This is a genomic window from Martinezella tropici (assembly GCF_003287875.1).
GTDB classification, from domain to species: Bacteria; Pseudomonadota; Alphaproteobacteria; order Rhizobiales; family Rhizobiaceae; genus Rhizobium; species Rhizobium tropici_C.
This window is the reverse complement of sequence record NZ_QMKK01000035.1, coordinates 171,212-228,882: the sequence shown is the minus strand read 5'-3', so window position 1 is coordinate 228,882 and position 57,671 is coordinate 171,212. Positions and strand designations below refer to the sequence as shown.

General features: G+C 58.3%; 51 protein-coding genes and 4 pseudogenes (2 of these 55 running past the window's edge). 33 read left to right on the top strand and 22 right to left on the bottom strand.

Going from position 1 to position 57,671, the window contains the following annotated elements; all coding sequences use genetic code 11:
* Positions 1–74, top strand: partial view of an FkbM family methyltransferase gene (locus DQ393_RS14355; RefSeq protein WP_112342507.1) — the end only. Its footprint begins 805 nt before the window's first position; 74 of the gene's 879 nt are visible here — the last part of the coding sequence; the start codon falls outside the window, past its left edge; the stop codon is at positions 72–74.
* 2 nt (positions 75–76) lie between these two features.
* Here DQ393_RS14355 and DQ393_RS14350 read toward each other — a convergent pair whose 3' ends face one another.
* Positions 77–556: a class I SAM-dependent methyltransferase gene (locus DQ393_RS14350; RefSeq protein ID WP_112342433.1), complete on the bottom strand. Its 480-nt coding sequence runs from the start codon at positions 554–556 to the stop codon at positions 77–79.
* 145 nt (positions 557–701) lie between these two features.
* On the opposite strand from DQ393_RS14350, the gene DQ393_RS14345 reads away from it, so the two are divergent.
* The 11 genes from DQ393_RS14345 to DQ393_RS14295 all read left to right on the top strand — a co-directional run bounded on the left by DQ393_RS14345 (position 702) and on the right by DQ393_RS14295 (position 16,931).
* Positions 702–1,877, top strand: coding sequence for a DUF3095 domain-containing protein (locus DQ393_RS14345; protein WP_112342432.1), 1,176 nt, complete (start codon positions 702–704; stop codon positions 1,875–1,877).
* Between the two features lie 350 nt (positions 1,878–2,227).
* Entirely contained in the window at positions 2,228–3,565 is a 1,338-nt protein-coding gene (locus DQ393_RS14340) for an adenylate/guanylate cyclase domain-containing protein (protein WP_112342431.1), read from the top strand.
* A 160-nt stretch (positions 3,566–3,725) separates the two neighbouring features.
* Positions 3,726–5,636 (top strand): ABC transporter ATP-binding protein, encoded by a 1,911-nt coding sequence (locus tag DQ393_RS14335; RefSeq protein ID WP_112342430.1) that lies wholly within the window; start codon positions 3,726–3,728, stop codon positions 5,634–5,636.
* Positions 5,630–7,552, top strand: a complete 1,923-nt coding sequence (locus DQ393_RS14330) for an ABC transporter substrate-binding protein (RefSeq protein WP_112342429.1) — start codon at positions 5,630–5,632, stop codon at positions 7,550–7,552. The genes DQ393_RS14335 and DQ393_RS14330 overlap by 7 nt, the downstream gene beginning before the upstream one ends.
* Entirely contained in the window at positions 7,545–8,543 is a 999-nt protein-coding gene (locus DQ393_RS14325) for an ABC transporter permease (protein ID WP_112342428.1), read from the top strand. Before DQ393_RS14330 ends, DQ393_RS14325 begins: the two co-directional genes overlap by 8 nt.
* On the top strand, positions 8,540–9,715 hold the full coding sequence (locus tag DQ393_RS14320; protein ID WP_112342427.1) for an ABC transporter permease: 1,176 nt from the start codon (positions 8,540–8,542) through the stop codon (positions 9,713–9,715). The genes DQ393_RS14325 and DQ393_RS14320 overlap by 4 nt, the downstream gene beginning before the upstream one ends.
* Before the next feature lie 100 nt (positions 9,716–9,815).
* On the top strand, positions 9,816–11,030 hold the full coding sequence (locus tag DQ393_RS14315) for a glycosyltransferase family protein (RefSeq protein WP_112342426.1): 1,215 nt from the start codon (positions 9,816–9,818) through the stop codon (positions 11,028–11,030).
* A gap of 17 nt (positions 11,031–11,047) precedes the next feature.
* Positions 11,048–12,307, top strand: a complete 1,260-nt coding sequence (locus DQ393_RS14310) for a glycosyltransferase family 4 protein (protein ID WP_112342425.1) — start codon at positions 11,048–11,050, stop codon at positions 12,305–12,307.
* Positions 12,304–13,449 (top strand): glycosyltransferase family protein, encoded by a 1,146-nt coding sequence (locus DQ393_RS14305; protein ID WP_112342506.1) that lies wholly within the window; start codon positions 12,304–12,306, stop codon positions 13,447–13,449. Before DQ393_RS14310 ends, DQ393_RS14305 begins: the two co-directional genes overlap by 4 nt.
* A gap of 237 nt (positions 13,450–13,686) precedes the next feature.
* Positions 13,687–16,401 carry an ABC transporter transmembrane domain-containing protein gene (locus tag DQ393_RS14300; RefSeq protein ID WP_112342424.1) on the top strand — a complete coding sequence of 905 codons (2,715 nt, stop codon included), beginning with the start codon at positions 13,687–13,689 and terminating at the stop codon, positions 16,399–16,401.
* Between the two features lie 53 nt (positions 16,402–16,454).
* Positions 16,455–16,931 carry a cyclic nucleotide-binding domain-containing protein gene (locus DQ393_RS14295; RefSeq protein ID WP_112342423.1) on the top strand — a complete coding sequence of 159 codons (477 nt, stop codon included), beginning with the start codon at positions 16,455–16,457 and terminating at the stop codon, positions 16,929–16,931.
* A gap of 23 nt (positions 16,932–16,954) precedes the next feature.
* On the opposite strand, the gene DQ393_RS14290 is transcribed toward DQ393_RS14295, so the two are convergent.
* From DQ393_RS14290 to DQ393_RS14260, 7 genes are all read right to left on the bottom strand, one after another.
* Positions 16,955–17,287: a cytochrome C oxidase subunit IV family protein gene (locus DQ393_RS14290; RefSeq protein ID WP_112342422.1), complete on the bottom strand. Its 333-nt coding sequence runs from the start codon at positions 17,285–17,287 to the stop codon at positions 16,955–16,957.
* A 10-nt stretch (positions 17,288–17,297) separates the two neighbouring features.
* Positions 17,298–18,020, bottom strand: coding sequence for a heme-copper oxidase subunit III family protein (locus DQ393_RS14285; protein WP_112342505.1), 723 nt, complete (start codon positions 18,018–18,020; stop codon positions 17,298–17,300).
* Between the two features lie 12 nt (positions 18,021–18,032).
* A complete protein-coding gene (locus DQ393_RS14280) occupies positions 18,033–18,737 on the bottom strand; it encodes a cytochrome c oxidase subunit 3 (protein ID WP_112342421.1) in 705 nt (234 codons plus the stop codon).
* Entirely contained in the window at positions 18,734–20,512 is a 1,779-nt protein-coding gene (locus tag DQ393_RS14275; protein ID WP_112342420.1) for a cytochrome c oxidase subunit I, read from the bottom strand. The genes DQ393_RS14280 and DQ393_RS14275 overlap by 4 nt, the downstream gene beginning before the upstream one ends.
* Before the next feature lie 56 nt (positions 20,513–20,568).
* Positions 20,569–21,372 (bottom strand): cytochrome c oxidase subunit II, encoded by an 804-nt coding sequence (locus DQ393_RS14270; RefSeq protein WP_112342419.1) that lies wholly within the window; start codon positions 21,370–21,372, stop codon positions 20,569–20,571.
* A gap of 164 nt (positions 21,373–21,536) precedes the next feature.
* A complete protein-coding gene (locus tag DQ393_RS14265) occupies positions 21,537–21,923 on the bottom strand; it encodes a c-type cytochrome (RefSeq protein ID WP_112342418.1) in 387 nt (128 codons plus the stop codon).
* 477 nt (positions 21,924–22,400) lie between these two features.
* Positions 22,401–22,760, bottom strand: coding sequence for an SPW repeat protein (locus DQ393_RS14260; RefSeq protein ID WP_112342417.1), 360 nt, complete (start codon positions 22,758–22,760; stop codon positions 22,401–22,403).
* 363 nt (positions 22,761–23,123) lie between these two features.
* On the opposite strand from DQ393_RS14260, the gene DQ393_RS14255 reads away from it, so the two are divergent.
* The 3 genes from DQ393_RS14255 to DQ393_RS14245 all read left to right on the top strand — a co-directional run bounded on the left by DQ393_RS14255 (position 23,124) and on the right by DQ393_RS14245 (position 24,692).
* Positions 23,124–23,564: a curlin gene (locus tag DQ393_RS14255; protein ID WP_112342416.1), complete on the top strand. Its 441-nt coding sequence runs from the start codon at positions 23,124–23,126 to the stop codon at positions 23,562–23,564.
* Positions 23,565–23,630: 66 nt separating this feature from the next.
* Positions 23,631–24,035: a curli-like amyloid fiber formation chaperone CsgH gene (gene csgH / locus DQ393_RS14250; protein ID WP_112342415.1), complete on the top strand. Its 405-nt coding sequence runs from the start codon at positions 23,631–23,633 to the stop codon at positions 24,033–24,035.
* Between the two features lie 240 nt (positions 24,036–24,275).
* Entirely contained in the window at positions 24,276–24,692 is a 417-nt protein-coding gene (locus tag DQ393_RS14245) for a curlin (protein WP_112342414.1), read from the top strand.
* Positions 24,693–24,784: 92 nt separating this feature from the next.
* On the opposite strand, the gene DQ393_RS14240 is transcribed toward DQ393_RS14245, so the two are convergent.
* A complete protein-coding gene (locus DQ393_RS14240) occupies positions 24,785–26,791 on the bottom strand; it encodes an ABC transporter ATP-binding protein/permease (protein WP_112342413.1) in 2,007 nt (668 codons plus the stop codon).
* Positions 26,792–26,889: 98 nt separating this feature from the next.
* Between DQ393_RS14240 and DQ393_RS14235 the strand changes: the two genes are divergently transcribed.
* The 11 genes and pseudogenes from DQ393_RS14235 to DQ393_RS14180 all read left to right on the top strand — a co-directional run.
* Positions 26,890–27,150 carry a hypothetical protein gene (locus DQ393_RS14235; protein WP_112342412.1) on the top strand — a complete coding sequence of 87 codons (261 nt, stop codon included), beginning with the start codon at positions 26,890–26,892 and terminating at the stop codon, positions 27,148–27,150.
* Between the two features lie 1,124 nt (positions 27,151–28,274).
* Positions 28,275–29,231: an acyltransferase family protein gene (locus DQ393_RS14230; protein ID WP_112342411.1), complete on the top strand. Its 957-nt coding sequence runs from the start codon at positions 28,275–28,277 to the stop codon at positions 29,229–29,231.
* 107 nt (positions 29,232–29,338) lie between these two features.
* Entirely contained in the window at positions 29,339–29,512 is a 174-nt protein-coding gene (locus DQ393_RS33430; protein WP_162736958.1) for a hypothetical protein, read from the top strand.
* Positions 29,513–29,868: 356 nt separating this feature from the next.
* Complete coding sequence (locus tag DQ393_RS14220) at positions 29,869–30,252, top strand: helix-turn-helix domain-containing protein (protein WP_112342409.1); 384 nt, start codon at positions 29,869–29,871, stop codon at positions 30,250–30,252.
* Between the two features lie 69 nt (positions 30,253–30,321).
* The gene (locus DQ393_RS14215) at positions 30,322–32,070 is read left to right on the top strand and encodes a hypothetical protein (protein ID WP_245430356.1); all 1,749 of its coding nucleotides are present in this window, start codon (positions 30,322–30,324) and stop codon (positions 32,068–32,070) included.
* Between the two features lie 12 nt (positions 32,071–32,082).
* On the top strand, positions 32,083–32,301 hold the full coding sequence (locus tag DQ393_RS14210) for a hypothetical protein (RefSeq protein ID WP_112342407.1): 219 nt from the start codon (positions 32,083–32,085) through the stop codon (positions 32,299–32,301).
* Positions 32,302–32,314: 13 nt separating this feature from the next.
* A complete protein-coding gene (locus DQ393_RS14205; protein ID WP_112342406.1) occupies positions 32,315–33,487 on the top strand; it encodes a YcaO-like family protein in 1,173 nt (390 codons plus the stop codon).
* Complete coding sequence (locus tag DQ393_RS14200; protein WP_112342405.1) at positions 33,484–34,188, top strand: TfuA-like protein; 705 nt, start codon at positions 33,484–33,486, stop codon at positions 34,186–34,188. The genes DQ393_RS14205 and DQ393_RS14200 overlap by 4 nt, the downstream gene beginning before the upstream one ends.
* Positions 34,189–34,250: 62 nt before the next feature.
* On the top strand, positions 34,251–34,520 hold the full coding sequence (locus DQ393_RS14195) for a hypothetical protein (protein WP_210278962.1): 270 nt from the start codon (positions 34,251–34,253) through the stop codon (positions 34,518–34,520).
* 279 nt (positions 34,521–34,799) lie between these two features.
* Complete coding sequence (locus DQ393_RS14185; protein WP_145644634.1) at positions 34,800–35,261, top strand: hypothetical protein; 462 nt, start codon at positions 34,800–34,802, stop codon at positions 35,259–35,261.
* A gap of 86 nt (positions 35,262–35,347) precedes the next feature.
* A pseudogene (locus tag DQ393_RS14180) lies at positions 35,348–35,518 on the top strand (type II toxin-antitoxin system prevent-host-death family antitoxin); the annotation flags it as partial.
* Positions 35,519–35,586: 68 nt separating this feature from the next.
* On the opposite strand, the gene DQ393_RS14175 reads toward DQ393_RS14180, so the two are convergent.
* The 5 genes from DQ393_RS14175 to DQ393_RS14155 all read right to left on the bottom strand — a co-directional run bounded on the left by DQ393_RS14175 (position 35,587) and on the right by DQ393_RS14155 (position 38,837).
* Positions 35,587–35,892 (bottom strand): hypothetical protein, encoded by a 306-nt coding sequence (locus DQ393_RS14175; RefSeq protein WP_112342402.1) that lies wholly within the window; start codon positions 35,890–35,892, stop codon positions 35,587–35,589.
* Between the two features lie 558 nt (positions 35,893–36,450).
* On the bottom strand, positions 36,451–36,765 hold the full coding sequence (locus tag DQ393_RS14170) for a PRC-barrel domain containing protein (RefSeq protein WP_112342401.1): 315 nt from the start codon (positions 36,763–36,765) through the stop codon (positions 36,451–36,453).
* A complete protein-coding gene (locus DQ393_RS14165) occupies positions 36,762–37,127 on the bottom strand; it encodes a hypothetical protein (RefSeq protein ID WP_112342400.1) in 366 nt (121 codons plus the stop codon). Before DQ393_RS14165 ends, DQ393_RS14170 begins: the two co-directional genes overlap by 4 nt.
* Position 37,128: 1 nt before the next feature.
* Positions 37,129–38,346 carry an Nramp family divalent metal transporter gene (locus DQ393_RS14160; RefSeq protein WP_112342399.1) on the bottom strand — a complete coding sequence of 406 codons (1,218 nt, stop codon included), beginning with the start codon at positions 38,344–38,346 and terminating at the stop codon, positions 37,129–37,131.
* Positions 38,343–38,837 carry a hypothetical protein gene (locus DQ393_RS14155; protein ID WP_145644633.1) on the bottom strand — a complete coding sequence of 165 codons (495 nt, stop codon included), beginning with the start codon at positions 38,835–38,837 and terminating at the stop codon, positions 38,343–38,345. The genes DQ393_RS14160 and DQ393_RS14155 overlap by 4 nt, the downstream gene beginning before the upstream one ends.
* A gap of 103 nt (positions 38,838–38,940) precedes the next feature.
* On the opposite strand from DQ393_RS14155, the pseudogene DQ393_RS33835 reads away from it, so the two are divergent.
* Positions 38,941–39,173 (top strand): annotated as a pseudogene (locus DQ393_RS33835) (TetR/AcrR family transcriptional regulator); the annotation flags it as partial.
* Positions 39,174–39,245: 72 nt separating this feature from the next.
* Positions 39,246–39,374: pseudogene (locus DQ393_RS14145) on the top strand (molybdopterin-binding protein); the annotation flags it as partial.
* Positions 39,375–39,393: 19 nt separating this feature from the next.
* Here the strand turns inward: DQ393_RS14145 and DQ393_RS14140 are convergent.
* Complete coding sequence (locus DQ393_RS14140; RefSeq protein WP_112342397.1) at positions 39,394–40,011, bottom strand: TetR/AcrR family transcriptional regulator; 618 nt, start codon at positions 40,009–40,011, stop codon at positions 39,394–39,396.
* Between the two features lie 105 nt (positions 40,012–40,116).
* Here DQ393_RS14140 and DQ393_RS14135 point away from each other — a divergent pair, with 105 nt between their 5' ends.
* Genes DQ393_RS14135 through DQ393_RS14120 form a run of 4 tightly spaced genes read left to right on the top strand, consistent with a single transcriptional unit; the run spans position 40,117 to position 46,555 of the window.
* A complete protein-coding gene (locus tag DQ393_RS14135; protein WP_112342396.1) occupies positions 40,117–41,193 on the top strand; it encodes an efflux RND transporter periplasmic adaptor subunit in 1,077 nt (358 codons plus the stop codon).
* On the top strand, positions 41,190–42,260 hold the full coding sequence (locus DQ393_RS14130; protein ID WP_112342395.1) for an efflux RND transporter periplasmic adaptor subunit: 1,071 nt from the start codon (positions 41,190–41,192) through the stop codon (positions 42,258–42,260). The genes DQ393_RS14135 and DQ393_RS14130 overlap by 4 nt, the downstream gene beginning before the upstream one ends.
* Positions 42,261–42,271: 11 nt before the next feature.
* Positions 42,272–45,322, top strand: coding sequence for an efflux RND transporter permease subunit (locus tag DQ393_RS14125; RefSeq protein WP_112342394.1), 3,051 nt, complete (start codon positions 42,272–42,274; stop codon positions 45,320–45,322).
* 12 nt (positions 45,323–45,334) lie between these two features.
* On the top strand, positions 45,335–46,555 hold the full coding sequence (locus DQ393_RS14120; RefSeq protein ID WP_245430355.1) for an alpha/beta hydrolase: 1,221 nt from the start codon (positions 45,335–45,337) through the stop codon (positions 46,553–46,555).
* Between the two features lie 159 nt (positions 46,556–46,714).
* Here the strand turns inward: DQ393_RS14120 and DQ393_RS14115 are convergent, their stop codons facing one another.
* Both DQ393_RS14115 and DQ393_RS14110 read right to left on the bottom strand, forming a co-directional pair.
* Complete coding sequence (locus DQ393_RS14115) at positions 46,715–47,146, bottom strand: DoxX family protein (RefSeq protein ID WP_162736964.1); 432 nt, start codon at positions 47,144–47,146, stop codon at positions 46,715–46,717.
* A 212-nt stretch (positions 47,147–47,358) separates the two neighbouring features.
* Complete coding sequence (locus tag DQ393_RS14110) at positions 47,359–48,510, bottom strand: ROK family transcriptional regulator (RefSeq protein WP_112342392.1); 1,152 nt, start codon at positions 48,508–48,510, stop codon at positions 47,359–47,361.
* 255 nt (positions 48,511–48,765) lie between these two features.
* Here DQ393_RS14110 and DQ393_RS14100 point away from each other — a divergent pair.
* A pseudogene (locus DQ393_RS14100) lies at positions 48,766–49,795 on the top strand (AraC family transcriptional regulator).
* Between the two features lie 48 nt (positions 49,796–49,843).
* Here DQ393_RS14100 and DQ393_RS14095 read toward each other — a convergent pair.
* The 5 genes from DQ393_RS14095 to DQ393_RS14070 all read right to left on the bottom strand — a co-directional run.
* Positions 49,844–52,165 (bottom strand): putative bifunctional diguanylate cyclase/phosphodiesterase, encoded by a 2,322-nt coding sequence (locus DQ393_RS14095; protein ID WP_245430354.1) that lies wholly within the window; start codon positions 52,163–52,165, stop codon positions 49,844–49,846.
* 62 nt (positions 52,166–52,227) lie between these two features.
* Positions 52,228–52,689 carry a hypothetical protein gene (locus DQ393_RS14090; RefSeq protein WP_112342390.1) on the bottom strand — a complete coding sequence of 154 codons (462 nt, stop codon included), beginning with the start codon at positions 52,687–52,689 and terminating at the stop codon, positions 52,228–52,230.
* 468 nt (positions 52,690–53,157) lie between these two features.
* Complete coding sequence (locus DQ393_RS14085; RefSeq protein ID WP_112342501.1) at positions 53,158–53,718, bottom strand: GNAT family N-acetyltransferase; 561 nt, start codon at positions 53,716–53,718, stop codon at positions 53,158–53,160.
* Between the two features lie 21 nt (positions 53,719–53,739).
* Positions 53,740–56,097, bottom strand: coding sequence for an Orn/Lys/Arg decarboxylase N-terminal domain-containing protein (locus DQ393_RS14080; protein WP_112342389.1), 2,358 nt, complete (start codon positions 56,095–56,097; stop codon positions 53,740–53,742).
* A gap of 717 nt (positions 56,098–56,814) precedes the next feature.
* Positions 56,815–57,671 carry the 3' portion of an IclR family transcriptional regulator gene (locus DQ393_RS14070; RefSeq protein WP_112342387.1) on the bottom strand. 16 nt of this gene lie beyond the right edge of the window, so the window shows 857 of its 873 coding nt (coding positions 17–873); the start codon falls outside the window, past its right edge; the stop codon is at positions 56,815–56,817.

The window sequence follows — 57,671 nt, the reverse complement described above, 5'->3', positions numbered from 1 at the left end:
ACGGCGAGCAGACGATGAAAGTCGTCGAACTGCCCAGCGAAGGCGAGCAGTTCGATGTGCTGTTTCTACGCTGAAATTAGCGACGCCGATAGATGAAATAGCGCCCTTGCTTGACGGCAGCGGGCAGGGGAAGCGCCTGAAGATCCGGATGATCGAGGGGAAGGCCGCTGACGGCAATCCCGCCTGAAACGAGCACGCCGGCCATGATCCCGGGCAACCAGGTCAGCGTCACCGCATCCTTGTCCTCGTAGCCGGTGCCGATATCGGCATGGGCAAGCGAGGCCTTCGCGCCGACGAAGCCCCTGGCCGTGTCCTTGATTTCACCGAGGATGAGATTGTCGGCCGACGGCATGGACGGGCCGTAGGCATTGGCCGCCCGATCGAATGCGATGATGCGGCGATCGGGGAAAAGTTCGCGCAGATGGTCGAAGGTGCGGCCATTGCCGAGCCCCAGTTCCAGCACGGGTCCGTCAAGCGTTCTGACCTCCTCGGCAACGGCGTTGAGGATGTCGCGCTGCGCACTCAGGCGGCGAATGAAACTATCCAGGCGGCTCATCGTATTTCAAATATCCTTGGCGTCTTGTGCCTCTCTCCCGACCGGAGTAGCACGGCCCGCATCGCGGCGTCGACCGCCCGCTGGTTTTTCGGCGCTTTTGCTGTAGGGATAGATCGTCGCGGTGCTCACTGAAGGGGGAAATATCATGGTCGAACCACCGAAAGATGATTTCTTCCATAAACTCACGGGCTTCACCCGTTTCGAGGGCGTGACCGACAGCGCCAATTATCAGCCGCTGCCGGACGACTGGTTGATTGCGATCGCCGATATCGTCAGCTCGACGAAGGCAATCGCCGCCGGCCACTACAAATCAGTCAACATGGCGGGCGCCAGCGTGATTTCCGCCGTGCTCAACGCGTTGGAGAGAGGTGATTATCCCTTTGCCTTCGGCGGGGACGGCGCTTTGGTGGCGATCCCTCCGTCGGGAGAGGAGCGGGTACGCCGTGCGCTGGCGGCCGTCCGGGCCTGGGTGATGGAGGAATTGCAGCTCGACCTGCGCACGGCCCTGGTGCCGATGACGGTGATCCGCGGCGAGGGCCTGGACGTGCGGGTCGCCCGCTTCAGCCCGAGCAACCACGTTTCCTATGCCATGTTTTCCGGCGGCGGGACGAGCTGGGCGGAACGGCAGATGAAGGCAGGACGATTCATCGTCGAGGCGCCGCCGACAAAGGTAGAGCCGGATCTGACCGGCCTTTCCTGTCGTTGGAACCCGATCAAGGCACATAACGGCGAGATTGTCTCCATCATCGCCATTCCGGGCGATGCCGGCAACGACGCTAGGTTTCAACGGCTGGTCGCCGATATCATTGCCATCTCCGCCGAGCAGAACCGCGACGGTCATCCGGTGCCGGTCGAAGGCCCGACGCCGGCATTGAGCTTCGACGGCGCGGATATCGAAGCGCGCGCCGTGGCCGCTCCCACCGATCGCTGGTGGCGAAAGCTGGCCATCGATGCGCAGATCGTCCTCGTCTGGATTCTCGACAGGTTCGGCATCAGGGCCGCGACCTTCGATGCCAAGATCTATCGGCGGGACCTTGCAGCAAATTCCGATTTTCGCAAATTCGACGATGGACTGAAAATGACGATCGACGTCGATGCTGCGCATCTCAAGCGCATCGAGGCGCGTCTGCAGCAGGCGGAGGCCGCAGGTGTCTGCCGCTTTGGACTGCACCGGCAGGACAGCGCCCTGATGACATGCTTCGTGCCGACACCGCTTATGCGAGACCATATGCATTTCATCGACGGTGCGAGCGGCGGATATGCAATGGCGGCAATGGCCTTGCGGGAAAAGAGGCCGCCGGCGCTTGCCGCGGGCGAGTGATTTTCACGCGATGGAGCGGTGACGCGACTGGCAGCCTCGGGCCGCGGTCGCGATTTTATCGATCCGCTTCGTTTTTGCCATTGTTTCAGCGTCATATGCGCCTTATCTCAAAGAGAACAAAACGAGAGTCGCCGGTTGCGGCGATCGTCTTTTGCTGCATTTCATATGCGGGGGTGCGGGAGAAATGCAGCCGGATTTCTGGCGTCGACATGACCTGACGAAGGAAAGCATCGACGCTGTCGCATGGTGATTTTGTCCGACCTCAAGCCGATAGGCAGGGGGTTGCGGAGACGGCGGCATTCCATGGCCGGGACGAAACATCAGGCATTGCAATATGGACCGCGGGGATAATGACTATTCATTCGAGTGTTTCCGATATTCTTCTCGATAAAGTAGCGGAATGGCTGACGCAGGCGGCGCTGACCGGCGAAAACCTGGAGACCATCGTGCGGGGCTTCTGCGAGCGCATGGCGGCGACGGGGATGCCGCTCGTTCGCGTGCATCTGACCTTTTCTATGCTGCATCCGCTTTATGATGCTCTCGGATTTACCTGGCGGCGGGCGGGCGGCCTGACGATCGAAGGCTATCGCCATGTTAACGATCGGCCGGAACGCTTCATGCAGAGCCCCTATTACTATCTTCTCTCCAATAATCTCCTGCATTTGCGTCGTCGGATCGATGTGGATGGAGCCGTGGAGTTTCCGATTTTCGAGGACCTGCGCAAGGAGAAGGTGACCGACTATATGGCCTTCGTGCAGACCTTTGGAGCGGGTTCTGTCCAGGGCATGATGGGTTCCTGGTCAACCGACAGCATCGGCGGCTTCAGCGAGGAGATGATCGGAGCGCTGATGCGCATGCAGAACCATCTCGCCATGGCGGCCAAGATGGCGGTTCTAGGTAAGCTCGCCAACAACATGTTGACCACTTATCTCGGCGGCGACGCCGGCAAGCGCGTGCTGAACGGGCAGATCCGCCGCGGCGACGGCGAGACGATCCGCGCGGCGCTGGTCATGGGTGATATGCGGCAATCCACCGTCTATGCCGAAAAGGAAGGGCGGCAGGCCTATATCGATACGCTGAACGAGTTCTTCGACGCGATCGCGGCCCCCTTCAACCGCAATGGGGGCGAAATCATGAGCTTTCTCGGCGATGGATTCCTGGCGGTCTATCCCTGCGGCCGCCACAAGGATCCGTCCAAGGTGGCTTGCGAAGCGGCGCTATCGGCCGTTTTCGAGGCGCAGCGCCGCGTTGCTGCCCTCAACAAGGATCGCCAGGCGCGCAATTTGAGCGAGGTGCGTTACGGAATAGGCCTGCACGTCGGCAACGTCATGTTCGGCAATGTCGGATTGAAGGATCGGTTGACGTTCTCGGCCTTCGGCGCCGCCGTCAACGAGGTGGAGCGGCTGCAGTCCCTGACCAAGAAATATGGAACGGAGGTTGTCGCGAGCCAGGCCTTTTCCGGCTACACCGACTGCGAGTGGGGAACACTCGGGGAAGAAAAGCTGCGCGGCGTGCGCCAGCGCTTTACAGTGGTCTCTCCGATGGCAGCCTCCATTGCCAATGGTACGGTGGAGGTTTTCCACGACGCGGCGGCGGACGGGCTCTCCGAAGCCGAGCAGGTTATCCTCCTGCACAGGGATGCCAAGAAGTTCGAAGGCCGTGTTCAAGTCGAAAACCTGACCCAGTGACCTCTGCCGCAGCCTGGTTCAGCATAGGCCGATATATCACTGGAAAGACGACAGATTTTTTACAGTCTTTGCACCGCCTTGACCAGCTAGACACCCGTTATGCCCTACGTTAGTGTGCCGCCTAAGGCCACAAAGGTCATGTGAGCGGGAAGTAATATGTATGGCGTCAGGGACTGATCTACTGCGTATTGAGAACCTCGACGTCTCGTTTTCCCTTTACGGGGACAATCTGCGTGTCGTCAAAAACGCCGGTTTGAGGGTGCTTCCCGGCAAGGTCACGGCCCTTGTCGGCGAGTCCGGTTCCGGCAAATCCATTATCAGCCAGTCGATCATGGGCATCCTGCCGACGCCGGCAACCGCGACGGGGCGGATCCTTTTTACCGACCCACTCGACGGCGAGACCACCGATCTTCTCCAACTGCCGCGTGATGGCGCCGCTATGCGCAGGCTGCGTGGCGCGCGCATGGCCAAGATTTTCCAGGAGCCGATGACGTCGCTGTCGCCGTTGCATACGGTGGGCAACCAGATCAGCGAAGTGCTCCGTATTCACAGCCCCGACACCAGCAGGGCGGAGCAGCGCGAGAAGACTGAGGAAATGCTGAGCCTCGTCGGCTTTCAGGATCCCCAACATACTTTCGACATGTATCCTTTCCAGCTCTCCGGCGGCATGCGCCAGCGTGCGATGATCGCCATGGCGCTGATCTGCAATCCGGCGCTGCTGATTGCCGATGAACCGACCACCGCGCTTGACGTCACCATCCAGGCGCAAATTCTCGGTCTGCTGCGCAACCTCCAGCAAACCTTCAACATGGCGATGCTCCTGATCACCCATGATCTCGGTGTCGTGGCGAATATGGCCGACGAGGTCGTCGTTATCTATCACGGCGAAATCATGGAGGCCGGGCCGGTCGAAACGATCTTCCGCCAGCCGCAGCATCGCTATTTGAAGGCCCTGATGTCGGCGGTGCCGCATTTCGACATGAAGCCGGGCGAACGGCTGAAGTCCCTTCGGGATGTCCCCGTCAATCTCGGCACCTTTTCCGGCAAGAAGAAGCTGATCGGCAACGGCGCGCCCGCCACCGGCACGGCACCCGATGTCCTGCTCAGCGTAAGCAACCTGACCAAGACCTATACATCGAAGGCCGGCGGCCTGTTCGGCAGGCGGGACGGCACGAAGTTCCGTGCCGTCGATAATGTCAGCTTCGATATCCGCCGCGGCGAATGTCTCGGCTTGGTCGGCGAAAGCGGCTGCGGCAAGACGACAGTGAGCAAGATCCTCATGCGCGGCATCACGGCCGACAGCGGTTCCGTCAGCTTCGACGACGGCAGCGGCAAGATCGACGTGCTGTCCGTCAAGGGCGACGAGTTGATGGATCTGCGCACGAAGATACAGATGGTCTTCCAGGATCCGGTTTCGTCGCTTTCTCCGCGCATGACGATCCGCAATATTCTGAGCGAGCCCCTGGAAATCCATGGGCATGGCGATAGTGCCGAACGCAAGGAGAAGGTCGAGGCGCTGATGCAGGCGATCGGCCTCGACAAGCATTTTCTCAGCCGTTACCCGCACAGCTTTTCCGGCGGCCAGCGCCAGCGCATCGGCATTGCGCGCGCCCTGGCACTTGGGCCGAAGCTTCTCATCCTGGATGAGCCGGTCTCGGCACTCGATGTGTCCGTTCAGGCGCAAATCCTGAACCTCCTCAAGGACTTGCAAAAGGAACTCGGCCTGACCTACCTGTTCATCTCGCACAATCTCGCCGTGGTCGATTACATGGCGGACAGGATCGCCGTCATGGCGCGGGGGCGCATCGTCGAAATCGCGCCGCGCGAAATCATCCTTCGCGATCCCGTTCATCCCTATACGCGCTCGTTGCTTGCCGCCGTCCCGTTCCCCGATCTCGACCGGCCTCTGGATTTCTCCGCTCTGAACAGCGAGGGACCGGCCGCCAAACAGAAATGGGGGCCGCAATTCTCGGAAAGCGCGGACGGAGACCTTGCCTATGCTGATCTGGGCGGCGGCCATTTCGTTCGCGCCCGCCGGGGCGTCGAAGCCCAGGAGCTGCGCAAATGGTAACGCGGCGAAGCTTTCTCGGCCTGCTGGCTTCCACCATATTGCCGCCGCCTCTTGCTGCGGCGGAGGTCGACAACGAGCCGGACTATCTCGCCGATTGGCTGCGAGCCGGCCAGATGCCGCATCTTGCGAAGCGGCTGCCGAAATTTCCGCGCGTCGTCAATGTCGCCGCCATGGGGCGCACGCCCGGCCGCTACGGTGGCTCCGTCCGTACGATCATCGGCAGCCAGAACGATATCCGTCTCATGACGATCTACGGCTATGCGCGCCTCGTGGGTTACGATCGCACGCTGACGCTTCAGCCGGATATTCTGGAATCCTTTTCCGCCGTCAACGACACGGTCTTCACCTTCAAGCTGCGTGAAGGGCATAGATGGTCCGATGGGCATCCGTTCACCGCCAACGACTTCCGTTACTGGTGGGAGGATGTCATTCTCAACAAGGAGTTGACACCCGGCGGTGGCGCGCTCGAATTGCGCCCGCACGGAAGCCTGCCGAATTTCGAGATGCTCGACGAGCTCACGGTGCGCTACACCTGGGATGATCCCAATCCGAATTTCCTGCCGATCCTTGCCGCTCCGCAGCCGCTCGTCATTGCCGGGCCGGCCCACTATCTCAAGCAGTTCCACAAGAAATACCAGGACAAGATTCGTCTTTCATCGCTGATGCAGGAAAACAGAGCGAAGAAATGGCAGGATCTGCATATCAAGATGGGCCGCTCGTACCGCCCGGAAAACCCCAATCTGCCGGTGCTCGACCCGTGGAAGAATACGACGGCGCCGCCGGCGGAGCAGTTCGTGTTCGAGCGCAACCCCTATTTCCATCGCGTCGACGAGAACGGCCGGCAACTGCCCTATATCGATCGCATGATCCTGGACATCAGTTCGTCGTCGATCATTCCGGCCAAGACCGGGGCAGGAGAAAGCGATCTTCAGGCAACCGGCATAGACTTCAACGACTATACTTTCCTGAAAGAGGCCGAGAAGCGCAATCCGAGCAAGATTAAGGTCGATCTTTGGAAGGCAGCGCGTGGATCGCGTGTCGCCCTGTACCCCAATCTCAACAGCGCCGACGCCGTCTGGCGCGACCTCTTGCGCGATGTTCGGGTCCGCAGAGCGCTGTCGCTTGCGATCGATCGTCACGAGATCAACATGGCGGTCTTCTACGGTCTCGGAACAGCGAGCGCCAACACTGTGTTGCCTGACAGCCCGCTTTTCAAACCCGAATATGCCTCTGCCTGGATCGCGCATGATCCGGATCAGGCCAATGCTCTTCTGGACGCCGCCGGCCTTGACAAGCGGGATGAAGACGGGGTCCGCTTGCTGCCGGACGGCCGGCGAATGGAAATCACCGTTGAGACACCGGGCGAAAGCACGCTTGACACGGACGTGTTGGAATTGGTTACCGATCATTGGCGCAAGGTCGGCATTGCACTTTTCACCCGCGTATCGCAACGCGATATTTTCCGCAGCCGCGCCATGGGCGGCCGCATTCTGATGTCGCTGTGGTACGGCCTCGACAATGGGGTGGCGACGGCCGACATGAATCCGGGCGAATTGGCACCGACGACCAATGACCAGATGCAGTGGCCGCTTTGGGGCATGTACTATCTATCGCGCCAGACACAAGGCGTGGCGCCGGACGTGCCGGAGGCAACCGAGCTGATCAAGCTGCTGGGCGAATGGGAAGAGGCTGCCTCCTCCTTCGAGCGGGCCGAGGTCTGGCACAAGATGCTGAAGATCTATACGGACCAGGTTTTCTCCATCGGTCTGGTCAACGGCACTTTCCAGCCGATCGTGCATTCGGCGCGCATGCAGAATGTGCCGGAAAAGGCGCTCTACGGCTTCGATCCGACCTGTCTGCTCGGCGTCTACATGCCGGATACCTTCTGGATGAAGGAGGATCGTCCGAATGCTTAGATATATTCTCTGGCGCGTTGCGGTGATGCTTCCGACCCTGATCGTCATCTCGATGCTGGTCTTTACGATCATCCAGCTGCCGCCCGGCGACTTCTTCGATAGCCAGATCGCGGAATTGCGCGCCCAGGGTGATACCGCGAATCTTCAGGATATGGAGAATCTTCGCCACGAATATGGGCTCGACAAGCCCTTGCCGCTTCAATATCTGCACTGGGCCGGAGGTATGCTGCATGGCGATTTCGGCTATTCCTTCGAGTATCAGCTGCCGGTTTCGGAAGTGGTCGGCGATCGGCTCTGGCTGACCATCCTCGTGTCGATGACGACGATCCTTCTGACCTGGTTGATCGCCTTCCCGATCGGTATTTATTCCGCCACCCATCAATACAGCTGGGGCGACTACGGGCTGACCTTCCTCGGGCTGCTCGGTATCGCCATTCCGAACTTCATGCTGGCGCTGATCCTGATGTATTTCGCCAATGTCTGGTTCGGCGTATCGATCGGCCATTTGATGGATCAAAAATATCTCTCGCAGCCGATGAGCTGGGAAAAAGCGCGCTCGATCCTGTCGCACCTGTGGATTCCGGTCATCATCGTCGGCACGGCCGGAACGGCGGGCATGATCCGCCGCCTACGCGCCAATCTGCTCGACGAGATGCAGAAGCAATATGTCGTCACAGCGCGCGCCAAGGGGCTGCATCCGTTGAGGGTGCTGGTGAAATATCCATTGCGCATGGCGTTGAATTTCTTCGTCGCCGATATCGGGTCGATCCTGCCGGCGATCATTTCCGGTGCCGAGATCACCGCCATCGTGCTGTCTCTGGAGACGACCGGCCCGATGCTGATCCGGGCCTTGCAGAGCCAGGACATGTATCTCGCCGGCTCTTTCCTGATGTTCCTGGCCTTTCTCAACGTCATCGGCGTGCTGATCTCGGATATCGCCCTTGGCTTTCTCGATCCCCGCATCCGCTTGCAAGGCAGGAGCACAAAGTGAGCGTATCCCTGCCAAAGCCCGGTGCTCCTCTAGAGCACTATGTCTCGAACGCGAATTTCGATCCAGATCAGTTCGAAGCCACGTCCGCAGGCCAGCAACGCTATTACATGGCGTCGCAAAAGAAGCTGATGTGGTGGAAATTCAAGCGCCACAAGCTTGCGCTTGCATCCGGCATCTTCCTTCTGCTGGCCTATGGCATGATCGTGATTGCGGAATTCCTGGCGCCCTACGGGCTGCACACCCGCAATGTCGACTATATCCATTCGCCGCCGCAGATGATCCACCTGTTCGACAAGGGCAATTTCGTCGGGCCGTTCGTCTATGGCCGCAAGATGACGCTCGATATCGACTCGCTGCGCCGGATCTACACGGATAACCCCTCCGATGTGCAGCCGATCCGTTTCCTTTGTCGCGGGGACGCCTATCGCTTCTGGGGGCTGGTGGACTCGAACCTTCATCTGGTTTGCCCGGCCGTCGGCGGCCAGATGTATCTGCTCGGCACCGACAGGCTGGGACGTGACGTGCTGTCGCGCATCATCTATGGCGCGCGCATATCCCTGACGATCGGGTTGATCGGCATTTCAATCAGTTTTCTGCTCGGCATCGTCATCGGCGGGCTTGCCGGCTATCATGGCGGCCTTTTCGATCTTCTCGTGCAGCGCGTGATCGAGGTGCTGCAGTCGCTGCCGAGCCTGCCCTTGTGGATGGCGCTTGCGGCGATCATGCCGGTAAGCTGGAGCCCGATCATCGTCTACTTCGGCATCACCATCATCCTCGGCATCCTGGATTGGACAGGCCTTGCGCGCGCCGTACGCTCCAAGCTTTTATCCTTGCGCGAGGAGGACTACGTGCTTGCCGCGCAACTGATGGGAGCAAGCACGCCCCGCATCATCGGCCGTCACCTTGTCCCCGGCTTCATGTCGCACCTGATCGCTACCGCAACAATTTCGGTGCCGAGCATGATTCTCGGCGAAACTGCCCTAAGTTTCCTTGGATTGGGCCTTCGTCCGCCGATCACGAGTTGGGGCATCCTGTTGACCGAGGCCAAGAACGTCAGCGTGATCGCCTTCTATCCATGGCTTCTTTTTCCGATGATCCCGGTGATATTGGTTATTCTGGCGTTCAACTTTTTAGGAGACGGGTTGCGTGATGCCGCCGATCCCTACAAATAGCAGGGTGAATGGCGAAGACAGGATTGCAATTCGACGAGCGGTCGCGGATGTCGTTTGCCGACAAACCGCGTTATGACTTTTACCCCCAGAGGTTTTGCCAATGAAGCGGCGCTTAGAAGATGCTCGAATCCTCATGTACAGCCACGACACGTTCGGTCTCGGTCACCTGCGGCGATGCCGGACGATCGCGCATGCACTCGTGGAGGATTATCGCGGGCTGAACGTGCTGATTATCTCTGGCGCGACGATTGCCGGGGCATTCGATTATCGGTCCCGTGTGGATTTCGTCAAAGTGCCGAGCGTGATCAAGCTGCGTGACGGCGAATACACGTCTATGGCGAGCCATGTCGCGTTGCAGGAAACGCTGAAGATGCGGCAGTCGATCATCCGTCATACGGCGGAAACCTTTCAGCCGGATGTTTTCATCGTCGACAAGGAGCCGTTGGGCCTCAAGGGCGAGGTCGAGGAGACCCTGACCTATCTCAAGGCGCGTGGTACGACGCTTGTTCTCGGCATGCGCGATGTCATGGACGCACCGCACCTGTTGGAGGCGGAGTGGAAGAAAAACAACGTGCTGCAGAAGATCGATCAGTTCTACGACAGCGTCTGGGTCTACGGGCCGCCGGATTTCCATGATCCCCTTATCGGGCTCGATGTGCCAGCGGGCGTGCGGCGGAAGATGGAGTTCGTCGGCTTTCTGCAGCGTAGCGTTTCCACTCTGGGCACGAAATCCGAACATGTGCCCGACGAGGACTATATCCTGGTGACGACTGGCGGCGGCGGCGATGGTGCCGATCTCGTCAGCGATGTGGTTGCCGCGTTCGAACAGGACAGCTCCCTCACGCAGAAGACGCTGATCGTCCTCGGCCCCTATATGCCCGCCAAGGAGCGCGGCCAGCTCCTGGAGCGCGCCAGCAAGATCGATTGTCTGCAGGTGATCGAGTTCGACAACAAAATGGAAGAGCTGATTGCCGGCGCCAAGGCCGTTGTCGCCATGGGCGGTTACAACACCTATTGCGAGATCCTCTCCTTCGATAAGCCGGCGCTGATCATTCCGCGCACGCGTCCACGCGAGGAACAGCTGATCCGCGCCCAGCGCGCCAGCGAACTCGGCCTCGTCGATATGCTGCTGCCGGAGGAATCCGCCGATCCGAGGCAGCTTGCCGCCGCCCTGAAGCGCCTGCCGAACCGCGCGCCGCCTTCGGCAAGCAGCAGTAATATGCGCCTTGAAGGCCTGGTGCATATTTCGCGCACCATCGGCGAGTGGTTCGATGATCGCGAGCGCTATACGCCGCTGTCGATCGTTGCAGAATAGAGCATCGGAAGCCGTCGATGCGGAAGAAAATCCTGGTGGTCCTCAAGGGCTATCCTCGCCTGTCGGAAACCTTCATTGCGCAGGAGCTGCTTGGCCTGGAAAGGGCCGGCTTCGACCTGACGCTGATTTCGATGCGCAAGCCGACGGACAAGAAGCGTCATCCAGTCCATGACGAAATCAAGGCGCGCGTCGTCTATCTGCCGGAATATCTGCACAACGAACCGCTGAGGGTGCTGCGGGCCTTCTTTGCAGGCATCGGCAAGCCGGGCTTCAGGCCGCTCGTGAAGCAATTCTGGGCCGACTTGAAGCGGGACATTACCCCAAACCGCGTGCGGCGCTTCGGCCAGGCATTGGTTCTGGCGCATGAATGGCCAGACGGTGGCGAATGGCTGCATGCGCATTTCATCCATACGCCGGCTTCGGTGACCTCCTATGCCAGCATCATGACCGGCATTCCCTGGACCTGCTCGGCGCATGCCAAGGATATCTGGACGTCGCCGGACTGGGAGCTTTCTGAAAAGCTCGACCGAGCCCGCTGGGCGGTGACCTGCACGCGCACCGGCTTCGAGCACATGCGCGATCTGATCCAGGCGGATGACAAGGTCTATCTCAGCTATCATGGCCTGGATCTCGATCGCTTCGCTCCCTTCGCCGGCGAACATTCCGATCGGAACGGCACGGATGCTTCCGACCCCGCCTTCATTCTCAGCGTCGGGCGCGCAGTGGAGAAAAAGGGATACGATGTCTTGCTGAAGGCACTGGCGCTGCTGCCTGGCGATCTCAACTGGCGCTTTACCCATATCGGCGGCGGCGATGGGCTGGCAAAGCTGAAGGCATTGGCCGACACGCTCGGCATTGCCGATCGCATCACCTGGAAGGGCGCGCTGGCACAGGAGGATGTGCTTGCCCATTATCGTCAGGCCGATATCTTTGCGCTTGCCTGCCGCATTGCGGCCGACGGCGATCGCGACGGCCTGCCGAACGTGCTCGTGGAAGCATCGAGCCAGCGTCTCCCCTGCGTTTCCACCAATGTTTCCGGCGTTCCCGAATTGATCGACGATGGCGAAAGCGGTCTTGTCGTTCCATCCGAGAATCCGCAAGCCCTTGCCGCGGCGCTGGAAGCTGCCATTCGCAATCCCGCGCTACGCCGCGGGCTGGGAGAGGCAGCCGAAAGGCGGGTGCGCGAGCATTTCGACTATCATGCCAGCATCCGGCAATTGACGCGGCTGTTCGAGGAACAGTGGCAAAGGGAAGATCAATGGCGGAAATCCGCATGACGGCCCCGCATTCCCAGCCTTTGCGCGTTTTCTTCTACGTTCAGCATCTGCTCGGCATCGGCCATCTGGCGCGCGCCAGCCGCATTGCCAGCGCCCTGGCGAAGGATGGCTGTGAGGTGACTGTTGTCACCGGCGGCATACCGGTGAGCGGTTTCCCCGCGGCGGATGTCACCTCGGTCACATTGCCGGCCGTCGTCGCTAGCAGCGCCGGGTTTTCCGGGCTGGCCGATCAGGCCGGCAATCCCGTCGGCGAAGATTTTCTGTCGCGTCGTCGCGATCTGCTGCTGGATGCTTTCCGGCAGGCTGCCCCCGATGTTGTCGTCATCGAGGCCTTTCCGTTCGGCCGCAGACAGATGCGTTTCGAGCTTCTGCCGCTGCTCGATGCCGTTGCCAAGGCAGATCCGAAACCGAGGCTTTACACATCGGTGCGCGATATTCTGCAGCAACAGAAGAAACCGGGCCGGGACGAGGAGACCGTCGGCCTGCTTCGCGACCACTTCGATGGCGTGCTCGTTCATGGCGATCCGCATTTTGTCCGGCTGGAAGAAACCTTTCCCCTGACCGAGGCGATCGCCGACAAGATTGCCTATACCGGTCTTGTCGCACCCGCCTTGCCGCCGGAGCCTGTCGAAACCTTCGATATCGTCGTATCGGCCGGCGGCGGCGCTGTCGGGCTTGATCTGATCCGCGCATCGCTGGAGGCGGCAAGCCGCGTGGCGACCGATCGCCGCTGGCTTCTGATTGCCGGGCCGAACCTGCCCGAACAGGATTATGCCGATCTCGCCAGGCGCGCGCCGGGCAATGTCGCGCTCGTTCGCTTCCGCAAGGATTTTCCGTCTCTGCTGCGGGGGGCGGAGCTGTCGATCTCGCAAGCCGGCTATAATACCGTCGGCGATCTTCTCGTTGCCGGTTGCCGCGCCATTCTGGTCCCCTTCACGGCCGGCGGCGAAACGGAGCAATCCGTCCGGGCCGAGCGGCTGGAAAGGCTGGGCTTGGCATTGGCTCTGCCGGAGGCGGGATTGACGAGCGAATTGCTGGTCGCAGCCGTGAAAACCGCGCTGTCGCGCCCCAAGCCGAGCAACCCGGACATCGATCTTGGCGGCGCCGCCAGAACCTCGGCTATCCTGCGTCGAACCATATAGGGAAAAGCCGCGGCTGATATCGGAGGCATCCTGTCGTTTTATCCTCCTGGATTCCTGCAATCTTGTGATATAAATCGAAAAATCGATGAATCGGGAGGAGCGTGGACGAAGGACCGGGCGGTTCCCCTTTTCACAATGGGGCCACGTATCCGCAACGAAATCTTCCCGCATCTCTGCAACATCGGTGCCGGCATCAGGCCGGCGTTGGGCGTTGAATCTGAAAGCCTGCAGTAAGCAATGGAAAAAAGCCTAGCGCGTTACATTTGGTCGAACACCCGGCTGGAGCAGGTCTGGATACTGCTGGTGGTTGCGGCGTCGATGATTCCGTACTTTCTGTCCTTCGACCTGCCGAAGCAGATCGTCAACGGACCGATCCAGGGCAAGGGCTTCGAACATCCCGGCGATACGCAGACGTTCATGCACATTGCCTTCAACATGCCGCTGATCGGCCATGTCGAAGTCTTTCAGGGCGTCCAGCTGACCCGCATGTGGATGCTTGTTGCGTTGAGCATGGTGTTTCTGGCGCTTGTCGTGCTCAACGGCCTCTTCAAGCTCTATATCAATACCTATAAGGGGCGGCTCGGTGAGCGCATGCTGCGACGCATCCGCTTCGAACTGATCGATCGCGTGCTGCGGTTCCCTCCGAGCCATTTCAAGCGGGTGAAGCCGGCGGAAATCGCCACCATGATCAAGGACGAAGTGGAGCCGATGGGCGGCTTCACCGGCGATGCCTTCGTCCAGCCCGCTCTTCTCGGTGGCCAGGCGGTGACGGCGCTCGTCTTCATCATCATGCAGAATTTCTGGCTCGGCATGATCGCCGCGGCCATCGTCGCCGTACAGGCGATCGTCATTCCCCGCATGCGCAAGCGGCTTCTGGAGCTTGGCCGCCAGCGCCAGCTGACGGCGCGCGAGCTTTCCGGCCGCGTTGGCGAAATCGTCGATGGTATCGGCACCATCCACGCCAACGATACCACCAACCTTGAGCGCGCGGACATAGCTCACCGGCTCGGATTGATCTTCTCGATCCGCTATGATCTCTACCAGTGGAAGTTCCTGGTCAAATTCATCAATAACTTCCTCGCTCAGGTGACGCCGTTCCTGTTTTATCTGATCGGCGGTTTCCTGGCCTTGCAGGGCCGCCTGGACATTGGCCAGCTCGTTGCCGTCATCAATGCCTATAAGGATTTGCCGGGACCGCTGAAGGAACTGATCGACTGGGACCAGTCGCGTCAGGACGTTCAGGTCAAATACAATCAGGTGGTCGAACAGTTCAGCGTCGATCATCTGATCGATCCGAAAATCCAGGCGGTTTCGCACGTGCCCGCCGGCCGCATCACCCATTCTCTCGTCGCGACCAATCTGACCATCGTCGATGACAGCGGCGCGCGCGTGCTGGACCACGTTTCGGTTGAAATTCATCCCGGCGAAAGGGTAGCGATAGTTGGCGACAGCGGGGCGGGAGGCGAATATCTGGCGGAAGCATTCGGGCGCCTGATCTGGCCGGACAGCGGCCGCATCTCGATCGATGGCCGCGATATCCTGGAACTGCCGGAATCGGTAACCGGACGACGTATTGCCTACGCCTCGTCCGAGACCTTCTTCTTCCACGGCACGTTGCGCAGCAATCTGCTTTATGGCCTCAAGCATGCGCCACTCATCGCTCCCGTCTATACCGACGATGAGGCCACAAAGGCCAAATGGCGTGTGACCGAAGCGCGGCGCGCGGCCAATCCGGAATTCGATCTCAATAGCGACTGGGTCGATTATGCGGCTGCCGGTGCCACCGGGCCGGATGATATCTATTCGGTGATCCGTCCGGTTCTCGATGCCGTTGCCATGTCGCAGGATATTTTCGACATGGCGCTGCGCTCGAATGTCGATGCGGCAGCACATGAAGATCTGACATCGCGCATCGTCGAGCTGCGTCAGGCATTGCGGTTGCGGCTTGAGGAAGAGAAGCTGGAGGACCTCGTCGTTCCCTTCCAGTTCGATGTTTATAATCCGCAGGCGACGGTCGGCGAAAATCTGTTGTTCGGTACGCTGAAGCGGCCGCAGATGACCAATCGCAAGCTGGCGGCACATCCCTATTTCCAGCAGATATTCGCCGAGACGGGTCTGGTATCGGATTTGTACGATATGGGTCTGGAAATCGCCGAAAACGCTGTCGAGCTTTTCACCGACCTGCCGCCGGACCATCCGTTCTTCCAGCAGCTGACCTTCATGACGGCGGAGGATATTCCGACCTATGAGGCGCTGCTTCAGAAGCTGAACGGCAAGGGATATGAGGCGGCGACCGACGATGAACGCGCGGCCATCATCCGCCTGAGCTTCTCCTATATCGAACCGCGTCACCGCTTCGGTCTTCTGACACAGATGCTGATGGAAAAGATCGTCCATGCACGGGCGAAATTCTACGAGAACATACCAGCCGATCTTGCCAGGGTCATCGAGCGTTATGATCCGGAGCGCTTTACCGCGTCGGCGACCTTGATGGACAACGTGCTGTTCGGCCGCATCGCCCATCAGCAGGCCAATGCGCCCGAGCGTATCCACCAGATCATGTATGATGTCTTCGGTCGTCTCGGCATGCATGACAGCGTCCTGTCGATCGGCCTGGATTTCGATGTCGGCTCGGGCGGCAAGCGCCTGACGAATGTGCAGCGCCAGAAGCTCAATCTTGGCCGTGCTCTTTTAAAACGTGCGGACTACATCATCTGCAATCGTCCGCTGCCGGCGCTCGATCATCGCGTTCAGGAACAGATTGCAAGAGCCATCCTGGGCACATTCGACAGCGACGGATATGCGCCGGCCATCATCTGGGTGCTGTCCAACCCGAGTTTCGCCGAGTTGTTCGATCGTGTTTTGGTCTTCGACCATGGGAGTCTTGTCGAAAGTGGGTCAAGCACCGATCTTTTAGAGAAAAACGGTATGTTCAAAGAACTGTTATCGTAATATCCTATCTCGACAGTGGCGTCTGGGGCCGAACACTGGGGGTACCGAAGCTCATGCTTCTGAAAGACGAAGTTGAAATGCTGAAGCGAGTGCCGATTTTTTCGCGCATCGCGCCCGCGAAATTGAAACTCTTGGCGTTTACGTCCGATCGCGTCAGCTATAATGCTGGCCAAACCCTGTTTCATCAAGGTGATCAGGGAGATGCCGCCTATGTTGTTCTTTCCGGAACTGCTGATATTCTCGTCGATAGCCCGGCCGGCGAGATCAAGGTCGCCGAAGTCGACGTGAATTCCATCGTCGGCGAAATCGCAATCCTCTGTGACGTCTCCCGTACCGCCACGGTAAAGGCCACGTCCAGGCTTGAAGCACTGAAGATCAGCAAGGAGCATTTTCTGAAGCTGCTCAGCGATTTTCCGGAAATGGCTGTCGAGATCATGCGCGTGCTTGCCGACCGTCTCAACCATACGACCTCGGAACTGACCGCCGTCCGCAGCCGCCTCAACCAGCCGCAGTCGATGGCGACGCATTGAGATTGCAGATGGTGTAGAGCGCGCTACGGGCCGGCGCCGAAAAAGGCGAGCCGGGTAAGCGCCGTATAGTGCGATTCCGACACCATCAGAGCGACGAAGACAAGCACCAGGACCGGCGGGACCAGGATGGCGTAGATCAGCGCGAGACGCTCCCAGGCCATGTGCATGAAAATGGCGACGATCAGCCCGGCTTTCAGGATCATGAACAGCAGGATCAGGGACCATCTCAGATAGCCCTGAATGCCGAGATAATCGACAAGGTAGGAGAAGGTGCTGAGGACGAAAAGCAGTCCCCAGACCACCATGTACAGCTTTATCGGATGCTGCTGCCCGGAATGTGTCTGCGTCTCAGCCATGATGCCATCCTCACCACAGATAGAAGAATGCAAAGATGAATACCCAGACCAGATCGACGAAGTGCCAGTATAGTCCCGTGATCTCGACGATCTCGTAACTGCCCTTGCGGCTGGTGAAGAACCCCCGCCTTTCCTGGTCGAAATCTCCCCGCCATACCTTGCGCGCCATGATCAGGAGAAAGAGGACTCCGATCGAGACGTGGGTGCCGTGGAAGCCGGTGATCATGAAGAAGGACGAACCGAACTGCGCCGCTCCCCATGGGTTTTCCCAGGGGCGGACTCCCTCCCTGATCAGCTTGGTCCATTCGAATGCCTGCATCCCGACGAATGTCGCGCCGAGAACTGCGGTTGCCAACATCAGAGCGGCGGTCTTGCGGCGATCACGGCGGTATCCGAAGTTGACGGCCATCGCCATCGTGCCGCTGCTGCTGATGAGAATGAAGGTCATGATGGCAATCAGAATCAGCGGGATTTCCTTGCCTCCGATCGTCAGCGCGAAAACCTCGCTGGGATTGGGCCAGGCGACGATGGTCGACATGCGCGCCGTCATATAGGCCAGGAGGAAACAGCCGAAAATGAAGGTGTCGCTGAGGAGGAAGATCCACATCATCGCCTTGCCCCAGGAGACGTTCTTGAACGCCCGCTGGTCCGATGAAAGGTCAGCCGCGACGCCGCGCAGTCCCACGGGTTGCAGAAGTGGTTCGCTTGTTGGTCTTTCTATGGATTCGGTCATCATCGAGGCTCCTCAACTGACCAACTGACGGCAGAGATCGACGAAACTATTTGCCCAGCCGGCAAAGAGCGCAAAAAGGATCAGCCAGATGACGAGCATGAAATGCCAATAGATGGCGCAGAGATCCACGCTCAGGCGGATTCTCGCCGATACGGTGTTTGTCCAAGCGTGGATCGTCGTCCGTCCGAGCACGAAAAGCCCGCCCAGGATGTGCAGGCCGTGCAGCCCGGTGATCATGTAGAAGAAACTATTCGATGGGTTGTCGGCGAGCACATAGCCTGCCGCAACCAGTTGCCGCCACGCCAAAACCTGTCCAGCCAGAAAGAGAACCGCCAGTGCGAACGCCACTGCAAGCGCCGTGTTCAGCATCTCGCTGCGGTCGAGACGGGCTTCGGTTTTTGCCCATTGCAGTGCGACGCTGCTTGCCGCAAGGGCGGCGGTATTTACCCAGAGCAGTCTTGGGATCGGAATGCTCCACCAGTCGGCGCCGCTAAGGCGCGTAAGATAGGCGCTGATGAGGAGCGCGAACAAGGCGCCGACGACGGCGAGAAAGATGCCGAGACCGACTTTCGCCGTGGTCGCCGATGATCCGCGCATGTCAGGCGCATTGCCTGCGAGGCTCGTTTCCAGCCAGGGTTTCGAGGTCAGCCGCTGCCGCGCCATCCACCAGGCGATGATGCCGGCAATCCCGGCCATGAAGATGAGAATGGCGCTCATGACAACGCCCTTTCGGACGGCCCGACCGAGGCCGGCTGGTTTTGCGGCAAGAAATCCTGATCCGCTCCGGGGACACTGTAATCATACGGCCAGCGGTAGACGATCGGCAGTTCCTTGCCCCAATTTCCGTGCGCGGGCGGCGTCTGCGGCGTCTGCCATTCCAATGTCGTTGCCCGCCACGGATTGCCGCCCGCCTGCCGGCCCCAGCGAAGGCTCCAGGCGAGATTGAACAGGAACAGAAGCTGCGCGGCGCCGACGACCAGAGCGGCAATGGTGATGAACATATTCAACGTATGCGCCGACGGCGGTATGAAGGCCGTTTCGCCCAGCTCGTAATAGCGGCGCGGCACGCCCATAAGGCCAAGGTAGTGCATTGGGAAGAAGATCGCATAGGCGCCGAGGAAGGTGATCCAGAAGTGGATGTGGCCCATCGTCACGTTCAGCATACGCCCCGTAATCTTTGGATACCAATGGTGGATCGCGCCGAAGATCACCAGGATCGGCGCGACCCCCATCACCATATGGAAATGGGCAACCACGAACATGGTGTCGGACAGCGGCACGTCGACGACGACGTTACCGAGAAAGAGGCCGGTCAGTCCACCGTTGATGAATGTGACGATGAATGCCAGAGCAAACAGCATCGGCAATGTCAGATGGATATCGCCGCGCCAGAGCGTCAGTACCCAATTATAGACCTTGATCGCCGTCGGGATGGCGATGATCAACGTCGTGGTTGCGAAAAAGAACCCGAAATTCGGGTTCATGCCGCTCACATACATATGATGCGCCCATACGACGAAACTTAGCGCCGCAATGATGACGATAGCCCAGACCATCATCCGGTAGCCGAAGATGTTCTTGCGCGCATGGGTGCTGATCAGGTCCGAGACGATGCCGAAGGCGGGAAGGGCAACGATATAGACCTCCGGATGGCCGAAGAACCAGAACAGATGCTGGAACAGGATTGGACTGCCGCCACCGTGCTGCAGTTGCTGGCCCATCTCGACAATCGCGGGCATGAAGAAGCTCGTGCCGAGCAAGCGGTCGAACAGCATCATGACGGCAGCGACGAAGAGCGCCGGGAAGGCAAGGAGCGCCATGACGGTCGCGGTGAATATGCCCCATACCGTCAAGGGCATCCGCATCAGCGTCATGCCGCGGGTACGTCCCTGCAGCACCGTCACGACATAGTTCAACCCGCCCATCGTAAAGCCGATGATGAACAGGATCAGCGATGACAGCATCAGGATGATGCCCCAGTCACGCCCTCCCGGCGTACCAGACAGAAGGGCTTGCGGCGGATAGAGCGTCCAGCCGGCTCCCGTCGGCCCGCCGGGCGCGAAGAAGCCGACGACCAGCACGATGACTGCAAGCAGATAGAGCCAGTAGCTCAGCATGTTCGCATAGGGAAACACCATATCGCGCGCGCCGAGCATCAAAGGGATCAGATAGTTGCCGAAACCGCCGAGGAATAGCGCGGTCAGCAGGTAGATCACCATGATCATGCCATGCATGGTGATGAACTGATAATAATGTTCCGCATCGATGAAGGAGAAATAGCCGGGAAAGCCGAGTTGCAGCCGCATCAGCCACGACAGCACCAATGCCACCATGCCGATCGAGATGGCGGTCAAAGAGTATTGAATAGCGATGATCTTGGCATCCTGGCTGAAGACATATCTCGTCCACCAGCTTTTCGGATGATAAAGCTCCACATCCTCGACTTCAGCGGGCCGGATGACCTGCTCGATGCCGGAACCAATCTCGACCATATTCCTTCCTCCCTGTAGCCTCCGATGCGGCATTCCTCCTCAGCGGCGCATGGGGCTTACTTTTGCGCCGACGCCAGCGATTTCGAGAAAGTCGGCTGTTGCTGCAGCCAGGCTTGATAGGCTGTATCGGTATCGACGATGACGGTGCCGCGCATCTGCGGATGACCAACACCGCACAATTCCGCGCAGAGAACCTCGAAGGTTCCCGTTCGCGTCGGTGTGAACCAAAAATAGGTCACCGTGCCGGGAATCATGTCCATCTTTGCCCGGAATTCCGGCACGTAGAAGTCGTGCAGAACGTCGATCGAGCGCAGAAGCATCTTCACCGACTTGCCGGCCGGAATATGCAACTCACCGCCTTCGACGATGACGTCGTCCAGACCCGCAGGATCATTCTTGTCCAAACCGAGCGGGTTGTCCGGAGTAACATCGCGCGTGTTCGCGCGCCCGAGGCGCCCGTCCGCCCCCGGCAGCCGAAAACTCCATTGCCACTGCTGACTGACGACTTCGACCTCGCTGGCATCGGCCGGCACCGTGACGAACTGATTCCACACGAAGAGGCCCGGTGCGAGCATCGCCGCCACACCGATTGCTGTTCCTCCGGCGAGCCACCATTCCAATCTCTTGTTTTCGGGCTGGTATGCCGCCCGGTTTCCTGTGCGGTGCCTGAAACGGAAGACACAATAGGCGATGAACATCACGACAACCGCAAAGACGATGCCGGTGATCCAGAACGTGATGACGATCGTGTTGTCGATATAACTCCAATTCGACGCGATCGGCGTCCACCACCAAGGGCTCAGCAGATGGAATGCAATTGATCCCACCACCAGCAGAACGAGAATCAATACGACAGCCATCGTCTCCTCCTTGACCCGGCCGCGAACGTTTCTGCAATCTCATCGCGAAACGTTTTAGTATTATCTCATGAACAAATCACCCGGGCAATTGCGGCAAAAGTAGTGGTTTATCCAGCAGAGCCGCACGGAGTGCACCAATGCCTCGGCCCGATGGTCGCATCTCGCTATTTGGAGTATTGCTTCAAATAGGCGATCAGATTGGTAATCTCGGTATCGTCCTTCAGTCCGACGAAGGTCATTTTCGTGCCCTTCACCTTCGCCTTGGGGTCGTGCAGATAATCGCGGAGCGTCGTCTCGTTCCAGACGAGGCCGCCCTTGCCCGCCTCCTGCATGGCTGACGAATAAGCGAAATTAGGGTGTGTTCCAGCCGTCCTGCCGAACAGGCCGTTCAGCGAAGGCCCGACCTTGTTTTGATCCGTTTCGGCCACATGACAGATGGCGCATTTCTTGAAAACGGTGGCCCCTGCTGTGACGTCACCTTCCTGTGCAAAGGCGACGAGTGGGAAAGCAACGGCGGGAAGCAGACAGATCGGAAGAAAACGGTAAGACATGGCAATCCTCTTTCTCTCCATCGGTGTTCCAATCTATGTGTCAAACCGCAACCGACGGTCATAAATCTATCAAATCTTGTCGCCTTTGTCGCCTATTCCTTAAATTAGCTAGTCGTCATTCCTTGCGCGGGAGCAATCGGCGATTTCCGACGCGGAGATCTTGAAGACGATGCCCGCTCTTGACGATAAGGTTTTGCCATCGAGTGTCGCTACTCGGCTCTTGACCGTGGAACACCGAACCGGGGCTTCCAAGCAGGTGTGCTTGAGTGCCTGGAAGCTGATATGGGTTCTGTAGACGTCTGCGCCGCTAGCATTGCTTCACAGGAATGCGAGCGGCGCTTATGATCCATTCTCGATCCACACTCTGACGCAAGATCGAGGCGGAGCCTGTTCCAAAGCTAGACCGATCTCAGTTGGACAGTCGCTAGACCTGCCGCTTGGCGGCAGATCTAGCTAATGTCATGTGCGTGTCCATGCCTAAGCGTGGGCATGCGGATGGTGCGCATCCCAGACGACCCATAGTGATGCACCAGCAATGAGCACGCCGAGAACGGTATCCGTCCACATTGCGCTTGCATTGGGGGCAAAACCAAGCAGCCAGGGAGATGCAATCAGCCAAAGACCGAGTACCAGACTGGCCCATTCCTCCCATTCAGCAAATACTGAAAGCGCAGCGACCGCAAACACGCCCAACAGGGCGGCAACGATCCATGCGTTCCAGCTGGGTATCATCTCAGCTGTGAAACCGAAGATCCACGGAGAGACAAACAAGCATGCCGCCAGGATCAGATTTACCCAATCCAGCATTCTCTTTCTTTCCATCAGAGGCATTGCCATAACAACTTCCTCCCAATAAGAAGCCTAGTGTTGGCTACACTTAGCGTGAACTTCACGCCTAAGTATATAAGTGGTTACTTTCGCTTCCATTTCAAGATAACGTGTGAGCGATACTTTCGGTATTATGTCTAAAGTTTCAGCTGTAATGGATGCTGCCGTCCCAGCTCTGCTTTCAAGAAGCGAACAGGCGGGGAAAGATTCCGCCGTAAGGCGCTACATGGCCGTGATGTCCTCCCCCGTTGCTCCGGATGATGCAGATCGCTGAATTTTGGATGAACACCGTCTTCAGCATCCGTTCTGAACACGAGGCCTACAAAGGAGCCGTTCAACCGCGGTGATATCCGCATCGAAGGAGGGGTCAAAATGATCCGCACGTCCATTATCCGCACTCTTCTTGCCGCTGCCGCAGTCGGCGCTGTCGTCATCACCCCGGCGATGGCCAACGACGTGCGCATCGAACAGTATGGCTGGCAGAACTCCGCCGGCGGCGCGCAGAACGGCCACAGGAACCGTGTTCGGTTTTATCAGGACGGACGCTACAATACTGCCATCGGCCAGCAATACGGCCATCGCAACCTGTCTGCCGTCGGGCAGGAGGGCGACAACAACTACGGAGCCACCTATCAGTACGGCAGCCGCAACGTGGCCGGCATAGGACAGTTCGGCTCAAATCACACCGCTATTCTGACGCAGGATGGCAACGGCAACATCGCCGCGGGTGTCCAGGTCGGGCACGGTTGCAACGCCGATGTCAGCCAAGGCGGCAACGGGAATGTAGCCGCGTTCGTCCAGACCTGCCCTTGACCTTTGCGACACGGGCCGGGACCTGTGTTCCCGGCCTCGTTCTTTGCCACGACAAGGAGGCAATCCATGGTTAACTCAGGCAGAGGCTTTCCCATCACCGCAGCGATGATGCTCGCCGGACTGATCGCCGCCGGCGCGAGCGCTGCCGTTCTCGACACGGACAGCTCGGGCTCAGCACCAATTCGCTGCGAAATTCGAGAGAAAATTCAAGGCGATACGATATTTTTGGAGCCGCTTGTGCATTCCGACAGGGAAATGAGTGGCACCTATAGCATCAGCGTATCCGGCGGAGGCGAGGGAGGCTCCTCGAACATCCAGCAGGGCGGTGAATTTTCGGCGGTGGCCGGACGCACGACGTCGCTCGGCCGAATAAGTGTCAGCGCGGGCGGCGCCCTTTACGATGTGAAGCTCAAGGTGACGGTGCCCGGCGGGAACGTCAGCTGCACCAAACAGGTGGCGGGCGTATTCTGAAAGATACTTTAAGTGCTCAAGCAGCGATGGAGCCATTCAGCGATTTCCTGAACCGCTGAATGGCTCTTTTTGTCTGCCTGCCGCAATCAGTTCCCAAGCCCCGTTGGCGGCTTTGGGCCTATCCGCCTTCCTCTATCCGTGCAGTTAAATGGCTGCTGAACATCCTCTTCCAACTTGGTTCAGCTTGGTTTTGCAAAAGTGGCGTATCGGCTGACGACGGCCGGATCAGGAGAGGCAATCATGAATACCAAGCTCGCCAACACTCTAGGAATCGCCACTATTGCCCTATTGCTTGGCGTCTCGGCGCAAGCAGGCTCCGCCATGGCCGGCGGCTCGATCGCATTTTATCTTTCGCCTCGAACGGCACAGGATGCCGAAGTGATGGATTTCGGTTTGCGGGCCTATTCGCTCTACAATGGCCTGCGTGGGGGTGCTCATATCCGTCAGTTCGGCCGAAACAATCTTGCCGGCCTCGGGCAGAATGGACGAGACAATCTCGGTATCGTGCGCCAGGAAGGCAACGGCCATTCCGCGACGCTGCAGCAGAACGGCAGCGATAACTCCTATGGCATCTTCCAGTTCGGAAGAAATACCGACACGCAAGTCGTGCAGAACGGCGACGGGCAAAGTGGGGCGGCGTTGCTGTTTGGTTGGTAGAATTTCGTCGATGAGCTGTGCTTGCCCCGAACGCCAGGACACGGCTTCTCAAAGGCTTTCCAAGCTTTTCCAAAACACCCGACCAGGCACCGTCAATGTCTATTCTGGCGCCGCGATGCTTTACTCTGGGCTATGCTGTGTCGCGGTAGAGAACGCCGATCTTTCAGGAGGTGCAAAAGCAGATTCCGTTTCCCCCCGCGAGGAACGAGATCAATGTCGCTGACAAGCTTTGCGCCGCCCGCGCGACGCTCCAGGGTGATCTTGCGGCTATGGAAGGCTTCCAGCTCGGCACGATGCGCCACGCTTATGATGGTGATCCTCGGCAATTCCCGGATCACCATCTCCATCATCTTGTCCTGGCTCTTCTCATCGAGTGCCGATGTTGCTTCATCCAGCACGATGATATCGGGGTCGTGCAGCAGGAGACGCGCGAATGCGAGACGCTGCTTTTCGCCGCCCGACAATGTCTGGTCCCATGGCGCTTCTTCCTCGATCTTGTCGTTCAGATAATCGAGTTCCACTTTGTCGAGAGCGGCCTTGATCTCATCCAGCGTCCAGCTGTCAGCGGCGCGGGGATAAGCGACTGCCCGGCGAAGTGTTCCGGAAGGAATGTAAGGCCGCTGGGGCAACATGAACAATCGTCTGTCGGCGTGGAAGTTGACACTGCCGCCGCCCCACGGCCAAAGACCTGCAATGGCCCGCACAAGCGTGCTCTTTCCCGTGCCGGATTCTCCGGCGACGAGCACCCGCTCTCCGGGTTCGATTACGACTTGAGTCTCCTTGACCACGGCGGTGCCGTCGTCCAGCGACACGGAGAGATCGTTCAGGCTGAGCATGGCATCACCTTCGGCTTCACCATGCTTGATGCGGCCCATTGTGTCGCTCTTTTCCGCACGCTCAAGCCCGTCGAGCGACATCATCAGCGAAGCGACGCGTCGCGCGCAAGCGTTCCAATCGGCGAGGCGGGGATAGTTGTCGACCAGCCATCCGAATGCGCTCTGAACGATAGCGAAAGCAGAAGCTGCCTGCATGACCTGCCCGAGCGTCATGCTGCCTTCGAGAAATTTGGGCGCGCAAAGCAAAATCGGCACGACGGGCGCAAACAGGCTCGACCCCTGCGACACAAGCGTCGTGCGCATATGTTGGTGCGCAAGCAGCGCCCATTGCCTGAGCACGTTGCCGAAGGTTTTGTCGAGGTCGTTACGCTCCTCCTCTTCGCCGCCGAGCAATGCGATGCTCTCGCCGTTTTCCCGCACATGCGTCAGTGTATAGCGAAATTCGGCTTCCGCCTGATTTTTGATTTCGGAGACATGGACGAAATGGCGGCCGATGACCGCCATCGAGGTGGAGGTGATCGCGGCATAGAGCACCGCGGTGATGACGAGGAAGCCGGGAATTGTGATTGTCGAACCGGCGATTGTCACGGTCAGGGCGCCGCCGATCGTCCAGAGCACCACGATGAAGGTCGAGGCCGACAGAAAGGCCGAAATGACGCCAGCGATGAAATCCACCGGCGCTTCCGTGGCAATCCGCAAATCCTCGGCGATGCGCGCCTCCGGGTTCTTGTGATCGCCACCGATAAGGTTCAGCTGATAGTAGCGGCCGTTTGCCAGCCAGCGCGCGATGAGCGCCGTGGTCAGCCAGGACCGCCAGCGGCGCTGAATTGCCATTCGCAGCGAGACTTGGACGACGACAAGAGCCACGCTTCCGAGCACGAGCGGCAGGAACATGGCGCTTAGAAAATATACGGTATGGGCGTTGCGCTGCTCTATCGCGTCAAAAATTGCGCGATTCCAGATATTGATCCCATACTGGAAGCAGACATTGGTGCCGATCAGGATCAACAGGCCGATTGAACATGGCCACGCAAGTCCATCACCGCCGTTGCCCCAATAACCTCGCGCGCTGATCCAGAAGCGCCTCAGCAAATATCTTTTGCGCGCCTGTTCTGCTTCTTCGGGCGTTAGCTGCGGATCGGGTTCAATGAAACTTGGCGGGGGCTCGACCTCCACAGTCGATGCCTTACCTTGACGCGACCTCTTGGCACCATGCGCTTTGGTACCGTCGACCGATTTCTGTTTGGATTTAGCGTCGGTCATAAGCACGACAACGGCTTAAAAATCAAAAAGTTTCATGGACGGCAGCCTTGAGGAACTGTCCATCGCAATTAGCGTTTCAGTATCAGGAGGAATTTACCATGTGCCCGCAAAAGCCAATGAGCGCACCGCTGTGTGCGCCAGAATTTGGGTTGCCGAACCCTATACAATATTACCCTCAGCCATTGCCCCCTCTCGCCCCTTCAGAAAGCGAGAAAGACGCGTATGAACAGGGAATCAAAGCAGGAAAGCGTGAGGTGGAAAACAAAGAGAACCCCTTTCCCGCTGGCAGCGAACAGGCCAAAGCTTATGAGCATGGCTACCTTGATGGCCAGAAAATCCGATTCGCGGACATGTTTTAGCGATGGACGATTTCGGGCGCCTGCGTGGAAATTGGCACCGGCGTTTTCAGTTTGTTGCGAACCATAGCGACGTTTCGCATTGCCGGGCCTCAAGCTTCGACTTGCTGGGCAAGATCCTGGGACACCGTTCTTGACATGAACGTTTACACTCTCCGCGTCGATATCTTTGTCCAAAGCAAACCGTTCATTGCGATCGCGTTTCCAGGAAAAGGAGCGGTCGCGGACGCCACGGGCAAAGATCCATCTAAATTTCTCCACCTGAAGTCGGTCTGACCGGTGCGAGACAACGATCCGTAGAGCAGCTAACATATCCTTAATCAATCGCAGGTGGAAATGGAATCCGAAACAAAACCAGACGATGGGAGTGATGCCTCAGCGAGAAATGGGTGATCGCAGCGCAGTCGGATTACGGCGATGACGGCAAACAATCGCACGCCGAATTCCTCAGTTCATGCAATCGGCGATGAGGGATATGACAGCCGCCGTCTAAAAGTTTCGCCTCTCACTTTTTTCAGCGTCGGCAAACCTTTGCTTACGTGCTTAGCCGGATGAAAAAAGCTGCGCTTTGATCATGTGTGCTGAGAGATAAGAGAGGTTTAGGCAATTTAAGTAGAGCCAATCTATTTGGGCCGATAATTAGCCGGAAAGATAGCCGGCGGCCGTGCTTGCGCCTGAGATGAAATTCGTTTCTAATTTAACCGGAGATTGAAGATCCTGTTTTTCTGAATTATATTTAAATTTATTGGTGTATAACGTGCCAATGCATATAAGAAATAGACAATAATTACAACTTATCTCATTTAGATTAAAATATTACTTAACATATTGGCAAAACCGCTGCGCTATATTATCTTCCCGCCACTCAATCAAAGGAGGCGGAGCGGGCGGAGGGCGCTTTAAACGATCTATTGTTCTCCTCGAGATCATTTCGTGGGTGTGGCATCGTCGATAGCGATGCACCATAAAATGCAATTTCATCATCAGTGAAGTCTGAAAGTCTTGTACCGGAGTGGACGCGCGCGAGTTGGCTCGCTTGCGCGGCACACCGACCGTGCGGCTGCATCTTATCGAAGGATGCTTGCCTCGTACAAAATAACTGCGGAAAATTCGGAGAGGTTCTCCAAATGCGGTACTATTCCCTGGACGCGATACGCGGCCTTGCTGCTATCGCCGTTGTGCATTTTCATATGGGATTGATCTGGCACGTCGCACCGTTCGGTTATCTGGCGGTCGATTTCTTTTTCGCGCTGTCGGGCTTTGTCACCGAAACGGTTTACGGCCCACGATTCATAGCTGGCATGACGACGCCTGGTTTCTTTGCCGCCAGGCTGAAACGGCTCTATCCGGTCTTCCTTATCGGCATTTTTCTTGGTGCCTTCGTAATAGTGGCTAAGGTATTTGCAGGTATCGACTGCCCGCCAGCATGGGTCGTTCCGCTTAATCTGGCAGTTCTGCCCGCGCCTGTTGCCGGGGACTATTTTCCGGTCAATGTTCCGTGCTGGACGCTCTTTCTGGAGTTCACCGCCTACTTTCTTTATAGCGCGTGTCGGCGTTACCTGACGCCACCGATACTGCTGACGATGACGGCGGTTTCGGGTGTTGCGCTGCTGGCATGGGGCGATGATCTGAACGTTGGCAGCACGTGGGACACCATCCACATCGGCATTGCGCGGCTTGGCTTCGCCTTTCCCTTCGGCGTGTTGCTGGCGCGGCTTGGCGTCAGGCCGTGTTGGCGTACGTGGCTCGCACTATTGCCGCCCGTTTGGCTTATGGTCGTTTTCTATTACTCGCGAGCTGGCACGGATATTGCGCTGTTAACTCTGCCCATGTTGCTCGTCTGGTCCATCGCACTCGAAGTGCCGGCAAAGTTGCAAGCGTTGTCGCGCTGGCTCGGCGATATTTCCTATCCACTCTACATCGTACACTATCCGCTTCTTTCCGTTTTTCAATTCTTCTGTCGGGAGATCGGCGCTGCTGGGCCAATTGCGCAGATGGTCGGCACGGTGGGTCTTCTCGGCGCGGCTCATATGGTGGCGTCTTGGAATGGCCGCTACCGGACTTTTGCAGAAAAAGGCGGCTGACCATGGAAGACGAACCGAAGCTGGGCTCGGCTTGATGGCCATCGGCTTTGCTCTGCCAATCACGATGCGCAAATCGCGGGAATACGCTCCAGCAAATGGAGGAGGCAATGATTTGGAATTTCGAAGTCATTGTGGCCGTTATTGGCAGCCTCGGCGCTGCCGGCTTTGTCCTGTGGCAATTGGCAGACCCAGGTCGCCGCAGAAACGAGACACGCGAGCACAACGACGACACCGGCGCGATTGTGGAAGAGGTGCGGCAAAACCGGAACGAAGACGACTAGGACATCATTTCGCACTTCCGTCGTAACCCGCCGAGCCGCCATGGACGGCGTTGGCTTGTCCGTCGGCGCAATCATGGGCAATCCTCCAAGCCGCGGATTTAATGTCGTAATGCGATACAAATCCGCAGGGCCGCGTATTTTTGTCGAGATGGGCGCCGGCTGGCCGTACATTGGTACTTGCGCAACCATTGGAGGAACTCGGCGGAGTGTTTTCCTCATACGGTGAAACCATGATTATTGCGACGCCGACCGCGAATAATTAGGCCGACGTCTCGTTCATTATACATTGCTGGAACATTGTGAATTCGGAGGAAACCTGCGAACATGAAAGTAGTTTCTTTGCTGGCGGGTGCCTCATGGACAAAAAATCCGACGCGATCGATGTAGAGGTTGGATTACGCATCCGGCTGCGCCGGGAAGAATTGTCAATTGCGCAGGATGTATTGGCCGCGAAGCTTTGCATAAGCCCTCAGCAGCTCGAGAAATACGGGCGCGGCATAGAAAAAATCGGTGCTGGTCGCCTTCTGTGCATCTCTGAAATTCTCGATGCCCCGGCCATGTTTTTCTTCAGAAGCACATTGGTCGATGCCCTTCCTTCTGTGGCGAGACCAGCTGATTTTCAATTTACCAGACATCATGAGGCCGCTTTGCAGACAGCCTTATCGGCGCTTGAGGACAAGCGGCTGCGGGCAAGGATGCTCGCTTTTGTGCAATCAACCGGACCTGACAACGAGCGCTGATCTAGCAAGATGACATTTCATTTAACGACACTCGGCAGTTGCGCCCTTTATGATGAGAAGGGTGATCGCATGAATGTGCCAAAGCAGGCGCTGCTCATGCTAGCCTATCTTTACGATTGTCGACGATCGATGCCGCGGAAGGACCTGGCGGCTTTCCTCTGGCCCGGCGATCTGCAGGCTGCCGGCGCCAATTTGAGGTCGACGCTTCTGCGTTTGGCGACTGCGACGTCCAAATCATCCAGTCCGCTGATCAGCGGTGCCGCGACGAGCCTCGCATTGAACTTCGAGGCGTTGCGGTGCGATCTGGATGCTGTCGAAAATGCATCCGGCATTGCCAGGCTTAGCGCGCTCGCCGATGCCGTCGCCAAGAATTTCCTGCCCGCTTACGGCAACGGCTCCGGATCCGCGGCTGTTTGGGTACGCGACGTGCGGGCGCGGCTCGCAGGGGAGCTGCGAGTGGAATTCTTCAAAACGCTGGGCCAAGCCTCTTGGTCCCAAAATCGCGGCGAATTGAAGCGCGCAGCCATGCTTCTGCTGGACTGGGATCAGACGGATGACGAGGTCAGGGCGGCGCTCGGCGAGAAAATTACGTCTTACAGTCAGTTGATCGGCGGAGCGAAAGATCCGATTTCAAACCAGCCGGCTCAGGATATGCTTCCGGTTGCCGCCGGCAATCCCGTACCGCGTATCGCCCTGCTTCCGCCTGAGACGCTGGAGGATTCGGAACGAGCCGGATCGGTCGCAAATGCGGTTATCGAGGATCTGACGATCAGTCTTTGCGTCGACCGAAGCGTCTCCGTAGTCGCTCCCTATACCGCCGAGCAGATCCGCTCCTCAAACGACAAGGCCGGGCTTCTCAAGCAGCATAATGTGGTCTATGCGCTCGATACGAAGAGAACGGACAACAGCCTGTTCGCCCAGCTGATTTTCATGCCGCGGGATGAAATTGTCTGGGCGACACGCGTCCAGCTGGATAGTGCGGCCATAACGGAGCATCGCAACGCGATCGCTACCGCCATCCAGAACTCCATCATCGAGCGCGTTGGCGCCTTCCACCACATCGTTTCCGATTTCAGCTGTAAGCCTCAGGCCTATTTTGCCTATCTCGAAGGCGTACAATGCCTGTCCCGCCTGAGCCTTCAGAATGTTCGCCGCGCGCGCAAGCATTTTAAAGAGGCTCTCGAGCACGAGCGGGGTTTTGCGGCGGCCCTTGCGGGCATCGCCAGGACCTTGACGATGGAATGGGTTCTGACGGCGCGCGGCGATGGCGACCTGTTGCATCAGGCGGAGAAAATGGCGGCGGATGCAATCCGTGATGACAGCCAGTTCGCCGGAGGCTTCAAGGAAATCGGCGTCGCCCGGCTCTACCGCGGCAATATCGACGGCAGCCTCGAGGCCTTGTCGAATGCTGAAGACCTTAGCCCGCACTATGCGGATGTGATTTGCAGCCACGCCGACAGCCTCACCCATGGCGCCAATCCGAAAGCGGCATTGGAGAAGGTTGCGACTGCTCTTGATCTCAATCCGCTTGCTCCGGACTACTATTATTGGACCGCAGCAGGAGCCAGCTATTTCATTGGAGAATATACCGAAACGCTGGCCTATCTGGACAGAATGAGAGACCCAGGACCAGCAAGCAGGCTTGCGGCGGCAAGTTGGGCAATGCTGGGGGATCTCGCGAAGGCCAAGATGTATCGACAGCGCGCCCTGCGCGACAATCCGAATTTCGATCTTGAGGCATGGCTTGCCATGATTCCAATCAAGGAAAAGTGGCAGATTGAGCATTACAGGGAAGGCCTGTTGAAGGCCGGTTTTTGAGAGGAAGAAATTATGGCAAAGGCAGTTCTGATTGGAATTAAGGGTGAAAAGGGGCTTTGGCTAGCTGACCTCGAAAAGGGGACCATCGTTCGATACACGCGGCGGCTGACGGGCGATCTGGGGAAGGCTGAATCCTGGCGGGGCAAAGGGATCAGAGTGGAGAAAGATGTCGATTTCGCTGTGGCGTTGACGTCGGCAGGCGATGTGGCGTCGGGCCTCTTTGAAGGCTAGGCACTCGTGATCGGTGTCAAACAACTTTAGAGCATGCCCTCCTGGCGAAACCTTGTCGAGGGTTTGGCCCCATCTGGGACGATTTGGCATAACCCGTGTCGGCCGCCAGACCGAGCTCGATCGCATAGGCATTCCCGTCTGGTGCGCCTATGCCCCGAATTCCAGGGCGATCGTCATCGCTCAGGGAAAAGGTCTGGATGACGTCTCTGCGAAAACATCCGCGGTGATGGAAGCGATCGAGCGATCGGTCGCGACCCAACCCTATTGTTCAACGCTCATGGCAAGTCTGAATGATCTTGCCGCAAGCGGTCATGCCACGGATTGCCTGGAAGATCTGCTGGCGATCGGTGCGCAACCGATAGAGGCCATGGAGCAGATCAGATGGTCTCAAGCCCACGATCTGGCCAAGAACGCCTCGATATTCGTACCTTTCGAGGCCATTCATCTTGACCGAACGCATGTCCGCCCACGCTTCTGGGTATCATCGGATGGATTGGCGTCGGGGAATACCTGGCATGAGGCCGTCCTGCACGGGCTGCTGGAGCGGGTCGAGCGGGATGCTTGCGTCCTTTGGAACGTCGGCGAACCGGCGCATCGGCACGAACGCCGGATAGATCCGTATAGCATCGAAGATGAGGGTATTCGCGAGATGTTGGAGAAGATTTTCTCGGCAGACTTCGATCTCGCCCTTTTCGATGTGACGAGCGATCTGGCTGTCGCCTCCATCGTCGCATTGCTGCGGCCGAAAGGCGATGACGGCTCGCTGAGATATGTCGATTTGACCATGGGCGCAGGGGCATCCTTGTCCCCGGAGTTGGCCGCAGCCCGGGCCGTTTCCGAGGCCGTGCAGTCGCGGATGACCTTCATCGCCGGTGCCAGAGATGATCTTGTCCCGGAACTGTTCTCACGCCGCGCCGATCCTGCCCATCTGCAATTGTTCCGGGCTCGATGCACGACGAACCTGAGCGAACTGCCGACGATGTCGGCCGTGTCTGCGCAAGATGCGCTCGACCGGCTTGTCGAGACCCTGTTGGGAGGCGGTATTGACCAGCTTTATGCAATCGAGCTGGCACCCGAATGGCTTCCGGCATCGGTCGTAAAGGTTTTCGCGCCGCAACTCGAACATCCTGACGGGGATCGCCGAATTCGTCTCGGCAGCCGCGCATTGTCAAAGGGTTTCCTGTGAAAGTGTTCTTCGTAGGTCCGAGCTTGCCCGATGCCGAAGCATATGCCGACAGTACGATGGTCATACGACCCCCGGCATGCCAGGGCGACGTTATGAGAGCACTCGAGGAGGGGGCGACCGCTATCGGCCTTATCGACGGTCAGTTCGAATTCGTCGCGCCGGTGTGGCACAAGGAGTTACTCTTTACCCTCTCCCGCGGTATCCCCGTGTTCGGGGCAGCCAGCATGGGAGCGCTCCGCGCCGTGGAGTGCCGGGCTTACGGCATGGTCGGCGTTGGCCGGATCTTCGATGACTATGCTTCCGGGCGCCGCGAGGAGGACGCGGATGTTGCTCTCCTCCATGGCCCAGCGGAATTGGGCTATCCCGCTTTGTCGGTGCCGCTGGTCAATGTCGATGCCACAATCGAGGCTGCGATCAGCCAAGGCATTATCGGCAGGCAGGAGGCTCTGCAGCTCTCCCAGGCAGCTCGGCGTATATTCTTCAAGGATCGGACCTGGAAGCGCATTGCCGAAGCCGCCGATATGGACACAGGGCAGGTGAGGGCACTTGTCGCAAAAGCGTGGACCGACCAGAAGCGTCTGGATGCGATCGAGCTTGTGCACGCCCTTGCCGAAGCGTCGTTGCAGGCACATAAGTGGGGCTGGTCTTTCAATGCGACACCGCTGTGGCGTAAGCTCTTTCCGCAATTTTACCGAATGTAGTTGATTCTGAATACAGTCTCTGCGTGTGCAACGCTTTTGCAACGACCCTCATCAATCGAAATATGCCAATCTCCCTCCATCAGATCGTTTTGGCGGGGCTTTTAACAGTGAGCGATTTTGGGAAACAGGAACGTGCGGGCGAGATCTTGGCGCTTGTAAAAATGATGCAGTATGCCGGCGGAGTCGCGAGTGATCTCGATGCACCGCAGGCCGTGTTCCTTATAAAGGAGGTGCAAGCCGCACTTCTTTCGATTTTAGAGACCGAGTTCCCGACACTCTTCAGCGCCCATCTGAACGGGCTTGTCGTCGGTGACATGCATGGTCACTGCTAGCAGGTTCTCGTCCCGATGGAGTGGCCTGCGAGAAAAACAAGCTCTGCCGACACAACAGGCATCGCTGCGGATTTCAAGGAACCTCAGGGGAATATGAGGATTGCGGTTATGATGTTTGGAGCAATTATTATTGCATGGCTCGCGATTGCCTGCGGTATCTGCCGTTCGTTGAACTGGCTCTGACTTTGGCCGTGAACAGGTGTCGTGAAATTGTCCCGATCACGCCTGCAAAGATGATCGCTTATCGGGCGTTTATCGGGCCTGTCGGTGTCGAGCCTCATGATGCTTCACACTGCCGAGTGCAATGGCCCATTCCGCAAATTCTATGGGCGCACTCAACGGCTGAAAAAGCCTAAGAGAAACTCAGTCGGCATTGAGCAGTCTCTGCTCATGCCGAGCTTACGTGAGGTTGCCAGCAATCTTGCGGTGGAGGGGATCATGGAAAGGTTGAAACGTTTCGCACAAGGCGATTTGTCACAAAATGAGCTCAAGGTCATAAAGCGAGTATTTGACTTAGTGACGCGGCAGACCTGGTTCGACGATACTCAATACAGCCGCGAGGGGTTTGCCGCCGCGCTGGTCAGCTTGTTTCGATGCGGAATGAATAATCCGACGCAGCTGGAAAGGATCGCGATGTTTTGGGCATTGAGCGATTTTTCCAAGAGCATGTCGCATACCCAACGGACCAAACTGAAGTCACTCTACAGCCAATGCGAGGCAGAGCGGCAAGTCTGCTATTGATGAGATCTGAACTTTGAAGCTTGCTTTGCAAGCCGTCGCCACAGACTGACAACCGTCCGCCGATGCGGGTCGTTTTGCAGCAATTACAGCGCAACAAGCCTCGGCTCGTACTGCTCAACATCGAGGATTACGAACGCCTCATGCGTCAGTCCGATGCTTGTGCAGCCGGCACGAACGATACCATGTCCGACGCTTTGCTTGCCGAATTCGAGGCCGCCGTCGAAGCTTATGCGGATAGTGATGAGGCGAGTCGGTGAGCCGAGGTCAGTCGCTCTCGCTGACGCAATCTTGTCATCGGTTCTTCGCGACCTGCAGGTACGATTTCTTAAATCCCTGATCCGTCGAGTTGCTGGGTATCATCGCCTTCCCACGGTGAGGGCATCGAGGTGCGGTTGAGATTGGCCGACGGCATCGGCATCCAGCACTTCAATTCCGGCTCGGCATATTCGACGATGCGGCCGGGCGCAGAATCAGAGGCGCGCCAGCCTTCCGCACCGAACTGATCGCCATTCGACCAATAGGCAAGGTCAACTTCTGCCGGCCCCTGTTCGGACGGGCGGATCGTGACAAGGATGCGACTGCCGTCTTTCGGTGCGCTTGCCATATGGCGCCAGCGGTCTGCCTCGACCATCGTTTTTCCTCCTGCCTTCTGCGGGTTGCAAGTGTCACCTCGCCATCGAGAATGGTCAACTCAAACTTTGCGGGTATGTGCCGGGGTGTGCCGGACAAGAAACCAAAGCAAAGGACACTTGTCGAAAATGAACTGCCGCTCCTGCGCCGGCACGAGTCGAGTTCGCCTATTTCATAATATCACCTTTGTGCGAGTGATCAGTAACGCCAACTCCTTTCCGGATTAGGGAATCTCTCTTGGTTTGCCGGGTTTGCGATGTAGCGAGCAGAATGGAAAGCGCGATGGCACACAGCATCGCAGCCATTAATATTCCGGGCGGAAAACGAACCATATCGACAACTCAGCTTCCCTCCCATCTAAGGCGATAATTATGGCGTTGCGCTATCAGTTGTGGAGATCTTGTGGAACGGCGCGATCCGCGCAGCAAAGAAAGTTGCCAAGCGTTGAGACGAAAGGACGACTGAGGTGATCAACGAGCCGCTTTGCCATCCGGCATTGCGGCATCCTGCCATCCTTTGACTGCGCTGGTCAGGCTCGTGCCAGCGGCAATACGCATTTTCATCGAGGTCTCGCGTCGAGAGCGGCGACGGTGCATCTGAGTTTCAGATGGGTGGGATCCGTCACATCGAGCTTGTCCCATGGCACGATGTAGCCGCTCGACCGCTCCCTGAAACCGAAGGGGCGCAGGATCGCGTTGCCGATCGCCGTTGCCGATAATCGTTCGAGCAAACCGAGAGCTCCGAGGTGATATTCGACGATGACGAAATCTTCTTCCATAGGTTCCGCCTTGATCTCCTCCAGCCGCCCGATCGGCTGATCATTCACGTCATGAACCTGCGTTCCGAGCAGGAGTTCCAGGTGAATTTCCGTCACGACCGTCCTCCCGGGATGTGGCTGAAGATATGTTGTCTCAGCCATTCCTGCGCCCGCTCAAGCGGTGTCTCGCTATTGTCGACATCGGCTTCGATATCGACGCCCACATCGGTGATTTTCGACCATGGGATCCGGTAGGGACGCCAGCCGTCACCCGCTTGCGCGCGTTGGGAAGAAGCGAGCATCCAGGCATACAGGCGCCGGCTCAATCTTCGCACCAGCGCCGGGGTACCCATTTCGATGAAGGCGATCTTGAGCCGGCCGTCATCTGCGGCCGTAAGCACGATGCCATCGACCTTTCCGATGCGGGCCTGCCGTCGATCGACGACCTGCTTATCCAGAACGTCACAGCCGAGATACATGTCAGCCTCCCAGAATTTCGAGCGGCGTGGTTACAATCGAAAGCACGAACGCCATCGCGACGATAAAGATGACGGCGGCATTGCTGATCCAGCCATTTCTATGCTCGCCCACATAGGCCGGGTCGTTCATGAGAACGAGGAAGGGAACCACGCCGAACGGCAGGCTGAGGGCGCTGAGCGCCATCGAAAAGATGGTGAGCTGGAGAGGATCTATGCCGGCGATGATCGGGATCATGGCAATCAGAAGCGAAGCGGTATAGACGAGGCAGAAGGCGGGATTGTCTTTTGGCTTCGTATTTTCCGACCAGTTCCATCCGAAACCCTGTGCGACCAGATAGGCCTGCGCCAAGCTCACTTCGAGGGCTGCGCCCAGGCAGGTGATGCCGAGGGACATTGCAAAGAGATAGAATCCCCATTTTCCGAAGGCCGGCGTGAGGATCATGGCGATCTGCTCATATCCTTCGATGTCTCCGACCCCTTTGGGGGGATAGATCATCGCAGCCAGCACCATGATGGCGGCGGTGATGATCGCGCCGAAGCTCATGCCGATGATTGCTATCGCGCGATTGGCGCCAAAAAAGCTTTTGTCCCATTCGTCTTCGATGGCGCCCGAGGAATAGAAGTAGAAGAGGTAGGGGGAGATGACTGCGCCCAATATTCCGACGACGATAAAACCGTAGTGGAGGGGATCTTCGCTTGGCAGCGTCGGCACCACGCCTTTTACGACCTCATCCCAAGGCGGTCCCATGACGAACACGGCGACGACGAAGGACAGCGCCAGAAGGCCCAGGGACGATATGCCATTCTCGATGAGGCCGAACGTACCTCGCCACAGCAGCAACCAGACGGCAAATGTCACCGGCAGCGACCACCACTGAAATTTCACGCCTGTCAGGAACTGCAGCGCCAGCGAGATGCCGCCGATTTCGGCTGCAAGAACAAGAAGATTGACGATAAACGCTATGGTTACGGTCAGAAGAAAAACGTTGGAACCGAAGCGGTCCCGAATTCCATCGACAATCGTGTAATGGCTCGCGATTGCAAACCGCCCCGACATCTCGACGAGGAAAATCACGCAGATCGTGCCGAGCACGATGGCCCAGAGAGGCCCGTATCCATGGGCCGCGCCCGCCTGGCTGGAGGTCGCGATATTTCCCGTTTCAAGAAAACCGCCGATGCTCGTGATGACGCCAAGCGATATCTGCAGCAATTTTTTCATTGTGCTGCTCCGGAGCCCGTTTTCAACTTGGCTTCGAGGTTCCGCAAAGCCTCAAGATGCTGTGAAATCGTATCTGTCCGGCCGTTGACGAGGTCGTCATGCGCCGCGCCGATGACCGTGTTCAGCTGATCGGCCACGGTCGCGAAATCCCGCCGAGATGCCGAAAGCTTCGTCGACAGGCTGCCGATCTCTTTTCCGCACCGTTCCATGGTGAGGGCGGTAAAGCTGTTCGGCACCAGCATTCTCACGCGTGCGTCGAGGGCCATGTCCGCCGTTGCACTCCAGGAAAGTACCGAGCGAATTTGGCGTTCGGTTTGTTGTTGTCCGTCGGAGCAGGAGGTCATGCTTGCAAGCAGCAGGGCGACGATAAGAAGTTTCACAGCCAAGGTCCTCATGGATGCCGCCCAGCGCGATATTCCTAATATAATCAAATAGAGGCGAGTGAGTTCCAATCCGATGGCGCGACCGGCGCCAGAACGATCATTGCCCAAGTGTGCGGTGGCCGGTCGTGGGATTCAGAAGCTCTTCGGAAGCCGCAGCGCGCGCTGCTTGCGGAGTGTATCGCGTATTGTTGCGCCGGGCCGCTCTCATCGCGCTCAAACGAAGGCCTTCTTCCGGTTTATCTCGACATGGCTCACCTCCATCAAGGAACGCGGCGCCAAGGACGGAACCTTGAAGCTCTCGAGCGAACCCAGCGTTGAGGCCGAGATATTGATGGCTTCCATCCATGGAGCCATGCTCTGGCGCGAGCTTATGGGGCGCCCGAAGTGTTCGCCACCATTCTGGCGCCGACCCTGCAGCGCCTGTTTCCGACCGTCGCTCGATAGAGGCTTGGGGCGTAACGAAGCCGCCCCAAGGCAAAACTGCATCTCAAAAAACTGCCAACTAGGAGGCTCACAGCGCGTTACGCCGTCCTCCATTGTGCCGACGAGCTCGAGAAGACCTTGGATGGAAGCGGTCGCTACTATGAGAGCATCGATCTGATCGATGCGTTCCATCCGCAGACCATCCTTGTCTATGCGATGAACCCGTCGATCAGAGGATGGATCATCTCAGCAGCCCGTGCATCACAAGATCAATATGCGCTTTCAGATAGGTGGTTTTGTCCAGAGGCTGTCGGTCGTCGAAAAGGAGCTTGAAGAATAGAAAGGCGATGGCGGGCGCCACGACCGCGTCGCAGAACGCCGCCGGTGCCGGACGGAACTCCCCGAGTTTTACCCCTTCGTCGATGAGGGACTGCATTTGACGCTCGAGCGGCTCGATAAATATGTCGTGGTGCCGATCGACGATCTGCGGGAAACGTGAACCCTCGGCAATGACGAAGCGCATCAGCTCCCGCAATTTGCGATCCCTGATTATGAGATCGTAGATGAGCTCGATATTCCCCTGAAGCCGCTCCGTGACGGTCCCTTTCAGTTCGTTTGAGCTTGCCAGCAGATTTTCGAGAGGCTCGGAAATGTGCCTGATCATCGCCTCGAAAAGCTGTTCCTTGGTCTCGAAGTAGACATAGATGGTTCCCTTCGTAACCCCGACCCTGCTGGCAATATCTTCGACGCGTGTAGCGACATAGCCGCGCTCGACGAACTCCTCAAATGCGGCATCCAGGATCTGTATGGGGCGACGGGCCTTTTGCTCCGCGCGCGTCAGCTTTTTTAGATCGGTCATGGTGCCACCTTGAGGGTTATTGACGGTTCGACGTCAAGATAAATTCTATTGACTAATGAGTCAGTCAATAATATTCGTCTCGCCAATGGATGCAAGAGGTCAATCATGAAAACTATCCTTGTCATCGCATGGCTGGGTGCGAGTGCGGTCGCGCTGTCGTCATGCGAAAAGCAGGCCGAGAGTGAGACGAAGCCAAAGAACGTGGAGGCTGTCGTGGCCAAGGTCACGCCGGTCGTGGAAAGCAACGCCATTACCGGCGAAGTGAGCGCCCGCGTCGAAAGCGACCTCTCTTTCCGGGTAAGCGGACGTATCGTCGAGCGCCTGGTTGACGTTGGGACGTCGGTGAAGGCCGGACAGGTGCTTGCGCGCATGGACGCCGAAGAACAGAAGGCGGATCTCGACGTTGCCACTGCGAACCTGCAATCGGCGCTCGCGCAGCAAACGCAGGCCCAATTGGCATTCGACCGCCAGCAGAACCTCTTCAAGACGCAGGTGACGACGCGCGCAGCACTCGATCAAGCCCAGGAAACGTTGCTCACTGCCCAGGGAAGCGTGAAGTCGGCACAAGCTCAGCTCGACACGGCACAGGACGCGCTCTCCTATACGGAGCTACGCGCCGATGCCGATGGTATCATCACCGCCAGAAACGCCGAAGTGGGGCAGGTCGCGCAAGCCGCACAGCTGGTCTTTACGCTTGCGCATGACGGCCCTCGCGACGCTGTCTTCAACGTCTTCGAATCCCTCTATCTCGGGCGAAATCTTGAAAACCAGGTTGCCGTCAGTCCTCTTTCGGCCCCGTCGCACAGGATGGAGGCTTTCGTGCGCGAAATCTCGCCCACGATCGATGCCTCGACCGGAACGATCAGGGTCAAGGTGGGTCTCGAAGCGGCTCCGGATATGCAGCTTGGCGCTCCGGTGGTCGGCGTGTTCCGGTCCACCGCGCGGGACGCGATCGAATTACCGTGGTCGGCAATGGCCTCGAAGAGCGGAAAGCCGGCCGTCTGGATCATCGATCCCGCTTCATCGAGCGTGTCGCTGCGCCAGATCGATGTCTCTGGCTATGAGACAGGCCGCTTCGCAGTGCGCACTGGCGTGTCCCCGGGCGAGATCGTCGTCGTCGACGGTACAAAATTCCTGCGACCGGGCCAGGCCGTCACATACGACAAGGGAGCTGCAAAATGAAAATCCGTATCACAGCCGGCCTTGCGATCCTCGGCTCACTGCTGCTGACGTCCTGCGAGAAGCAGGAGGAAGCCCATTACGAGCCGGCGCGCCCCGTGCTTTCCGTTGTCGTCAAGTCCACCGCGGCTTCCGCACTGACCTTGCCCGGGACGGTCGAGGCCAGGATCGAGACCCAGCTCGCATTTCGGGTTCTGGGGCGCGTCATAGCGCGCAAGGTCAGCGTCGGCGATATCGTCAAGAAGGGCGATGTTGTTGCCGCCATCGACCCGCTGTCGCTGGAGCTTGCAGTGAAAAGTTCGCAATCCGAACTTTCGAATGCCCAGGCGCAGTTGGCGAATGCCGCATCCACCGAAGAGCGCCAGCGCTCCCTGCTCGAGAGCAGATCGGGAAGTGAAGCGGCTTATGAAGAGGCGGAACTTGGGCGCAAGAGCGCCATTGCTTCGGTTGCCAAGGCCCAGGCCAATTTGGACAAAGCGGAAGAGCAACTGGGATATACGCAGCTCAAGGCGGAATTCGACGGCGTCGTGACGGCGACATCCGCCGAAGTGGGCCAGGTGGTGTCCGCGGGCCAAAGCATTGCCACCGTCGCCCGGCCCGACCAGCGCGACGTCATCATCGATATACCCGTCGCCAGCTTCGACGGTCTCAAGGTGGGATCGCCCTTTGAGGTCGCTCTCCAGCTGGATCCAACCATCCGCGCGAGCGGCGTCGTCAGGGAGATTGCTCCGGAAGCCGAGGCGACGACCCGCACGCGACGCACGAAAATCACGCTCATCGATCCGCCGGCAGCGTTCCGCCTGGGCTCCGTCGTCACAGCAACCGCGACTGTCGTCGCAGATCCGATGATCCTCCTGCCCTCTTCATCCGTCCTGATGAAGGACGGAAAGCCGAATGTCTGGGTGGTCGATGCTGCGGCCCGCAAGGTCTTCATTCGCGCGATCAAGATCGATGGAGACCTTGTCGAGGGCGGTTCCGTGAAGATCGCAGAAGGCGTCAGCGCCGGCGAACGCGTCGTCGTTGCCGGAGTTCACAAGCTTGCCGACGGCCAGGCCGTCCGACTGGATTAAGGAAACACCCCGTGAAAAAATTCAACCTGTCCGACTGGGCGCTCGAACATCGTTCGCTCGTCTGGTACTTCATGATCGTCTTCATTCTGGCCGGCGCGTTTTCCTATATCGGGCTCGGCCGCGAGGAAGATCCCGCCTTCACCATCAAGACGATGATCATTCAGGCGCAATGGCCTGGCGCATCGGCCGAGGAAGTCACCAAGCAGGTCACCGACCGGATCGAAAAGAAGCTCGAGGAGCTGGATTCGCTCGATTATACGAAGAGTGAGACGGTTGCCGGCCAGACGACCATTTTCGTCGAGCTTCTGCCGACGACCAAGGCCAAGGATGTCAATGCCATCTGGATGCGGGTCCGCAACCTGGTCGGCGACATCAAGGGAGATTTCCCAAGCGGCGTCGTCGGGCCATTTTTCAACGATAACTTCGGCGACGTCTATGGCAATATCTACGCCTTCACCAGCGATGGGCTGACGCAGCGCCAGCTTCGCGATCTGGTCGAGGATGCGCGGGCAAAGGTGCTGACCGTTCCCAATATCGGTAAGGTGGATATTATCGGTGCGCAGGATGAGGCCATCTATCTCGAATTTTCCACCCGGAAGATCGCCGCTCTCGGGCTCAACCAGCAATCCGTCATCGATACGCTGCAGGCGCAGAACGCCGTCACCCAGTCCGGTTTCGTCGATGCCGGCCCAGAGCGCATCGCCTTGCGGGTCAGCGGACAGTTCACATCGGAGGAAAGCCTTCGGTCGATCAATCTCCGTGTCAACGACCGCTTCTTTCCGTTGACTGATGTCGCGACGATCAAACGCGGTTATGTCGATCCTCCCTCGTCGCTGTTCAGGTTTAACGGGCAGCCGGCCATCGGGCTTGCCATCGGTATGAAGACCGGGGCAAACCTGCTTGAATTCGGCAAGGCGCTTGACAAGGAGATCGAACAGGTCACCGCCGATCTTCCAATCGGCGTGGATGTCCAGCGCGTTTCCGATCAGCCTGCCGTCGTCGACGAGGCCGTATCGGGCTTCACGCGCGCACTGTTCGAGGCGATCGTCATCGTGCTTGCGATCAGCTTCATCAGCCTTGGCGTCCGGGCAGGGCTCGTGGTCGCCATCTCCATTCCGCTCGTGCTGGCGATTACCTTTCTCGTTATGGCATATACCGGCATTTCCATGCAGCGTATTTCGCTTGGGGCGCTGATCATCGCCCTTGGCCTTCTTGTCGACGATGCCATGATTGCGGTGGAAATGATGGTAGCCCGACTGGAAATGGGCGACGATCTGAGAAAGGCAGCGACCTACGTCTACACCTCGACCGCCTTTCCAATGTTGACGGGCACGCTCGTGACGGTCGCGGGCTTCATCCCCGTCGGCCTCAATACCAGCGCTGCTGGCGAATTCACCTTCACTCTGTTCGTAGTCATTGCCGTTTCGCTCCTGGTCTCATGGATTGTTGCGGTGTTGTTCACGCCGCTTCTGGGTGTGACGATCCTTCCGAAGACCATGAAATCTCATCACGAGCAGAAAGGGCGTTTTACACGGGCCTTCGCATGGCTCCTGCGTATGGCCCTGCGCTGGCGCTGGATTACGATCGCCGCCACCGTAATAGGCTTCGCTCTTTCCGTCGGCGGGATGAGCCTCGTGCAGCAACAGTTCTTCCCCTCTTCCGACAGACCTGAGCTGGTCGTCGACTGGAACCTGCCGCAGAACAGCTCGATTTCGGAGACGAACAAGCAGATGGCCAGGTTCGAACGCGAGATGCTGGCGAACAACAAGGACATCGATCACTGGACGAGCTATGTCGGCCAAGGGGCGCCTCGCTTCATCCTGTCCTTTGACGTGCAGACGCCCGATGTCTCGTTCGGTCAAACCGTGATCGTCACCAAGGGACTCGATGTTCGCGACAAGGTCAAAGCCGAACTGCAGGATTATCTGACGAAGACCTTCCCCGGAACCGATGCCTTCGTGAAGCTGCTCGATATCGGGCCTCCGGTCGGCAAGCCGGTGCAATATCGCGTCAGCGGGCCGGATATCCAGAAGGTAAGAGATATCTCGCAGAAATTCGCCGGTATCGTCGGTCAGCATCCTCTATTGTCCAACATGACATTCGATTGGAATGAACCCTCGCGCGTGGTCAAGGTCGATGTGCTTCAGGACAAGGCACGGCAACTGGGCGTCTCGTCGCAGGACATTGCAACGGCGCTGAACAGCATCGTCGAGGGATCCGCGGCCACGCAGATCCGGGATGACATCTATCTTGTCGATGTGATCGGCCGCGCTCAGACCTCCGAGCGAGGTTCGATCGAGACGCTGCAGAACCTGCAGCTCGGCGGTTCCAATGGCAAGTCCGTGCCGTTGTCCGCAGTTGCGAATTTCCACTATGAATTGGAGCAGCCAACGATTTGGCGGCGCACCCGCATACCGACCATCACCATCAAGGCTGCGGTCGTCGGACCAACGCAGCCGGCGACGATCGTCAACGAATTGAAGCCGAAAGTCGACGAGTTCCGCAAGGCCCTTCCAACCGGATACCACATCGTTGACGGCGGTTCGGTCGAGGAAAGCGCGAAAGCGCAGGGGCCGATCGTCGCCGTCGCACCGCTGATGCTGTTCATCATGGCGACGATCCTGATGATCCAGCTGCAGAGCTTCAACAGGCTCTTTCTGGTCTTCGCCGTCGCACCGTTGGCTTTGATCGGCGTCGTCGCGGCCTTGTTGCTCAGCAATGCGCCGCTGGGATTCGTTGCGATCCTTGGCGTACTTGCTCTGATCGGCATTCTGATCCGTAACTCGGTGATCCTCATCGTGCAGATCGAGCACCTTCGAAGCGAGGGCGTGCCACCTTGGCAGGCCGTCATCGAGGCGACGGAGCACCGGATGCGGCCCATCATGCTGACGGCGGCAGCCGCAACGCTCGCGCTGATCCCGATCTCCAGGGAAATATTCTGGGGACCGATGGCCTATGCGATGATGGGCGGCATTGTCGTCGGTACGGTTCTGACGCTGCTCTTCCTCCCCGCCTTGTATGTTGCCTGGTTCCGAATTCCCCGCGACAGCGCGCAGCACTGAAGAGGGGATCCGATGTTGACGGTTGGAAGAACGGGCTTTGCCGTGCTGATGACCCTGTCGGCATTGGCGGGGTGTGCGGGGCGGTTGGAGAATGTTCTCCAGCCGCTTGCGGCGGCAACGCCGGGCACAAGCACCGTTGATATCATGGCAGCCACCACTCGCCGGCCGACCGACAAACCGGGCGAACTCTATTCCGGCGAGCGCGGAACGGCGATATCCTTCAACGATATCGTCGTTTCCATTCCTCCGGATCGAAACCGCAAAATCGGCGAGGTACAATGGCCATCGCATGTGCCGGCCAATCCCGCAAAGGAATTCGCGGTTATGAAGGTCGGGAGGGTGGCATCCGAACGCGACGTTCTTGAATGGTTCAGCAAGAACCGCAACGCCAAGCGGCAGGTCGTCATTTTCGTGCACGGCTTCAACAACACCTATTCCGACGCCGTCTTTCGTTTCGCTCAGATCATGCATGATTCCGGAACGGATGCCGCGCCGATCCTCTTCACGTGGCCCTCTCGCGGCAACGTCTTCGACTATCTCTATGACAAGGAGAGCACGAATTTCTCACGGCGAGCACTGGAGGATCTGATCCTGCAAGCCGCCAAAAGTCTGGATGTCGGGGAGGTGACGATCCTCGCCCACTCTATGGGATCCTGGCTGACGGTGGAGGCGTTGCGTGGCGTCGCCATGCGCAACAAGACGATTCCGGCGAAGGTGAAGAATGTCATCCTGGCATCGCCCGACATCGATATCGACGTGTTCCGCCGGCAGATGATCGAGATGGGGGCGCAACGCCCGCATTTCACGATCTTTTCCTCGACCAAGGACAAAGCCCTGCAGGTTTCGCGATGGCTGTCCGGCGGCGTCAATCGTGTCGGCGGCTTTGACTCGACGCCCTATGCCGCGGATCTAGCGAAGCTCGGGATCACGGTCATCGATACAAGTTCCGTCAAGCCGGACGATGCGCTCGGTCATAATGCGTTTGCGGACAATCGCGACATGGTCCAGTTGCTTGGACGGCGGCTGGCGGGGCAGTCGCTGGATACCGGGCAAGTCTCGCTTGCGGACCGCGTGGGGATGGCGGCCGTTCGAACGGCAGACCTCGCGGGATCGGCAGCGAAAGTCGCAGTCGCAGCCCCCATGTCGATTATCAGCGATGATGCAAGGCAAGTGCTGAAACAGCAATTTTCCTCGGGACCGTCGCCTATCGTCGATGGGCGGATTTCCTACTGAACTGGATTATTCATTTTAGATCCGATCATCCGTCACACCACGGGCCAAGGGCGTTCGAGTGTGATGGCAAGACCACCGGCACGGCAGCCGGAAAAAGCGGCTCGATGATTGGAGCCGCTTCGCAAACCCGCATGCTTTTCACCATCAGCACGGAGGATATTACTCGGCTTTTCGGGCCGGCCGGCCCACCGGGGCGACAAGCACGCTGCCCGGTCCATGCACGGCGGCGAAGAGCAGGCCAGCCACGAACGTAAAGTGATCGACGAAAAAGCCGAATTCGGCCTGGTTACCTGCCCAGTGCGACGGCCCGTGGAATGAGAAGCCAAGGAAGATGACATAGATGGCTGCGATGATCGCCGCCGGGGTGAAGAAGGCTCCGCTGAGGAAGGCTATGACCAGCAGTGCCTCGAGGGCCGCCGCACACCAGGCCAGGAACAGCGGCAACGGAAAGCCGGCGGCTGCGATGTAGCCTGCGGTCGCGCCCATGTCCATGAACTTGAATGATACAGCCATCAGGAAGACGGACGCGAAGATCAGGCGGGCGATGAGAATGGCGGCGGTCTGCCAGGTCGATTGAGTATTTTCCACGATATTCCTCCGGTTTGAAATTGGTTGATGCCCCAAGGACGGTCGATGGAGGGACATACCGACAGAGGTCGGAAATTTTTCGGGCTATGTGTCGTTGGAGGCGTCCCGCTTCATGAGCGCCGGTAATCGAGTGAGATCGGGTCGCGCACCTGGGACATTGCGCATTCGGATGGACCGTTTTGAATACACTGCGATGTCGCCGCAAGCGGAGGCCGTCACAACACAGTCTCGAACAGGGGAACCAATGCCGCGCCGATGGCACCGGGGGAATCGGTCATCTCCGCTACGGTCAGCTTAGGCATGTCCCGCAATGCGCCATGGCGAGGCAGATTGTTGATCTCGGTCCGTTCGATCATCATTCTTGCCAGCCGATGCGGAAGCTCGCCGCCGAGCACGATCAAGGCGGGGTCGAATACCGCACAGATCGCGTTGATGGCGCGATTATGCGCCGGCATCACGCGATCGACCCATTCGGCGACATCATTCGAATTCAGCAGTTCTTCGCGTTTGAGATCCCGCAACGTCAGATCCGCGTATCCTTTGGCGCGAAGGTGTTCCAGCAGGACACCAAGTGCCGGGCGGTCGCCGTAGTCTTGACGCTCGAAGAGAACCGAAAATTCGCCGGCATTGCCGAAACTGCCGCGAAACGGCATGCCTCCGGAAACCAGACCGCCGCCATAACCATGAAGATGCGCGATATAGGCGAAGTCCGGAGCATCGCGGCCGACGCCAAAGATCGCCTCCGCCAGGGCCGCGGTCCTGGCAACATTATCGGCCCAGACCGGCAAGCCAAGCTGCTTGCCGACAATCGGCGCCAGGTCGATCAATGACCAGTGCGCCAGCGGCAGCGGACAATTGAAGGCTGTTTCCAGCATGCGGTGGCCGGAGACTGCCAAGCCGATACCGAGGATATCGCTGCGCTTGGCGTGTTGGCGAATAAGAAGGTCTTCGAGCGCGGCTTCGATCCGGTCCAATTCAGCCGGAAGCGAGGACCCTGCCTGTGGAATTTCCACGTTTTCCAAAGGCTCTCCGAAACCCATGAGGCAAAGGCCGATTGAGCCGACATTCACTGAGATTCCGAGTGTCAAGCACCAGTCTCTGCACAGCGTCAGTCCAGGGCTTGGCGGTCCGGGACGACGGGCTTCCGATGCGGAAAAGGCAATCATGCCTCGATCATGCAGCCGCCCGACAATTCGATGCAGGGACTGTTGAGTGAGGTCGAGCGGCTCGGTCAGATCGGAACGCTCGATACCGGGAGCCTTCCAGATCAGCCGCAGCAGATCCCGTTCGTTGCGGGAAGCCACGCGTGGAGGTTGAAGATCCCGCAAGAAATGGACGGCGACATGGTCTAGCGGATTATACTTCATTTTTTGACCATTTTAATTTACACTATAAGTGTGAATCTTTTAAAGGCGCTTGTTTTTGTCAAGCTGAGAAACCCGATCCCCGATCTGCCGGTCCTGCTTACTTCATCAAGATCGGCCCGGCCAGCGGAGATCGCGCCAATCCCGTCCCGGTAAAAGGGGCGGTATCGGAGCATTCGGGGCATCATATCGGCGTTGCGACATCCCAGGCGAGATGCGCGAATGATGAGTAGGTAAGGGGGGTAAGAGCCAAGCTGCATGGTATCGTTGAGCCTCGACAATGTTGCGCGCTCCTATGGCGCGTTATCTTTTGATTTCACGCCGACGCATAAGGGCAGTGATTTCGAGTCGATGGTCGAGGCGTTTTCAGGAGCCTATGGCGTCTTTGACGCCAAGCCATTGGGCAAGGACCGGGCTTTTACCTGGGCGGCGGATCTCAGAAGAAGCGGGTCCCTTACAGCGGTCCATTCGGCATATGAAAGTCCATGGGAAGTCCGGACGCTCGATGAAACCCCGCAACATCTTGGGCTTTATATCCCCCGCGCAGGTTCGTTGCGGCTGAGCATTGGAAGAAGGGTCGCCGAAGGTGGCGCCGGGCATATTCTCATGGCGAACAACCATGAGGCTCGCGATCGCTTGCTTCTGGGCGAGCCGATTAGCCTGGACGCTCTCTTGCTGGACTGGAAAGTCGTCAAGCGAATGCTGGCTTCACTTCTGGAAACGCCGATCCTCGATTCGTTGGATCTGGAACCCGTTCTCGATCTTGCAACACCCGCCGGCCAGCTCATCGGCAACCTGGCACAAACGATCATCCAGGGCATGCGCAATGATGGGCCGCTCTTATCCTCCCCACTTGCCGTGTCGGCGATGAGCGAAACGCTTGCCGATCTTCATCAGATTTGGCCAGCATCGTCTTTCCTGCCATCTGAGCAAGGAGAAGGTGTCGATGATCGCGCCGTGGCATGTGCGCCGTGCCATAGACTATATGCACGCCAATATTACCGAGCCCTTCACCATGTCGATGGTGGCGGACGATGTCGGCGTTTCGCTTCGTGCCCTGCAGATGGGGTTCAAAGCATTCAGAAAAACGTCGCCGGGTGCCTATCTGCGCACAATCAGGCTGAAAGCTGCGCGCGATCAATTGCGAGATCCGTTGAATCGGCAATCCGTTCGCGAAGTCTGCGCGACATGGGGTTTCTTTCATCCGGGCAGGTTCTCCATTATCTATCGCAGCATGTTCGGAGAGAGCCCAAGCGACACGCGCGCGAATGCGGTGGGGCTGCGTTGATAGCCATACCATCCGCGGGACGGTTATCGTTCCCTATTGGCGGAAAGGCTAGACGTCCGAGAGGATTCTCGTGGCTGCTACAGCCGCGTTAAGGGCCATGACTGCATCGGCATCGGTCCGGCTCGGTTCCGGGTGACCAAAGAAATAGCCCTGAACCTCGCTGCATCCTTCGGTCAGAACGCATTGAAGATGCGCTTCCGTCTCCACGCCCTCGGCGACGGTCGTGACACCAAGCCGCTTGCCGAGATCGGCAATCGCCCGGACGACAGCAGCAGATTCCGGGCGCTTCACGGCATCCCTCACGAACGAACCATCGATCTTGATCTTGTCGAAGGGGAAGGCTCGCAGATGCGTGAGGGACGAGTAACCGGTTCCAAAATCGTCCAGTGCCACACGAACCCCCAGGTCGTGTATACGGCGCAGATCTCCAATGCCCCCTTGCTCGTCATCGAAGATCGCAGTTTCCGTCACCTCAATTTCGAGCCGTTCCGGCGAAAGGCCGGAAGATGCCAGCGCCGACAACACCGTGGAGACGATCGTGCCCTTGCCGAGTTGGCAGGCCGATACATTGACGGCCACGCGCGCGCCATCCTCCCATTGGACGGCATCCCGACATGCTGTCCTCAGGACGAACTCGCCAAGCTGCTCGATCAATCCGTTCTGCTCTGCGACTGGAATGAATTCCGCAGGTGAGATCCACCCCCTTTGCGGGTGATGCCAGCGGATCAATGCTTCGCGTGCCGTGACCTTGTTGCTGTCGATATCGACGATCGGCTGATAGAAGACGAACAATCCCCGGCCGTCCCGCAAGGACGCGCGTAATGTCGTTTGAAGCTGAATGCTTTCCTGGATTCGATTTTCCATCTCTTCGGAAAACACCTTATACGCGCCCTTGCCGGCGGCCTTTGCCGCATAGAGGGCGATGTCGGCCCGAGCGAGCAAAGCTTCTCCCGTTTCTCCATGCATTGGCGCGTGCACGATGCCGATCGATGCGCCGATTTGAACCTGATTTGCTTGGTCGAGATCGAACGGCATGGAGAGGGCATCGATGATCCGGCCGGCCAGCCGCGCCACCCCCAAGGGGTCGGCATATGGAACCAGAACGGCAAATTCATCGCCGCCGAGCCGGCCGATCGTCATGGCGGGGGCTGCGCAAATGGCGCGCAGTCGATCGGCGACCGCTTTCAGCAGGGCATCGCCGATGCGATGGCCTTTGGTATCGTTGACCAGCTTGAAGCCGTCTAGGTCTATGAATAGCAGCGAAGACCCATGGTCCACCGCGCCGAGGCCCGCGTCAAATTGCGCATTGAACGTTGTACGGTTTGCGAGTCCCGTCAGCGTGTCGTAATGCGCGAGCTGGCGTATACGTCCCTCTGCCTCCACTTCCTTGGTGACGATCGCCCAGCTGAGCATCGGCCCCAGAAAGCTTCCGTCATCGGCGGTGATTGCCGAAATCCTGAGGTCGAGCACTTCCGGCCCGAGCTTGATGCGGGCATTATGAGGCAGATTTGCCGGATCTGCGAGAATGCGGCGTTGATGCTCCGGATTCCTATGGAAGACATCGATCGAGGTGCCAAGCAGTTCGTCTGCCTTTATCGGCAGCAGATGCTCGATCTTGCGTATGAGGTGTTTGGAGGTCTCGTTGGCGTAGTTGATGATCAGCGTTTCGGGCTCAACCGTCATCACGGCGACAGGCATGTCATCGATCATCCGCAGCAAACGGCTTTGCGCTTCCTCGCGTCGACGCGCTTCCGTCTGCGTATTCACCATGCGCGCAAAATCGCGATAATTGATGTTGAGGATGACGAGCATGCCAATCGATACCAACGCGATGTTGATCGCGGTCGCAATGAAGGTTGGCTGTCCGGTCGCACAGAAGAAGATGATGAAGGCGCCATTGACGATTGCAGTCACGGTTATGGCTGCCGAGCGAAGATGCATTAGGCTGAAGATGCAGGAAATCACCGTGATGGCCATGTAAAAGGCCAAATGCGAACGGGTATATGCATCGCCGTAGGGAAAGAGCAGGAACGACCAGGCGGTAAAGGTAAGGGCAATTGCGAAAGCAAGGCGATTGGTCCGTCTCAGAGCATGCAACGCCACCTCCGGCGTTGGATCCATGTGACGCGACCGCCACCAATGGCGGACGCGGAATATGGATGCCAATGTAAGGACAACAGGAGCTCCAATCGTGAGCCAAGCCGGGGCAATCATCATGTGCGTCGCGGCAACCGCCCAGGTGCTCGACATCAGGATGAAGTACATCATCGGCATCTGGCGCGAGAAAGCGCGGTATTGTGCTTTCAACAGCTCGGGATTGTCGACCGGTACCGCCATAAATCGCCGAACGCTGTCGAACATCTGCCACATGGAGGCCTTTCCATGTATTCCAAATGGTCCATGTGCCATCTCGCTTGGGCGTTGTGCGACAGTCATGAATGCAACAATTTACTGATTGATAGGGCCACGCGACCGCAGGCGGTCGCGAAGAACCACCCGAAGATAAGCGTCAACCATCCAGGATTGAGTTGCGCAAGCGATTCCCCGAATTCTTGGGTTCCAGCGTTCAGGCAGTAGGAGACGGTAGCCAAACTTATCACGACCCAAACAATCCATGACAGATTGAACATGAACTCGATTTTATTGCGCTGTTCTGCCCGCTGTTGCAAAAGAACAAAGCTGATTACGGGGATGCTTGCGCCCATCAAGACGAAGGGTGTCCATGAGGGGGAGAATGCATGTGGAAAGCCAGCCATCAATAAAGCGGCGGCGGCAATCGGCCCAAGAAATAGGAGGGCCGCGCTCAATGGCGATGCAGACAGATTGCTTGTCAAGCTATTCGAGTCATCAACTTCCGATAGCAATACTTCCGTATTCTTATCTGCGCTCTTCAATTGCTTCCCCGATGATTGTGAATGCTTGTTGTTACGTGATCGTCCCTTCGGATAGTTTTAGAGTGGTTGCGAAATGTTAATGATCTGTTGGTGTTTCCCGAACCGATGGCGTGGCGTCGTCACACGGTTGGATTGTTGCGTTACTTGGATATCTATTTCGTAAAATGCAGGTTTAAGCCGGCGCTATGTTCACGTCCTCTGATGGACCCGATGCCGAAATTCTCGATGGTGACGGCTTCAATTTTGGGCGGCATTTGCGAAAGCCGGCGCAATAGGGCGCAGGTTGCCCGCAATCGCGTCCGGGCCGAGGCCAGGAAAGCGTGTCCCTTGCCGCCTCGTTGGCCTGCAAAGGCGGAGTAAGGATCAAGCGATCGATGTTCTCCCTCCGCTTTCGTGTCATGCCAAGAGACGTCCACCGCCGCGCCTGGCGAATGCACCAACCATGCTTGGGCATCGATTCCACTGGTTTCAGCGGGTGGAGAGGGCCGGCGGTGGCGGTGGGGTGGTCGAGCCGGAGGCGAGTGAGCGCTGAACCATGACCGTGTCGGCCCAGCGGCCGTAGCGATAGGCAACCGCCGGCAGCAGGCCGACGCGAACGAAGCCGAAGCGTTCGTGCAAGGCCAGCGAAGCGACATTGTCTGCGTCGATATAGCCGATCATCTGCCGGAAGCCGGCCGCAGCGCAGGCGTCCATCAGCCCGCGCATGAGCAGGCTCCCGACGCCCTGGCCGACATGGTCGTGATGCACATAGATCGAATGCTTGACGGTGTAGCGATAGGCCGGGCGCTTGCGGAACAGCACAACATAGGCATAGCCGACGACCTTCTCACCTTCGATCGCAACGACATGCGGGAAGCGGCGGTCCTTCAAATTCTTGCGCCGTTCGCGCAGATCGTCCGGTTGCGGCGTGTCGCTATCATCAACCCCAGCCTCGACGCCACGGTGAATATGGCGGCGATAGATCGCCAACATCGCATCCACGTCGCTCTCCCGGGATGGGCGAACGACGATTGTTTTATCCTGCTTCATGACCAATCCGAACTTTCGAGCCTATTCCGCGACGACGTAGGTATAGAGTCGGATTTTGCCGGATGCGTCGATCTCGCGATAGAGCCCCTGGATCTCCACCTCGAAGCCGGGGAAGGTGTTGAAGCAGGTCTCGAACATCTTGAGATAGTCGATCATCGGCTTTGCCTGCTCCGTCAGGCGCTCGCCGGGCACGATGGTCGCGATCCCCGGCGGGTAGACGACGAAGGGTGTCGTTGCGATGCGGCCGGCAATGGCGTCGATCGGCAGATAGTCCACATCGTTGCGCACCAGGCAGCGTGCGGCATCATGCGGCGACATGGCCATCGGCGGCAGGTGGTCGGCGGAAAACTGCTTCGTCTGGAGCGCGCTGACATCGGCCTGGCGGAAGAAGTTGTGCATGTCCCTGCACAGATCGCGAAGCCGCACGCCTGCATAACGGCCCGGACGGCGCCGGTAGAATTCCGGGATAGCTTCCTCCAGCAAAGCATTGTCGTCATGGAGTTTCTTGAAGGCGACGAGGCCGCTGATCAAAGTGCCTGCCTTGCTGGCCTCCACACCGGGCGTGAGCAGGAACAGCAGCGAATTGAGGTCGTTCTTTTCCGCAACGATGCGGTTTTCGCGCAGATATTGCGCGACCACGGGCGCCGGTATGCCGTGCTCGGTGTATTTTCCGCTCGCCCGGTCGAAGCCGGGGGTGAGCAGGGTGAGCTTGTTCGGATCGGTCATGGCAAAGCCCGGCTCCATCGCCGAAAAACCGTGCCATGCCGCGCCCGGCGTCAGATGCCAAAAGGCTGCATTGGTGGCAAGCTGGTCCGTGGCAATACTCTCCCACGCTACGTCATGCACCGCGCCTGGGCTGGAGACATCCGGGATCGCCACCCGGTCCGGCACGAAGGGCTCGAAGAACCAGCGGCGCTCCGGACGATGTTCCTTCTCCTCGAATTCGCGGCGCACGGCGCGGATCTTCTTGCGCAATTCGATGCCGAGGCGGATCGTGTCGTCCCAGAGCACTTCGCCCGAGCGGCCCTTCATCATCTGCGCGCCGACATCGAGAGAGGCAAACAGCGGATAGAAGGGCGAGGTCGAGGCGTGCTGCATGAAGCTTTCGTTGAAGCGCCGGTGCTCCACGCGGCGCTTCTGGCCGGTGATGTGCCTATCCTTCATGTGAATCTGCGAGGCCTGCGAGAAGCTGGCGAGCTGCTTATGGGTCGATTGCGTGGCGATGATACCGGGCGCATCCGGGCCGAGGTCCGAAAGACCCATGGCAAAGCGCCCGGCATAAAGCGGATGAAACTTCATGAAGCCCGCCCATGCCTCGTCGAAGAGGATGTAATCGCACAGGTGGCCGATGCGCTTGAGGATCATCTCGGCATTGTGGATGGTGCCGTCATAGGTGCATTGCTCCACGACAGCGACGCGGAACGGGCGCGGCTTCTTGTAAGCCTCCGGATCTTTCACCAATGGATGCGTGCGGATGCGCTCGCGCAGCGCGTCCTCGTCCATTTCAGCGAAATCCATGGGGCCGATCAGCCCATAAAGATTGCGTCTGGTCGGCAGATAGACCGGAATGCCGCCCGAGATCATCAGGGCGCCGTGATGGGCGGCCTTATGATTGTTGCGATCGAACAGCACGAGATCGCCATCGGTGACGAGGGCTGACAGAGCAACCTTGTTGGAGGTGGAGGTGCCGTTCAGCACGAAATAGGTCTTCTCGGCGCCGAAGATCTTGGCCGCTTCCTTTTGCGCGGCGAGAGCCGGTCCCTCGTGGGTCAGAAGGTCGCCGAGGTCGAGCACGGAATTGTCGAGGTCGTCGCGAAACACCGCTTCGCCCAGATGCTCCATGAAGACACGGCCGATGGGGCTGCGGCTGTAGAAGATGCCGCCATTGTGGCCCGGGCAGGTCCAGAGATGGTTGCCCTCCTCGGCATAATCGACCAGCGCACCGAAAAACGGCGTCTTCAGCGTTTCGGCATATTGCTTGAGCCGGCTGATGAGGCTCTTGGCGATGAAGGCGGGCGTCTCTTCGGACAGGAAGACATAGCCGTCGATGAAATCGAGGACCTCGACCGGCACATCCTCGAAGCGCTTGCGGCGGATCAGCAGGATGATCGGGAATTCGAGGCCGCGCCGGCGCATGAGGTTGATGAGGGCGGCCGTCTTGCCTTCCAGGCCTTTCTTGCCCCAGTCGACCAGCATGCAGCCGATCGCTGCGTCCGTCTGCACGGCGATCTCCGCATCTTCGAGATTGCGCGCGCGCACCACTTCGAAGCCGGAGCGTTCTATCTCCTCGACGATCTGGTTGTAGCGGGCACCCTCCAGATCCTCATTGTCAAAGGTGGGCGTTGCGAACAGAAAGTTGAAGCGTCTGAAATAATCCATCTGGGTACCCGCTTTTGATCCGGCACGAGGTGTCGACGTATTTCATGACATGGATGTGACAAAATATCGAATGTCCGAAACATGCAAACAGAATGGCATTTCTGCCATTCATGTCGTCTCCCTGTGGATTTTACTTTTTCATTGCAATCCGGAAAATGTCGTGTGTCCGTTAGGTTTAGGCGCTAAATCCGGATTAAGCGCATCGATGAAATCGAAAAGTCACTCGGCGCCGATCAAAACCAGACACGGCGACGCGATCTTATGAAGCGGTATGTTAGCGTGGGCCGGGTCTCTGGCGACTTTCTCTATACAAATCATCAGGTCCGCTGCTTTGCCGACATCTCGCCCAGCCGTTCTGGCAAGTATATCCCTTGCCAAAGCCACCTGATCACCTCTTCGGCTGTTCTCCCATTGGGCCAGGGTCGAATGGCCGGTCAGTCGACCGGCTGAAACAGAAGTCGCGATGAATGCCGATAGCCCCAGGATGAGCAACATGCGTCTTTTCACGTGATTTCCTCTGCATGCCCGATCTTAGCCTATGACGTCGAATTGCTATGACAACGGCACAAGATGTCAATGATGTGCAGCCGCATTCACCTGTCGGGACCCCGCATCTCTGCCGCCCGTTCCGCAATCACTTCGCTCCTCCCATTTGAAGGCATCAAGGAAGAACCGCAGATCGAAATTTCAGCTTGCCGTTTCAATCGAAATCAGTAGCTATCGCTGCTTCGGCTTTGCCGCCATTCCTTGATTTGTTCGCTTGATTGCGGGCTTCTCAGCAGCCAGATGCGCTGACGGCATCTCGGGTGTTGCCGATCGGATATCGTTGGTGATCGATTGTGCTGCTGCGATCACGGCTTGCCTGATCTCTGCCACGCGCTTCTCGTCGACGCCCGTGACGAAAGGAACGCTGACGGCTGCAATGACCGTGTCCTGGTGATCCCTTACGGGGGCCGCGATTGCATGGACGCCGGACATCTGCTCGCCCATGTCCCGCGCCCAATTCTGCTTGCGGATCAGCGCAAGCTCTTCGAGCATTTTGTTTGGGTCCGTAATCGTCTGGTTGGTAAAGCGCTCCAGCTTCGTCAGGCGCCGCTCAATGTCCTCCTGCAAGGAGAAGGCAAGCAGGATCTTGCCGGCGGCACCCGCATGAAACGGCAGCCGCTGGCCTGCCGTTGCCGAGAGCGCATATTGGCCATGGCCCTGCGCCGAGGCAACAACCAGGATATTGTCACCTGAGGGCACCGTCAGCTTGCTGCCTTCGCCAAGAAGTTCGGAAATCCTGTTCAGATGCGGCTGCGCGATCGCCAGGAGATCGTAACTTGCAACGGTGGGAGCGACATGGGCTGCAAGTGTGAGAAGGCGCCTGCCGAGCGTATAGCTTCCCGCTGGTGAGCGATGCACGAAGTCATGGGCGCTCAGCGTATTCAGCATGCGGTAGACGGTGGTGCGCGACAGCTTCACTGCCTTGACGACATCCCGGATCGTCGCGCCCTCAGGCGTGCGCTCCAGCAACGCGAACACCTCCACCATCTGTTCGATGACGGGGATACGATACTTTTGCGCGGCGTCTT

Coding starts and splice junctions, on each gene's coding strand:
- DQ393_RS14165 (WP_112342400.1), bottom strand. CDS start 37,127: ATGTATCTCGGCTGTGACGTTCTGGATAAGCAGGTCGTCGATCGACGG.
- DQ393_RS14305 (WP_112342506.1), top strand. CDS start 12,304: ATGACGGCCCCGCATTCCCAGCCTTTGCGCGTTTTCTTCTACGTTCAG.
- DQ393_RS14195 (WP_210278962.1), top strand. CDS start 34,251: ATGCCAATCTCCCTCCATCAGATCGTTTTGGCGGGGCTTTTAACAGTG.
- DQ393_RS14290 (WP_112342422.1), bottom strand. CDS start 17,287: ATGGCTGAGACGCAGACACATTCCGGGCAGCAGCATCCGATAAAGCTG.
- csgH (WP_112342415.1), top strand. CDS start 23,631: ATGGTTAACTCAGGCAGAGGCTTTCCCATCACCGCAGCGATGATGCTC.
- DQ393_RS14260 (WP_112342417.1), bottom strand. CDS start 22,760: ATGGCAATGCCTCTGATGGAAAGAAAGAGAATGCTGGATTGGGTAAAT.
- DQ393_RS14210 (WP_112342407.1), top strand. CDS start 32,083: ATGGCAAAGGCAGTTCTGATTGGAATTAAGGGTGAAAAGGGGCTTTGG.
- DQ393_RS14240 (WP_112342413.1), bottom strand. CDS start 26,791: ATGACCGACGCTAAATCCAAACAGAAATCGGTCGACGGTACCAAAGCG.
- DQ393_RS14230 (WP_112342411.1), top strand. CDS start 28,275: ATGCGGTACTATTCCCTGGACGCGATACGCGGCCTTGCTGCTATCGCC.
- DQ393_RS14345 (WP_112342432.1), top strand. CDS start 702: ATGGTCGAACCACCGAAAGATGATTTCTTCCATAAACTCACGGGCTTC.
- DQ393_RS14335 (WP_112342430.1), top strand. CDS start 3,726: ATGGCGTCAGGGACTGATCTACTGCGTATTGAGAACCTCGACGTCTCG.
- DQ393_RS14185 (WP_145644634.1), top strand. CDS start 34,800: ATGATGCTTCACACTGCCGAGTGCAATGGCCCATTCCGCAAATTCTAT.
- DQ393_RS14295 (WP_112342423.1), top strand. CDS start 16,455: ATGCTTCTGAAAGACGAAGTTGAAATGCTGAAGCGAGTGCCGATTTTT.
- DQ393_RS14245 (WP_112342414.1), top strand. CDS start 24,276: ATGAATACCAAGCTCGCCAACACTCTAGGAATCGCCACTATTGCCCTA.
- DQ393_RS14080 (WP_112342389.1), bottom strand. CDS start 56,097: ATGGATTATTTCAGACGCTTCAACTTTCTGTTCGCAACGCCCACCTTT.
- DQ393_RS14265 (WP_112342418.1), bottom strand. CDS start 21,923: ATGTCTTACCGTTTTCTTCCGATCTGTCTGCTTCCCGCCGTTGCTTTC.
- DQ393_RS14300 (WP_112342424.1), top strand. CDS start 13,687: ATGGAAAAAAGCCTAGCGCGTTACATTTGGTCGAACACCCGGCTGGAG.
- DQ393_RS14175 (WP_112342402.1), bottom strand. CDS start 35,892: ATGGTCGAGGCAGACCGCTGGCGCCATATGGCAAGCGCACCGAAAGAC.
- DQ393_RS14095 (WP_245430354.1), bottom strand. CDS start 52,165: ATGTGGCAGATGTTCGACAGCGTTCGGCGATTTATGGCGGTACCGGTC.
- DQ393_RS14255 (WP_112342416.1), top strand. CDS start 23,124: ATGATCCGCACGTCCATTATCCGCACTCTTCTTGCCGCTGCCGCAGTC.
- DQ393_RS14330 (WP_112342429.1), top strand. CDS start 5,630: ATGGTAACGCGGCGAAGCTTTCTCGGCCTGCTGGCTTCCACCATATTG.
- DQ393_RS14325 (WP_112342428.1), top strand. CDS start 7,545: ATGCTTAGATATATTCTCTGGCGCGTTGCGGTGATGCTTCCGACCCTG.
- DQ393_RS14340 (WP_112342431.1), top strand. CDS start 2,228: ATGACTATTCATTCGAGTGTTTCCGATATTCTTCTCGATAAAGTAGCG.
- DQ393_RS14275 (WP_112342420.1), bottom strand. CDS start 20,512: ATGGTCGAGATTGGTTCCGGCATCGAGCAGGTCATCCGGCCCGCTGAA.
- DQ393_RS14270 (WP_112342419.1), bottom strand. CDS start 21,372: ATGGCTGTCGTATTGATTCTCGTTCTGCTGGTGGTGGGATCAATTGCA.
- DQ393_RS14220 (WP_112342409.1), top strand. CDS start 29,869: ATGGACAAAAAATCCGACGCGATCGATGTAGAGGTTGGATTACGCATC.
- DQ393_RS14085 (WP_112342501.1), bottom strand. CDS start 53,718: ATGAAGCAGGATAAAACAATCGTCGTTCGCCCATCCCGGGAGAGCGAC.
- DQ393_RS14215 (WP_245430356.1), top strand. CDS start 30,322: ATGAATGTGCCAAAGCAGGCGCTGCTCATGCTAGCCTATCTTTACGAT.
- DQ393_RS14280 (WP_112342421.1), bottom strand. CDS start 18,737: ATGAGCGCCATTCTCATCTTCATGGCCGGGATTGCCGGCATCATCGCC.
- DQ393_RS14110 (WP_112342392.1), bottom strand. CDS start 48,510: ATGAAGTATAATCCGCTAGACCATGTCGCCGTCCATTTCTTGCGGGAT.
- DQ393_RS14135 (WP_112342396.1), top strand. CDS start 40,117: ATGAAAACTATCCTTGTCATCGCATGGCTGGGTGCGAGTGCGGTCGCG.
- DQ393_RS14310 (WP_112342425.1), top strand. CDS start 11,048: ATGCGGAAGAAAATCCTGGTGGTCCTCAAGGGCTATCCTCGCCTGTCG.
- DQ393_RS14315 (WP_112342426.1), top strand. CDS start 9,816: ATGAAGCGGCGCTTAGAAGATGCTCGAATCCTCATGTACAGCCACGAC.
- DQ393_RS14130 (WP_112342395.1), top strand. CDS start 41,190: ATGAAAATCCGTATCACAGCCGGCCTTGCGATCCTCGGCTCACTGCTG.
- DQ393_RS14160 (WP_112342399.1), bottom strand. CDS start 38,346: ATGAAAAAATTGCTGCAGATATCGCTTGGCGTCATCACGAGCATCGGC.
- DQ393_RS14285 (WP_112342505.1), bottom strand. CDS start 18,020: ATGACCGAATCCATAGAAAGACCAACAAGCGAACCACTTCTGCAACCC.
- DQ393_RS33430 (WP_162736958.1), top strand. CDS start 29,339: ATGATTTGGAATTTCGAAGTCATTGTGGCCGTTATTGGCAGCCTCGGC.
- DQ393_RS14235 (WP_112342412.1), top strand. CDS start 26,890: ATGTGCCCGCAAAAGCCAATGAGCGCACCGCTGTGTGCGCCAGAATTT.
- DQ393_RS14140 (WP_112342397.1), bottom strand. CDS start 40,011: ATGACCGATCTAAAAAAGCTGACGCGCGCGGAGCAAAAGGCCCGTCGC.
- DQ393_RS14120 (WP_245430355.1), top strand. CDS start 45,335: ATGTTGACGGTTGGAAGAACGGGCTTTGCCGTGCTGATGACCCTGTCG.
- DQ393_RS14350 (WP_112342433.1), bottom strand. CDS start 556: ATGAGCCGCCTGGATAGTTTCATTCGCCGCCTGAGTGCGCAGCGCGAC.